Origin of the sequence: Veillonella parvula, from assembly GCF_048309325.1 — a bacterium.
Taxonomy (GTDB): Bacteria; Bacillota; Negativicutes; order Veillonellales; family Veillonellaceae; genus Veillonella; species Veillonella parvula_T.
This window is the reverse complement of sequence record NZ_DBFBTX010000002.1, coordinates 288,358-346,028: the sequence shown is the minus strand read 5'-3', so window position 1 is coordinate 346,028 and position 57,671 is coordinate 288,358. Positions and strand designations below refer to the sequence as shown.

General features: G+C 39.4%; 46 protein-coding genes and 1 other RNA gene (2 of these 47 only partly in view). 9 read left to right on the top strand and 38 right to left on the bottom strand.

Going from position 1 to position 57,671, the window contains the following annotated elements:
• Both ACMKPP_RS01945 and ACMKPP_RS01940 read left to right on the top strand, forming a co-directional pair.
• Positions 1-859: the 3' portion of a shikimate kinase gene (locus tag ACMKPP_RS01945; protein ID WP_281782444.1), read on the top strand. Its footprint begins 377 nt before the window's first position; 859 of the gene's 1,236 nt are visible here — the last part of the coding sequence; the start codon falls outside the window, past its left edge; it ends in the stop codon at positions 857-859.
• 414 nt (positions 860-1,273) lie between these two features.
• The gene (locus ACMKPP_RS01940) at positions 1,274-1,888 is read left to right on the top strand and encodes a type II toxin-antitoxin system RelB/DinJ family antitoxin (RefSeq protein ID WP_308521821.1); all 615 of its coding nucleotides are present in this window, start codon (positions 1,274-1,276) and stop codon (positions 1,886-1,888) included.
• Positions 1,889-2,019: 131 nt separating this feature from the next.
• Here the strand turns inward: ACMKPP_RS01940 and aroD are convergent, their stop codons facing one another.
• From aroD to ACMKPP_RS01925, 3 genes are all read right to left on the bottom strand, one after another.
• Positions 2,020-2,814, bottom strand: a complete 795-nt coding sequence (gene aroD, locus ACMKPP_RS01935) for a type I 3-dehydroquinate dehydratase (protein WP_418369233.1) — start codon at positions 2,812-2,814, stop codon at positions 2,020-2,022.
• A 311-nt stretch (positions 2,815-3,125) separates the two neighbouring features.
• The gene (locus ACMKPP_RS01930) at positions 3,126-4,370 is read right to left on the bottom strand and encodes an MFS transporter (protein ID WP_418369232.1); all 1,245 of its coding nucleotides are present in this window, start codon (positions 4,368-4,370) and stop codon (positions 3,126-3,128) included.
• 261 nt (positions 4,371-4,631) lie between these two features.
• Positions 4,632-5,051 (bottom strand): RrF2 family transcriptional regulator, encoded by a 420-nt coding sequence (locus tag ACMKPP_RS01925; protein ID WP_418369231.1) that lies wholly within the window; start codon positions 5,049-5,051, stop codon positions 4,632-4,634.
• A 146-nt stretch (positions 5,052-5,197) separates the two neighbouring features.
• On the opposite strand from ACMKPP_RS01925, the gene ACMKPP_RS01920 reads away from it, so the two are divergent.
• Positions 5,198-6,565 carry an NCS2 family permease gene (locus ACMKPP_RS01920; protein WP_418369230.1) on the top strand — a complete coding sequence of 456 codons (1,368 nt, stop codon included), beginning with the start codon at positions 5,198-5,200 and terminating at the stop codon, positions 6,563-6,565.
• A 235-nt stretch (positions 6,566-6,800) separates the two neighbouring features.
• Here ACMKPP_RS01920 and ACMKPP_RS01915 read toward each other — a convergent pair whose 3' ends face one another.
• The 5 genes from ACMKPP_RS01915 to ACMKPP_RS01895 form a co-directional block, all read right to left on the bottom strand.
• The gene (locus ACMKPP_RS01915; RefSeq protein WP_418369229.1) at positions 6,801-8,108 is read right to left on the bottom strand and encodes a hypothetical protein; all 1,308 of its coding nucleotides are present in this window, start codon (positions 8,106-8,108) and stop codon (positions 6,801-6,803) included.
• A gap of 105 nt (positions 8,109-8,213) precedes the next feature.
• On the bottom strand, positions 8,214-8,987 hold the full coding sequence (locus ACMKPP_RS01910; RefSeq protein ID WP_418369228.1) for a hypothetical protein: 774 nt from the start codon (positions 8,985-8,987) through the stop codon (positions 8,214-8,216).
• A gap of 236 nt (positions 8,988-9,223) precedes the next feature.
• Positions 9,224-9,736, bottom strand: coding sequence for a pyridoxamine 5'-phosphate oxidase family protein (locus ACMKPP_RS01905; protein ID WP_418369227.1), 513 nt, complete (start codon positions 9,734-9,736; stop codon positions 9,224-9,226).
• A gap of 35 nt (positions 9,737-9,771) precedes the next feature.
• On the bottom strand, positions 9,772-10,161 hold the full coding sequence (locus ACMKPP_RS01900) for a MarR family winged helix-turn-helix transcriptional regulator (RefSeq protein ID WP_024060210.1): 390 nt from the start codon (positions 10,159-10,161) through the stop codon (positions 9,772-9,774).
• Between the two features lie 66 nt (positions 10,162-10,227).
• On the bottom strand, positions 10,228-10,635 hold the full coding sequence (locus tag ACMKPP_RS01895; protein ID WP_004698277.1) for an SRPBCC family protein: 408 nt from the start codon (positions 10,633-10,635) through the stop codon (positions 10,228-10,230).
• A gap of 293 nt (positions 10,636-10,928) precedes the next feature.
• Here ACMKPP_RS01895 and ACMKPP_RS01890 point away from each other — a divergent pair, with 293 nt between their 5' ends.
• Positions 10,929-12,371 (top strand): amino acid permease, encoded by a 1,443-nt coding sequence (locus tag ACMKPP_RS01890; protein ID WP_316146254.1) that lies wholly within the window; start codon positions 10,929-10,931, stop codon positions 12,369-12,371.
• Between the two features lie 34 nt (positions 12,372-12,405).
• Here ACMKPP_RS01890 and ACMKPP_RS01885 read toward each other — a convergent pair whose 3' ends face one another.
• The 14 genes from ACMKPP_RS01885 to ACMKPP_RS01820 all read right to left on the bottom strand — a co-directional run bounded on the left by ACMKPP_RS01885 (position 12,406) and on the right by ACMKPP_RS01820 (position 31,924).
• Positions 12,406-12,978, bottom strand: a complete 573-nt coding sequence (locus tag ACMKPP_RS01885; protein WP_316146253.1) for an immunity protein YezG family protein — start codon at positions 12,976-12,978, stop codon at positions 12,406-12,408.
• A gap of 48 nt (positions 12,979-13,026) precedes the next feature.
• Positions 13,027-14,151, bottom strand: coding sequence for a cation diffusion facilitator family transporter (locus tag ACMKPP_RS01880; RefSeq protein WP_418369226.1), 1,125 nt, complete (start codon positions 14,149-14,151; stop codon positions 13,027-13,029).
• A gap of 260 nt (positions 14,152-14,411) precedes the next feature.
• A complete protein-coding gene (locus ACMKPP_RS01875; RefSeq protein WP_316146475.1) occupies positions 14,412-15,530 on the bottom strand; it encodes an RluA family pseudouridine synthase in 1,119 nt (372 codons plus the stop codon).
• Entirely contained in the window at positions 15,530-18,118 is a 2,589-nt protein-coding gene (locus tag ACMKPP_RS01870; protein WP_418369225.1) for a 3'-5' exonuclease, read from the bottom strand. Before ACMKPP_RS01870 ends, ACMKPP_RS01875 begins: the two co-directional genes overlap by 1 nt.
• Before the next feature lie 12 nt (positions 18,119-18,130).
• Positions 18,131-18,382 (bottom strand): hypothetical protein, encoded by a 252-nt coding sequence (locus ACMKPP_RS01865; RefSeq protein WP_004694917.1) that lies wholly within the window; start codon positions 18,380-18,382, stop codon positions 18,131-18,133.
• Between the two features lie 4 nt (positions 18,383-18,386).
• Positions 18,387-18,983: a recombination mediator RecR gene (gene recR / locus ACMKPP_RS01860; protein WP_004694915.1), complete on the bottom strand. Its 597-nt coding sequence runs from the start codon at positions 18,981-18,983 to the stop codon at positions 18,387-18,389.
• Positions 18,984-19,313 carry a YbaB/EbfC family nucleoid-associated protein gene (locus ACMKPP_RS01855; RefSeq protein WP_008714816.1) on the bottom strand — a complete coding sequence of 110 codons (330 nt, stop codon included), beginning with the start codon at positions 19,311-19,313 and terminating at the stop codon, positions 18,984-18,986.
• A 140-nt stretch (positions 19,314-19,453) separates the two neighbouring features.
• Positions 19,454-22,132, bottom strand: coding sequence for a DNA polymerase III subunit gamma/tau (gene dnaX / locus ACMKPP_RS01850; RefSeq protein WP_418369224.1), 2,679 nt, complete (start codon positions 22,130-22,132; stop codon positions 19,454-19,456).
• Positions 22,133-22,388: 256 nt separating this feature from the next.
• An RNA gene (gene ffs, locus ACMKPP_RS01845) (signal recognition particle sRNA small type) lies at positions 22,389-22,488 on the bottom strand.
• A 117-nt stretch (positions 22,489-22,605) separates the two neighbouring features.
• Positions 22,606-27,186, bottom strand: a complete 4,581-nt coding sequence (gene gltB, locus ACMKPP_RS01840; RefSeq protein WP_418369223.1) for a glutamate synthase large subunit — start codon at positions 27,184-27,186, stop codon at positions 22,606-22,608.
• 315 nt (positions 27,187-27,501) lie between these two features.
• A complete protein-coding gene (locus tag ACMKPP_RS01835) occupies positions 27,502-28,371 on the bottom strand; it encodes an RluA family pseudouridine synthase (RefSeq protein WP_418369222.1) in 870 nt (289 codons plus the stop codon).
• Position 28,372: 1 nt separating this feature from the next.
• Positions 28,373-29,566, bottom strand: a complete 1,194-nt coding sequence (locus ACMKPP_RS01830; RefSeq protein ID WP_418369221.1) for a GNAT family N-acetyltransferase — start codon at positions 29,564-29,566, stop codon at positions 28,373-28,375.
• A gap of 205 nt (positions 29,567-29,771) precedes the next feature.
• Positions 29,772-30,707 (bottom strand): DUF2156 domain-containing protein, encoded by a 936-nt coding sequence (locus tag ACMKPP_RS01825; protein ID WP_316062400.1) that lies wholly within the window; start codon positions 30,705-30,707, stop codon positions 29,772-29,774.
• A 101-nt stretch (positions 30,708-30,808) separates the two neighbouring features.
• Positions 30,809-31,924, bottom strand: coding sequence for an efflux RND transporter periplasmic adaptor subunit (locus ACMKPP_RS01820; RefSeq protein WP_279009247.1), 1,116 nt, complete (start codon positions 31,922-31,924; stop codon positions 30,809-30,811).
• Positions 31,925-32,035: 111 nt separating this feature from the next.
• Here ACMKPP_RS01820 and ACMKPP_RS01815 point away from each other — a divergent pair, with 111 nt between their 5' ends.
• The gene (locus ACMKPP_RS01815; protein ID WP_418369220.1) at positions 32,036-32,887 is read left to right on the top strand and encodes an aldo/keto reductase; all 852 of its coding nucleotides are present in this window, start codon (positions 32,036-32,038) and stop codon (positions 32,885-32,887) included.
• 137 nt (positions 32,888-33,024) lie between these two features.
• On the opposite strand, the gene ACMKPP_RS01810 is transcribed toward ACMKPP_RS01815, so the two are convergent.
• From ACMKPP_RS01810 to ACMKPP_RS01800, 3 genes are all read right to left on the bottom strand, one after another.
• Positions 33,025-33,363 (bottom strand): branched-chain amino acid transporter permease, encoded by a 339-nt coding sequence (locus ACMKPP_RS01810; RefSeq protein WP_418369219.1) that lies wholly within the window; start codon positions 33,361-33,363, stop codon positions 33,025-33,027.
• Complete coding sequence (locus ACMKPP_RS01805; RefSeq protein WP_008602239.1) at positions 33,356-34,021, bottom strand: AzlC family ABC transporter permease; 666 nt, start codon at positions 34,019-34,021, stop codon at positions 33,356-33,358. Before ACMKPP_RS01805 ends, ACMKPP_RS01810 begins: the two co-directional genes overlap by 8 nt.
• A 117-nt stretch (positions 34,022-34,138) precedes the next feature.
• A complete protein-coding gene (locus tag ACMKPP_RS01800) occupies positions 34,139-35,305 on the bottom strand; it encodes an iron-containing alcohol dehydrogenase (RefSeq protein WP_024061294.1) in 1,167 nt (388 codons plus the stop codon).
• Between the two features lie 278 nt (positions 35,306-35,583).
• Between ACMKPP_RS01800 and ACMKPP_RS01795 the strand changes: the two genes are divergently transcribed.
• On the top strand, positions 35,584-36,402 hold the full coding sequence (locus ACMKPP_RS01795; RefSeq protein ID WP_004694891.1) for a MetQ/NlpA family ABC transporter substrate-binding protein: 819 nt from the start codon (positions 35,584-35,586) through the stop codon (positions 36,400-36,402).
• 72 nt (positions 36,403-36,474) lie between these two features.
• Here ACMKPP_RS01795 and ACMKPP_RS01790 read toward each other — a convergent pair whose 3' ends face one another.
• The 6 genes from ACMKPP_RS01790 to ACMKPP_RS01765 form a co-directional block, all read right to left on the bottom strand.
• Positions 36,475-37,290, bottom strand: a complete 816-nt coding sequence (locus ACMKPP_RS01790; RefSeq protein WP_004698259.1) for a nitroreductase family protein — start codon at positions 37,288-37,290, stop codon at positions 36,475-36,477.
• Positions 37,291-38,021: 731 nt separating this feature from the next.
• A complete protein-coding gene (locus tag ACMKPP_RS01785) occupies positions 38,022-39,575 on the bottom strand; it encodes a nitrite/sulfite reductase (RefSeq protein WP_021148607.1) in 1,554 nt (517 codons plus the stop codon).
• Between the two features lie 250 nt (positions 39,576-39,825).
• On the bottom strand, positions 39,826-41,217 hold the full coding sequence (locus ACMKPP_RS01780) for a cation:dicarboxylate symporter family transporter (protein ID WP_008602231.1): 1,392 nt from the start codon (positions 41,215-41,217) through the stop codon (positions 39,826-39,828).
• A 176-nt stretch (positions 41,218-41,393) separates the two neighbouring features.
• A complete protein-coding gene (locus ACMKPP_RS01775) occupies positions 41,394-42,122 on the bottom strand; it encodes a LutC/YkgG family protein (RefSeq protein ID WP_004698205.1) in 729 nt (242 codons plus the stop codon).
• The gene (locus tag ACMKPP_RS01770; protein WP_004694882.1) at positions 42,122-43,567 is read right to left on the bottom strand and encodes a LutB/LldF family L-lactate oxidation iron-sulfur protein; all 1,446 of its coding nucleotides are present in this window, start codon (positions 43,565-43,567) and stop codon (positions 42,122-42,124) included. The genes ACMKPP_RS01775 and ACMKPP_RS01770 overlap by 1 nt, the downstream gene beginning before the upstream one ends.
• Positions 43,568-43,579: 12 nt before the next feature.
• Positions 43,580-44,317 (bottom strand): (Fe-S)-binding protein, encoded by a 738-nt coding sequence (locus ACMKPP_RS01765; protein ID WP_004698263.1) that lies wholly within the window; start codon positions 44,315-44,317, stop codon positions 43,580-43,582.
• A 523-nt stretch (positions 44,318-44,840) separates the two neighbouring features.
• Between ACMKPP_RS01765 and ACMKPP_RS01760 the strand changes: the two genes are divergently transcribed.
• Entirely contained in the window at positions 44,841-46,556 is a 1,716-nt protein-coding gene (locus tag ACMKPP_RS01760) for an S-layer homology domain-containing protein (RefSeq protein ID WP_287512131.1), read from the top strand.
• 183 nt (positions 46,557-46,739) lie between these two features.
• Complete coding sequence (locus tag ACMKPP_RS01755) at positions 46,740-48,110, top strand: S-layer homology domain-containing protein (protein WP_418369218.1); 1,371 nt, start codon at positions 46,740-46,742, stop codon at positions 48,108-48,110.
• Positions 48,111-48,203: 93 nt separating this feature from the next.
• Here ACMKPP_RS01755 and ACMKPP_RS01750 read toward each other — a convergent pair whose 3' ends face one another.
• The gene (locus ACMKPP_RS01750; RefSeq protein WP_004698216.1) at positions 48,204-49,049 is read right to left on the bottom strand and encodes a polysaccharide deacetylase family protein; all 846 of its coding nucleotides are present in this window, start codon (positions 49,047-49,049) and stop codon (positions 48,204-48,206) included.
• 11 nt (positions 49,050-49,060) lie between these two features.
• Positions 49,061-51,139, bottom strand: a complete 2,079-nt coding sequence (locus ACMKPP_RS01745) for an OPT family oligopeptide transporter (protein ID WP_008602227.1) — start codon at positions 51,137-51,139, stop codon at positions 49,061-49,063.
• A 498-nt stretch (positions 51,140-51,637) separates the two neighbouring features.
• Between ACMKPP_RS01745 and ACMKPP_RS01740 the strand changes: the two genes are divergently transcribed.
• Positions 51,638-52,993, top strand: a complete 1,356-nt coding sequence (locus ACMKPP_RS01740; protein WP_316066557.1) for a class II fumarate hydratase — start codon at positions 51,638-51,640, stop codon at positions 52,991-52,993.
• Between the two features lie 198 nt (positions 52,994-53,191).
• Here ACMKPP_RS01740 and ACMKPP_RS01735 read toward each other — a convergent pair whose 3' ends face one another.
• The 5 genes from ACMKPP_RS01735 to mutY form a co-directional block, all read right to left on the bottom strand.
• Positions 53,192-53,533 (bottom strand): hypothetical protein, encoded by a 342-nt coding sequence (locus tag ACMKPP_RS01735; RefSeq protein WP_227065144.1) that lies wholly within the window; start codon positions 53,531-53,533, stop codon positions 53,192-53,194.
• 85 nt (positions 53,534-53,618) lie between these two features.
• Positions 53,619-53,963 carry a hypothetical protein gene (locus ACMKPP_RS01730; RefSeq protein WP_287528728.1) on the bottom strand — a complete coding sequence of 115 codons (345 nt, stop codon included), beginning with the start codon at positions 53,961-53,963 and terminating at the stop codon, positions 53,619-53,621.
• 51 nt (positions 53,964-54,014) lie between these two features.
• Positions 54,015-54,260, bottom strand: a complete 246-nt coding sequence (locus ACMKPP_RS01725; protein WP_287528729.1) for a hypothetical protein — start codon at positions 54,258-54,260, stop codon at positions 54,015-54,017.
• 1,942 nt (positions 54,261-56,202) lie between these two features.
• A complete protein-coding gene (locus ACMKPP_RS01720; RefSeq protein ID WP_418369217.1) occupies positions 56,203-57,384 on the bottom strand; it encodes a metallophosphoesterase in 1,182 nt (393 codons plus the stop codon).
• Between the two features lie 16 nt (positions 57,385-57,400).
• Positions 57,401-57,671 carry the 3' end of an A/G-specific adenine glycosylase gene (gene mutY / locus ACMKPP_RS01715; RefSeq protein ID WP_418369216.1) on the bottom strand. It continues 827 nt past the right edge of the window, so only the last 271 of its 1,098 coding nucleotides appear in the window; the start codon falls outside the window, past its right edge; the stop codon is at positions 57,401-57,403.

The following is a 57,671-nucleotide window of genomic DNA, read 5'->3' as shown; positions in this document are numbered from 1 at the left end:
AGCTCTTGAAGATCTAGGTGCTAAGAGCATCACGCATCTATCTCGTAAAACAGCTCCGCTCTATACTGATGCGCCTAATTACTATGAAACAGCGCAAATTATTATTAACTGCACACCTATTGGTATGTATCCGCATAATCCAGCTAACCTCATAGATATTATGCAATTTTCTAAATTAGAAGGCGTTGTGGATCTCATCTACAATCCGCGCCGTACAGTTTTGCTTTTACAAGCAGAAATGATGGATATTCCGTACTGTGATGGTCTACCTTTCCTCGTGGCACAAGGTGTTAAGGCGGCTAATCATTTTCAAGGTGAAAGCTTTGGTACCAAAGAGATAGAACAAATCTTGCGAGATGTGCGCCGTGAAAAGGAAAATATTATCCTCATCGGTATGCCTGGTGTTGGAAAAACAACAGTAGGCAGAGCAATCGGTAAAGAGATGGGCCGTACTTGGTTTGATGTGGATCACGAGCTAGAAAAAGAAATTGGCAATGTTTCTACCTATATTACAGAACAAGGAGAGGCTGCGTTCCGTGAAAAAGAGGCAGAAATGATTGCAAAATTAGGTACAGAAACTGGCCTTGTCATCTCCACTGGTGGCGGTTGTGTAACAGTACCTAAAAACTATGCACACCTACGCCAAAATGGTCGTATTTACCAATTAACGCAACCTGTAGAAAAACTATCTACTTCAGGTCGTGTTCTATCTAGTGGCGGCATAGAACGTTTACGTGAACTCGAAGAAACTCGCACTCCAATGTATGAAAGCTTTGCACAATGCATCGTAGAACATAATCGCAATGCACCAGAAACGGTGGCGGCTATTCTCGAAGACTTTGAATCAAACTTATTGTAAGAGTTTATATAACGATATTTATAAGACCATTTTCTTTATATAAGTAAGGGCTTCTACATCTATCGAAGTGAGAGCATTTACATCTGTATTCTTAGATAAAACTCATATCATGACATCAATGATATAAACTGAAAAGCAGTAGCTATCCTCAGGGTAACTACTGCTTTTTTACATGTCCTATGTATTAAAGATATTTGTAAAAAACTACATTTGCAATTACAATGTAATTACAAGTACAGAATTATTTTTTACAAAATATGTTTTGTAAATATATTTTAAGGCTATAGCTTTATAAAAATATTATTGTAAAAATACTGTTTAGAAAGAAATATCTTTTATGTAAAGCGTCAAAATACATTAAACACTATATCTATAATCAATATGTATAACATTATCCATAAACTAGGAGATACTATGAAAACCGTAAACCTACAAGTCCGCATCAACGAAGATCTAAAACAAGAGGTATCCAGTATATTGAAAACACAAGGTCTATCCTATACCTCCATGCTAGATGCACTATTCCGCCAAATCATTAAAGAACGTCGCATTCCGTTTGCCATTGCGTTACCAACGGCACCTATAGATGAAACACCTACACCAAGCACACTCAACAACGGCACCTATGAACAACCACAAACTACATTAAAAGCCTCAGAAACTATCAATAGATATGGAAACTACGGAAATGTAACCCCAAATGAAGGAGAAGTAGCTTTCGATACAATTGATAAAACAGGTGTTCTTAACATCCGCATTAACCCTAAAGTAAAAACACTTACTACAGCAATCCTAAAAGAAATGGGTTTAACCATGTCACAAACAGTTACACTTGTATCTAAACAAATACAATTTAATAAGGATATTCCACCTACTATCCTCCGTCCAGAATGGATTGATGCTATTAATAATGATTTCTGGACTGAAGAAGATTTAACTACAAGAATACAATTAGGGCTAAATCAAGCAGAAAAAGGAATTGGTGAACCTGCGGAAAAAATTTTTAATGAACTCCTTGAAGATTTATAAATATGGAGAGCTGAAATATTCTATATAAAGTCATTAATAATAATATATATATTTTTTATATCCGCCCTTCAAAAATGAATATACTACAAGAAATACAAAACATATAAAAAAGTCGGCTTTCGCCGACTTTTTTAATGCACTTTTACCCGTTTATGTTGTTGTTCGTCAAATACACCATCTACATCAATAGTATCTAAAATTCGTTTTAAAGCATACACATCGATTTGACCTGGCGCCGATGCTTTACCAGCAGAGGCAAAGGTCATGGCATTTCCAAATAGAGCACCTGCAGTGCGTGTAACAGTACCTAGTTCTCCCATTGCCATCGTAATAATTGGATCCGAAGGATACAAAGCTTTCACTTCAGCCGTTGCTTCAAGGAGCGTTAATACATCACCAGTTGTGTGGGGCATAACGGCAATCTTTGGCACATCGGCCAAGAACTCTTTCATTTGAATGAGTCGATTTACAATGACTTCACGACTCGGTGTACCATGGAAATCATGGTTACTCATGATAATAGTGATTCCATGAACCTTAGCAAACTCTATCGTTTTAAGCATTCTATCTTGATCAAAAAACAGCTCAATATCGATAGCATCCACCAATCCTGTAGGAATCAAACGCTCTAGCATTGTAAAATAATCTTGTGTAGAAATCGTTCTTTCCCCACCTTCACCTTTTGTGCGCCATGTAAAGAGCAACCCACGACCTTTCAGTTGTGGCTTGATGAGCATTAATAATTCAATAATAGCGTCAATGGAGTGGGCCCGCTCGAAATAGTCAATGCGTAGCTCCACTACGTGACACGGTGTATTACATGCGACCGCGGTGGCATCTAGAATCTCTTTCATTGTTGTGCCCACAATAGGCACGCATATTTTTGTGCCCTTTTCGCCGAGTACAGTATGACCGATACGGACCATAATAACTCCTTTCTGTCCCACACGGTGAGACTAATGACTTACCTTAAACTAACTATATACCAATATTTTTGTAAAAGCAATCAATCGACTCATATTGAATTGCTATTCACTAAAAACGTATGAAAGCCTGCTATTATGCACTAAAACAGTATTCTTAGATTAACGATTAACATCACTTTTTCTTATACCCTAGATTAAGACCGCTTACCAATAAACGGTCTGTACCTGAAAGCCTCGTATTATAAAAAAAGCATAAAAAAGTAAAAGCCCCTTACCAATATATATTAGTAAGGAGCTTGTTAAACTCTAATTCACACACTATATTTATCATGTTGAACAGATAGTTTCCGTGATTGGAATCCCATATAAAGTAATAGCAAACCTGTAATACTAAATACATAGGATATCCCAATATAGGTAGATACAATACTTGCAAACACTGGACCTACCATGGAACCAAATTGTTGAGCCGTCGTCGTCATACCAAACATGCGACCTCTAAAGCCTGGTTCTGTATTAAGTGTTACAGCTGCACTCAAAGATGGGTTGATCCCTACAATACAAGAGCCAATTAATACTTGTAGTACACCAAACCACCAGATACCTACTGGTAAGCTTTGAAGTAAGAGAACAACACCACTACCAAGCATACAGTAGGAAATGGTTCTAAAGTACCCACGACGCTCACCGAGGCGCACCCATATATTGGTCGTTAAGGAACCAGCTAAACCACCGATGCTGAGGATTGTACCTGAAATGATGGCTGCCCCTTCCATAGTGCCTTGCATATCACCTACATAAAGCGCCAAAATAGGCTGTAGCATCATGATGACACATTGCATAAAGAAGTAAATCCATAAAAGTCTTACTAATACAGGTTGTTCTTGAACCGACTTAAAATCTTCTCGCAAGGATGTAGCTTTTGCCGGCTGTTTGGACTGCTCCTTAGAAGTTGTATTTTCAACTTCTAGTTTTGGTTCTTTTACAAGAAACAATACTGCCAAGGTAGCAATGAATACGGCTATACCAGATATATAAAATACAGGGCGCATACCTACGACACTTTCAACGGCACCACCTAAAAATGGGCCGATGACATTGCCTAAAATCAGACCTGTTTGGAATATGCCGAGGGCACGGCCCACCTGTTTCTCATCCACACTGAGGGAAACCATGGTCATCGCTGTAGGATAGAAACCATTAGCGAACCCAACTAAGGCACGCCCCATTAACAATTGATACTGATCTGTTACCATGCCGATGAGAACATAACTGACAGCAATGGCAAAACCAGCGCGCAAAGCCATCCGCTTTTTCCCTTTATTATCTGCAATTTTGCCCCAAATCGGCGCCATAATACCAGCGATAAGAAAGGTAATACCAAAGACGAGGCCTGACCAAAGTGCTACATCAGCCTTAGGAACACCGAGTTCTAATAGATATATAGGGAGAAAAGGAATTATCATTGTGTAACATATGGCTAGCACAGTCATACTAGCCGTAATAATCCATACGTTTCGCATGCCACCGCGAGCATCATATACACTTGTACTCATAGTACCCTCCCTTCCACATAAAATCGTTTAGATAAACTAATATACACATAAATCACTTTTAATTACAGTTCCATTTAAATTACAGCCCTACTTAGATTTCAATCTATGTTACTATTCATAAAATGTTATTACATTTTAATTTCATATATAAAGAAGAGCCGCATACGAAACGCGACTCTTTCCATAAAAAATACCTAAAATATAGGTATACAATGTAGTAATCCTCAAAGATTATTCAAACTAAAGTTTTCGGACTATCAATTATTCCGTAGGAAATTTATGATCCATTACATCTTGCAAGGAAACATGTTCCATAACATGTCGGAACTCATCTTGTAAATACTGCCACAATGAAGCTGTCAAGCAGTCATTAAACATAGGACACGGTTCTACATCATCTTCTAAACAAGACACGAGAGCAATGGAGTCCTCTGCGGCATATAAAATTTCATATACATTGTATTCAGATGGATCTTTCACCAAACGATATCCACCGTATTTGCCACGTCCACTTTTAACGAGGCCCGCGGAGGATAGACGAGATACAATCCCCTCTAAGTATTTATCGGAAAATCCTTGGCGTTCTGCGATCTCACGAATCGGTACATTTTTTTCTACCCCATGTTCTGCAATATCCGCCAATATCCGTAAGGCATAACGCCCCTTTGTAGATATTTTCATAAGTTAACCTCTATATCATTCATAATATATTAATAGTATATCACAAATTCATACAAAAAATGGTGGGAAATATGATACACTATACATATATCGAAATATCTTTATTTAGGTATGATTTTAATTTCATATAGGGAGGATTTTATCTAATGTTAGATAAATTATTTCAACTCAGTGAACGTGGTACAACCGTTAAAACAGAAATTTTAGCAGGTATCACTACGTTTATCACGATGGCGTACATCCTATTCTTGGCGCCAAACATTCTTAGTCTTGCAGGTATGGATAAGGATGCGGTCCTCATTGCCACAGCCTTAGGTGGAGGTCTTGTGACGATTGCTATGGGTTTATTCGTAAACTACCCAATTGCTCTCGCTCCAGGAGTTGGCCTCTTGGCATTTTACTCCTTTACTGTAGTTCTCGGTATGGGCGTATCTTGGCAAACAGCATTAGGTGCGGTATTCATTTCAGGTCTCGTATTCCTCGTATTAACACTTACGTCGGTGCGACAAATGATTGTTGAAGGCATCCCTACCTCCATGAAGATTGCTATTACCGTTGGTATCGGTCTCTTCATTGCTATCATCGGTTTGAAATTATCTGGCTTGATGGCTATCTCCATTAGTTTGTCTCCAAACTCCTTAGGTCAAGTCGTGCAAACACATGGTAATTTAGTACCTCCAGCATCCGAAGCACTCTTAACGCTTGGTAATTTGCACAGTAGCGAAACCTTGTTGGCTCTCTTCTGCCTCATTTTTACGGCTTTATTAATGGCTCGTAAGGTTCAAGGCTCTCTCTTGATTGGTGTTTTGGTAACAACGGTTATCTCCTATGCGACAGGCCTTTCCACAATGCCTGAGAACTTCACTGTATTGGCAGTACCTGATTTCTCTAAAGCGGCATTCCTTCAATTAGATATTCCTGGCGCTCTTCACATGGGCTTAATCACGATTATCTTTTCATTCACCTTCGTAGAATTATTCGACTCTATGGGTACTTTAATCGGTACTGCTACAGAAGCGAAAATCGCGGATCCTAAATCTGGTAAATTCCCAGGTCTTGGGAAAGCCATGACCGTAGATGCTCTTGGTGTAAGTGCGGGCGCATTACTCGGTACTTCTACGATTACTGCCTTTGTTGAAAGTGCGGCAGGTGTTGGTGCTGGTGGCCGCACAGGTTTAACAGCTGTAACAACAGGTGTACTATTCTTAATCTGCTTATTTGTTGCCCCTTTAGTATCTCTTGTACCAAATGCAGCAACATCTCCAATCCTCGTAATCGTTGGGGCCCTCATGTTAGGTGCCATTCGCAACATCGACTTCGATGATTGGACTGAAGGCTTCCCTGCATTCCTCGTTATCGTATTAATGCCGTTCACATACAGCATCGCTAACGGAATCTCCGCAGGTCTTATTGCATACCCTCTACTCAAAATCATTGCAGGCCGTGCAAAAGAAGTTAACTGGATTATGTACGTATTGGCGGTTCTCGTTATTATTCGCTACGTATTCTTCTAATTAACGTATACCCATAATGATGCTATTAGTGAAAGCTACTTTATATTCGATAGCTATAAAATCACTAATACGCTACAAACCCAAAATATATATTACTATACTAAAAGAACCTATCTCCAAAAATATTACCCTAATATCTAGGAAATAGGTTCTTTTTATTATATACTCTTTTACTAAACGCTAACGTCGTATGACATCACCGAATCGTACTATAGAGTCTTATTAGGGTTTAGTATTAACGAATCGTTTTTACACCGATTAAGTCTGTACGACTTAAATCAATATTTTTTAATGGTACTACATGATCTTTATAAAACTCTGCTTCAGATACTTTTACAGGCACTTGGAAAAACAAGAAATATGCCATGTTATCTTTGCTCCACGCAATACTGCGTACTAAGCCCTTATCTACATTACCTGTATACTGCACATCACCGGTTGGCGTAGAGTCAATCCACTGTACGTCATGGTATTCCGTTGGAACATATTCTTTAGGCCATACCGTATCCATAGAGTAGCTCATGCGAAAGACCATCGTATGATTTACCCAACGCCCGCTGCGTTCTTGATATTCTTGACCTTCCTTCCAATATACAGTTTCTAATACATCATTATCATAAAAATGTGTAGCATAGTATGTATAGCCAAGAGGCAAGTAGCTTGGTACAGATACGTCATAGGACATCTTACGAGATGCATCGATTACACCGCTAGGTAAGCCGATGGATTTACTCGTAAGTATAGGCCACTCAGAATTCGTATGTGTACGCAGTGGCAACCCAATAGTTTCAAAATGAGGTCTATCTTGTTCACCATTTTGTTTAACACTTTGCGCATTACTTCGTTTAACATTTTGCTTATCATTTCGGTCACCACGTAATCGAGTATTATCAGCGGCTACGTTAGTAAGAGGCCCTACAGAGTCTACAATTTTGCTTACATAGTTTTGGTTTCTTGAGGAAGCAAAGTAGAGCATATGAACTTTATTATCTTTTTCCCAATAAGCAATTTGAACAGAATCGTTGCTAGAGCCTAAAGTATGTACAGGGATTCCATTAGGGGTAGTAAAGCTAACTGCATCATCAGCATTGTATTTTGTCTTTTCCAATATGGGCTTTACCACGGTATCGATAGCCCACCCCATGCGATACACAATATCTGTATTAGAGAAGGTTAATTTCTGACCATATTCTCCATCATGGCCCGTTTCCGTATACACGATTTCTAATACGTCATGATCTCTAGACTTTACATCACGTACTACATAATCTTCAGGCATATAAGACGGAATTTGTAAATTATATCCAAAATAATTAGTAGTTGCCTCAATATTACGCTCTAGAATATCACCATTATCAACTTGATCATACCATCGATAGCGATTCATTAATTCTTTATTTTTTTCCACTGTATCGATGGTAACAGTATTTCCATTTTCATCCACTAAAGGAGATAACGCACTAACTGATTGTACTCCAAAGCTACCTATCACGGTAGCTAATATTCCCATGGCTAATAATGATTTTGTTGTTTTCAATCTCATAATCTCTTCTCTCTAAATTTAGATATTTCATAAGTATATTAGGTAATCACTTATCTATTATATTTTTTAACTCAGATCACTGACTTTCAATAGTGCTACGTAATCTTAATAAAACACGCCAGTCTTTGCTATCATAGGCACTACATGTTCCTGTTTTATTTCTTCAATAGTTTTAATCGGATAGTTACCAACTAGTTCATAACGAGAGCTATCAATACTCTTCAACGGTACCACATGCTCCTTATAGAATTCCGCATCAGCTTCTTTCACCTGTTCTAAGAAAAATAGGAAGTAAGCCATACCATCCTTCGCCCACGTAATGCTGCGAACCATATGCGTTTCAGGATTACCTGTATAATAAACCTCACCAGAATCACCTGGTTTAGACCATTCAAGATCGCCGTACTCAGATGGAACATATGGTGTGTCTCTCACAGTATCCAAGGAATATCCCATTCTATAGGCCATAATACTATCTATATATTTTTTCCCATCCCGATAGATAGTCACACCTTTTTTGTAATATACAACCTCTAATACATCATTTCGATCTTGACGCGCTGTATAGAGCTGATAACCATAAGGTATATAACTAGGTGCTTTGACCTCATACGGTAATTGCTGTGCAACCTCTACTATTCCTTTCCAATTACGGGCTCCTTCTTGTGTTTTCATAGGCCACTCTAATAAAGTCTTTCTTGGCAATGCTTTAATTGCTGAATCAGGATGAACTCTAGGCATATCATTTGTAACGGTAGCTGAAACACCAATATTATCAGTAGATATAGAATCATTAACAACATCTGCTGAAACATATCCCGCAGACAATAATCCTACAGCCATAGCAGATAAAACGGACTTAACTAGAAGCTTCTTCATGATCTCTCCTTTTATAAAAAATTGATATACTTTACACATATAATGATATATTTTCTTATTTATATCAAAAACATGCCACCGATTCTGTTGCCCTAGCTACTTCATAAAACTTTTATCTTTCCTATTGTGAAAGCATAATTATGAGCAAATAGTTGGTTTAATGCTTACTAGTTATACATAATAAAACATCCTACTAAACGCTATATTACAATAGAGTTCAATAGGATGTTTTGTCATTATTTAGTTAATGGAGGCATAATAATATCTTGTTCAAGCTGTCTTCGTCTCTTTGCGGTATAGTCTAAAACTTTAATTTGAACTACGCCCACAGAGTTTACCATGGCATCGGTAAAGGTAAATTCTCGACCGGTCTGATGCTTCATCAACACTTGTAAACCATGAACTTTTTCATCAATATTCTCTAAATAAGCAGCCTCTCCTCGTCCCATTACACTGGAATAGACTGAACTATATTTACAAGGAATATCTCCACCTGAAACGAGAGCCTCATCATCACCGTCAATTTCGATAAATACATGGGGGTTCACTTTAATCAAACTAAACTTCTTCCCCTCATGATGTCCATGCACAAAAATATGAAGTACATCATCTATAAATTCATAGCCAAAATGTAAAGGTGCCACGTAAGGGTAATCACCATCCATCATCCCTAAGTGAATGATGCGAGTGCTATTTAAAATGCCCTTAATTTCATCTATATTTGTAACCATACGATCTTGACGTCTCATAATAGCCTCCACAAGAATCGGAAAATTGATATACCTTACGCTTCATGTAATCTGCCAAGAAGATGTTTAAATTGAGCCTCATCACTATTCAGCTTTCCGAAAAAAACTTCATCAATTTGTTCAACTAATGGAACTGCTTTTTGTAATATTTCACTGCCCTTTTCATTTAAAAGAACAGCTTTCGCACGTGTATCTCTAGAGTGCTCTTTTCGCTCTACAAAACCACGTTTTTCCAATAAGCTCAATATTTGAGATACCGTCATAACATCTATCCCTGAAAGTTTTGAAATCATAACTTGTGTAACTTCGTTATCATGTTGTGATAAATACGCAAGAGATGCTAAAACAACAAATTGAGGATGTGTTAAGTTCAACTCTTTTAACGCTTGTTTTATAGTAAAATGCCATTTATTGTACACCCTCATGAACAATAATCCTGTTGATTTTTCTGAATTGTCTTTATATTTTGATGTAAACAAACAGCAATCACCTTATCTTTCTAAACAATTTTTTAGAATAAATATAGATTGAGGAACATCCGAAAAAACTTGACTTAAAAATTCCAAATGTTGCTTATCTTCACTTTCTAAACTTACAGTATGTTTTACATTTACACTTCCATCATGATTATCAATTATTTGATGTCCGAAAAGTATAGCTCCAAATGGAGTTTCAGTCTTATCCCAAAACTCTTCAAAAGGTTTTACAAGAGTAAGCTGATATTCCATAGGTGGCATGCCTTCAAGCTCCATTGTACCACATGAACCAGTCTCAAATTTACCGTTTAATGTAATATTTTTTAGATCCTCTTCCCAGTCATACCATTTTTCGATATTCGCATAGTACGCCCACACAGCTTCTTTTGGCGCTTTTATGTTCAAACTAAAACTAAATTCCATTTTATATCCTCCTTTTTTATGAGTGCTTTATTATAAGTGTACTTATTATAAATTATTTTATATTATTCGTCAATTAACTTCATAAAAAAGATATTCTATGAGTTTATCAATATAAGGGTATACTCTCATCAGAAAATCATCAGACCTTTTGTCTACTGTAAAAATACATTTGACTTTTTAGGATAGATACTGTATTATAAAAAAATAGTTTTAAAGATTCTATAGATTGTTAAAGCTATGGTAATCCATAGCCTTTATATTTATAGATAGTTTGTAGAAAAGAGGTCTTTATTATGTCTGATACGCATCAGTTAAAACGGGGTCTTAAGAACCGGCATGTACAGCTGCTCGCCATCGGCGGTGCTATTGGTACAGGCCTATTCTTAGGCTCCGGTCGCGCCATTCACTTGGCTGGTCCATCCATCATATTCGCCTACCTAATAACAGGTGTTATGTGCTTCTTTATTATGAGAGCACTAGGCGAGTTATTGTTATCTAACCTAAATCACCACTCTTTTATCGACTTTGTAGAAGATTACTTAGGGGATCGAGCAGCCTTTATCACGGGATGGACATACTGGTTCTGCTGGCTTTCACTAGCCATGGCAGATTTGACAGCCGTAGGCCTCTACATGCAATACTGGATACCGTGGCTTCCTCAATGGATACCAGCCTTACTTGTTCTAGTCGCCTTGCTGTTAATGAACTTGACAGCTGTAAAATATTTTGGCGAAATGGAATTCTGGTTTGCCTTGATTAAGGTAATTGCTATTATCTCTCTTATCATTATCGGTATCATCATGATTGTTACTGGTTTCACCACAGATGCTGGCGTCGCCGCCTTTAGCAATATGTGGAATTACGGAGGATGGTTTCCGAATGGAACGATGGGCTTTATCCTATCATTCCAAATGGTTGTATTTGCTTTCACAGGCATAGAACTCGTAGGTTTAACGGCTGGCGAAACAGAAGATCCTGAAAAGGTTATTCCAATGGCCATAAACAATATCCCTTTGCGTATTATTTTATTCTATGTAGGCTCTTTAGCTATCATCATGAGTATTTACCCTTGGACTGCCGTTAACCCTGCTGCTAGTCCATTTGTAGCCGTATTTACTGCCGTTGGTATTACAGCCGCTGCAGGCATCGTAAACTTCGTTGTTCTTACTTCTGCAGCCTCTGCTACAAACTCTGGTATCTTCAGTACAGGCCGTATGATTTATGCCTTGGCAAAACGCGGTCATGCACCAAGTTCAATGCGGCGCTTGACCCACAGCAGTGTACCATATCAAGCAACGATTTTCTCAGCTGCCGTATTATTGATTACTGTCGTACTCAATTATGTAATGCCTGAAGCTGTATTCGTTATGATTACATCAATCTCCACATTCTGCTTCATCTTTATTTGGGCCATGATGGTTATCTGTCACCTTAAATATCATAAGAAAAATCCTGAACTAGCGGCACAATCTAAATTCAAAATGCCTCTATACCCTGTAATGAATTACATTATCCTAGCTTTCTTTATTTTCGTTCTTGCAATTCTCGCCTTAAACGAAGATACGCGAATTGCCCTTTTGTTCACACCAATATGGTTCATCATTCTTTGGGCCTTCTACTCCATGCTTAACACGGATGATGAAGATGCTCTTGGGGAAGAACTCATCGAAATGGCTGGTGTAAAAGAAATTTACAAAAAATCTAAAAAAGATGATTCCGATGATTACGTAATCTAATAACAAAAAGCCCGTGCATGCACGGGCTTTTCTATTACTTCATAGTTGGGAAGTTTTCTTGTTCATATTGTTGTTGATACGCTAGTAGATTACTTATATTTTCATTGTAATTAAAGATAGTCTTAATGCGATAGCCTTCTTGAGTAATGATGATATCAATAGAGGATGGTACTTCTTGACCATTCTGTTGCAAATGGTGAACTAATTCTTGCAATGCCTCTATTTGACGTAAAGAACCTGCCATATATTTACCCTTGGATAGGCCTGTATTCCTAATGACTTGGCCATTATATACTTGACCTCTATTATCTTTGTAATAGAAGCGCACAGCATCCTTATCCCCCGCAGGGACTGCTTTAATATAAATAATCTTCCAATTCTTCTTAATCATCACTTTTGTAGCTTGTGCTAAATTATTAGACAAACGTCGTGTTTCTTGATTAGTAGATTTAGATACACCATTAACCTGTTGAATTTCATCATTCATAGGCATTTCAATAGGTGTCATTACTGGATCTTGTTCTACCTTTTTTGCATCTACAGGCTGAATCGCAAACACACCAACAACCGCCATTACAGCTAATGAGGTAAGAGCAATTTTTTTCATTCCATCTCTCCTTAGAGAATTTATCAACACAAATTACATTTTATAAAATTAGTTACTAAAATCCGTATCCACAATAGCGAATTGTGTATAGTCAGGGTAACGTTTTTGCATTTCTGCCTTGATTTTTTCCAATGTACCATGTGGATCTTCTTCGTCAAAGTCAAAGATAATATCGTAGTAGATAACCTTCTTTTCTTCTTGTACATAGAAGGCATGTACTTGTACTACATGTGTATATAAACTAATAACTTGATCAAGAGCTTTTCTAATTTCAAGTACTTCTACACTTGGTTTATTTTCAGCATATACACCAACGGTCATATTGATGCCAAACTTTTTATAAAGATGAACCGCAATGCCCTTTGTTAGAGGATGTACTTCTGCCATTGTCATAGAATCTGGTACAGAAATATGAACGGAACCAATTGTTTCTCCTGGCCCATAACTATTTAATACCAAGTCATATACACCACCCACATTCGGATGCTGTGCGATAGTTTCTTTAATATTACGGATTAAATTATCATCTGCTCGAACACCGAGCAAATGGTTATACATTTCACGTAAAATATCATACGCTGCTTTTAAAATCAAAACAGAAATAACAGCGCCCACATAACCTTGAATATCAAAGTTAAAGAAAAATACTAAGCCTGCAGATACCAATGTAGCAAAGGTAATCACTGCATCAAAAAGGGCATCTATACCAGATGCTACGAGCGCATCGGATTTATATTTCTCACCTTGTGCCTTGATATAACGACCCATCACTACTTTCACAACGATGGCAACAGCGATGATAACAAGACCTGGAATATCAAATGTAGATACCTCAGGGTGGATAATTTTATCCACAGATTCCTTAAGGGATCCAATACCTGCACCGAGAATGATGAAAGCTATGGCCATGGTAGTCATATATTCTATACGACCGTGGCCAAATGGATGCTCCTTATCAGCCCCTTTGGCGGCTAATCTCGTACCCACAATAGTTAATACAGAGGACAATACATCTGTTAAGTTATTTACCGCATCAAGGATGATGGCGATGGAATTAGACGCAAGGCCCACAATCATTTTAAAAATAACGAGAACGACATTACCTATAATGCCTTTTATACTGGCAAGCGTAATCCCCCGATTACGTGCTGCACTATTATCCTGTAAAATCATACTACACCTCTTACATTCTGATTTATAGTTTTTAAATTGAACTATATCGATTTGCTTATAGTCCTATTATAGCTTATCGATTATCATTTGTCATTATTTTTCTTGAAAAATATTTTTGAACTTATTGATTTTACTGAGTTATCAATAATTCTCATTTCTCAATTAGAAAATTTGATGTATTGTGACTTCACAATGTATAATACAAACCTATTATTAACAAACTAGTATTTTGTATTACATAACAAGTTAATCAGATCAGATTATGCCGTAACTGTAATACGCTCTCCTGTGCGCATGTGTGTAAATACTACCTTTTGAGCGCGTAATTGGAATGGCTGTCCCGTAGGTTGTGCACCGTATAAGATATCTCCTACAAGAGGGTGCCCTATATGGCTGAAAGCTACTCGAATTTGATGTGTTTTCCCTGTGTACAAACGAACTAAAACCTCTGTATATCCACATTTATTGGACTTATACACAGTTTTGTCCATATTTTGATTGCTTTTATCAACATCTCCTAAGTTTATATCCACATTTTTTGGTGCTATATCCACAGAACTTTTAGACTTATTCACAGAGTTATCCACAGTCTGCGAGGAATGTCTACATAGGACGGAAAAATCTGTACGAGTCTCTTTTCCCTTTACATTTACTTCGTAATGAATCCCATCAGCACTGCGTTCCATAGGGAATACTAAAGAATCCTCATCGGCTTCTAAAATACCTTCCACAGTCGCCATATACCACTTTTCAAAGGTGTTATCATCCATTTGCTGTTGATAAAGACTTTGAGCTAACCCACTTTTTGCAATGACAATGCATCCCGTCGTATCTCTATCAAGACGATTCAAGAAACGTACTTTTCGCTTGATACCATGATCTTTAAAATAATGCGCCACACCATTGGCAAGGGATATTTGATCTTTAGAGTTTACCGTTACACCACTTGGTTTATCCACAATAAGGAGATCAGTATCTTCATACAGAATGCGTAAGTCCATTTCGATAGGGTCATGATCTATTTTTTCCTTGGCCATAGCAATCCAAATCTCGTCGCCTTCATAGATTGCATCTTTTGGCGTAGCCTTATGACCATTAATGTGAATTAATTTCTCTTCAAAGAGTTTAACTAAGGACTTTCTAGGATATCTAGTATCTAACACTTCACCAAGTGAAATATCACATATTTCTCCAATATGCTCGGAATCACGACTTGATATGTCTTGATTGCTACTCGATATATCTCGATTTTTACTTGATATATCTTGACCATTACCTATTAGCTTTTGTCTTGCATTTTTCTTGCTAAGTACAGCTTCTATATCTACAGCTGTCACGGTCCACAGAATATCATCGGGGCGATATGTTTTTCGCGCCATTAGTATCTCCTTTCTACGAGTTCAGGATCTCGTGGCATATAGTTGAGTAGCGAACTTGGTTGAACTGCCCTACCTCGTATATTCGTCTGTTCAAAGGTAATGGTCAATTCTTGTTTAGGTCGAGTGATGGCCACATAGAATAAACGCTTTTCCTCGTCTTCACGACCTTCTGCAATAGCAAAGGGACTCGGGAAAGTTCCTTCGTTTAGCCCAGCCAAGAATACATGGTCAAACTCGCTACCCTTCGCTTGGTGAATGGTAATGATAGGAATGCGATCTTCATTTCGTACCTGCTGCGCAGGCTCACCTGCCGTAAGGGCCGCCATCTGTAAGATTTGGTTTAATCGAGCCAAACCTGCAGGCCCTTCATAAGCCACATCTAGTTTTTCCATGATACGATACAAATCGCGTATATGCTCTACCTTTGCCGCTTCTCCATGAGATTTATAGTATTCTAGAACCCCCATTTGGTTCATGATATACGCCAATAATTTCGTTGGCATCTCCGTATAAGCTTTTCTACGCAAGGTCGCCATTTGAGAGGCGATATCCGTGAAAGCTGCCTTATATTTATTAATAGCTACCATGCGACTCGTTGTGGTCGGTACGATTTTTTCTTTTACCGCATAAATTAAAAGCTGTGCAGTGGCCAAGATATCATCCATTGCATTATGTGTTGGTTCATGGTGTATAGGGAACTTAGATGCTAGGAAACCCAATTTATGATTTGGCAAATTAGGATAGAAACGACGGTAGATATCGAGGGTATCGTAAATAGCCTTGAACTCGGGATTGCCCAAGTTATGACGCGCCAATTCATTCGTAAAGATGGTCACATCATAGTTTACATTGTGACCTACAATAATAGCATTCTTGGAGAATTCCTTAAAGGCTTGTAGCACTATAGCTGGCTCTTCGCCGTGTTCTTGTAAATACGCATCGGAGAAGCCGTGTACCTCTTCGGATTGACCAACAGGTACACCAGGATTGATAAAGCGTTCAAAGGTCTCTAAAACCTGTCCATTTTCATCGATGCGGATGGCTGCAATTTGAATGATGCGGTCTTGAGACGTATCTGTACCGGTGCTCTCCACGTCATAAACAACTACTTCGTGCTGCTCTAAGCCACTGACAAGCTTTGCATAAGGCTCCGCCTCAAAGATAGGCATATCCATGAAGTCCGTCAATTTTAAACCTACTTGGCGCGTCTCTGGGCTTTCAATCGCAGCGATACGAGCGTCACCAATGCCAGCAACATATCGCTTGATAATGCGCTTCGCACTGACAGAGTCGTTTGGATTCATGAGCAGTTTGAAGTAGGCCATAATGTCCTTTATTTCTTGACGTCTAAAGAATTTAAACTCGTCGATAATCATGAAGTGACGGCGTTCCTCTTCAGGTCGTTCGCCGTTAAGACGTTCAAAAGAATCACTTAGCTGCTGTGCCTTTTTATTATCCCTCACGAGAACGCCGATATTAGCATCCTTCGGTAAGGCGCAGATAGCTTCGTAGATATAGCGGCCCTCAAGGTAGCTATTTTTACAACCTTTAATGAGAACAGGCTTACCCTTGCTTTCACTATTGGCACGAGGCAATTCAGTGTAGATAGACCCAACTAGGTCAGGGAACATATTTTGTAAGGTTTTGAAAGCCATCGTAAAGAGCGTCCAATTAGAACGATAGTTTTCGTAGAAGATGATTTTTAAAGGCTTGAAATCCGCATCAAATTGCTTGAGCAAGCGGAACGGATCGGAGCCACGCCATTCGTAAATCGTTTGGAAATAGTCACCACATAGTAGCACGTGATTACCTTCCCACAGCATTTCTAGAACTTTGTACTCTAGTACGCCTGTATCTTGCATTTCATCTACAGAGATATAGCTGTAACGATTGCGCCAGCGCTTACGAACTACAGGGTCTTGAAATAGGCGATGAACACCGCAGATGAGATCTGTAAAATCTAGGCCGTGCACGGAAGCTAAGCTTTCATCATACGCAGCAATCCATTCGTGACCATGGTTCAAGAAATCATGGAGTTCACTGTAGAGGACATTACCAAAGCTAGAGAAGAGCTGCTCAATAGCTTCGCGCTGTTCCTTCTGTAAGCGTTCGATTGTCCGCTTGTAGTCACCTACGAGATCATCAGAATAAAAGCCATATAAGGAACGATATTCTTTCACCATAGCGATAACATTAGCAAAGGACATTTCTCGCAATTTACCAGGACGGTACGATTCAGAGAGTTCCTTGCAGTCTTCTTCGTCAAAGATGGTCACATCCGTGTACAAGGTTTCGTTGCGCTTGCCCTCTTGTTGGAGAATGAAAAAGCAAAAGCTGTGGAATGTACTAACCTCCACAGCCTTTGCAGGACTGCCCACGAGCGATTGAATGCGGCCTTTCATCTCGTTTGCGGCCTTGTTCGTAAAGGTCATGCACAAGATATTCTCCGCTTTCGCATAGCCACCCTCGATGAGATGAGCCACCCGATAAGCAAGTGTATTCGTTTTTCCCGTCCCAGCGGACGCTAACAAGAGGATATTCTGTTCCACTTCATCAATAACGCGTTGTTGTTCACGATTGATAAGCATAAAAACCTCCTGTTATTTAATGCCGTAATATATAGCAGCTAAGACCATAGGAATAGGGCCTAAAATTGCTGTTAATGCCCAAATACCCACCCCAATATCCATTGGAATATTAAGTATATGAACGCATACCCAGTAGGTTAACCCACCAATCACAACATTCATAGCCACCCGTTTAATGGTGAAAAATGCTACTTTGAAAGCAATGTAGGCTACAGCAATGGAAATAACCGCCGATATAATCGGTGATGCTAATAAAGCTCCCATACTACTATCCTTTCATTTCTTGACGGTTCACTACGGCACCGCCTAGCGTTAATTCATCGGCATATTCAATATCGCCACCCACAGGAACACCGCGGGCAATGCGCGTTACCTTGATGCCACTTGGACTTAATAATCTCGCCAAATACAGAGCTGTTGCTTCCCCTTCGACATCCGGGTCTGTCGCGAGGATAACCTCTTGTACAACACCATCGCGAAGGCGTGCAATTAATTCTTTTACGCGAATATCGTCAGCACCGATGCCCTCCATAGGGGACAAGGCACCTTCCAATACATGATACAAGCCCTTGTAATCACCACTGCGCTCGATAGCAATGACATCGCGAGATGTTTCAACAACCATGATTGTCGTTTGATCGCGATTTGGATTGCTACAGAATTCGCAAGGATCTTGAGCTGATAAGTTAAAGCAAATAGAACAGTGACGCGTAGCCCCCTTCGCTTCTACGATAGTTTCCACGAGGCGGTCTACCTCTTCCTTCGGCATTTCTACCAAATGATAAGCCAAGCGTCTAGCCGACTTAGAACCGATACCAGGTAAGCGGCGCAGCTGTTCTACGAGCCGTTCTAAAGCGTTTGTCATTTAGAATAAACCTGTTGGCAAGTTTAGACCACCAGTTACCTTGCCCATTTCTTGAGCCAAGAGGTCGTCTACTTTTTTACTAGCTTCGTTTACCGCAGCCATTACTAGATCTTCTAACATTTCTACATCTTCAGGATCAACAGCTGTAGGGTTCAATTTCAAAGATTCGATGATTTTTTCACCGTTCATCACAACGGTTACAGCACCGCCACCTACGGAAGCTTCTACAGTACGAGTTTTTAACTCTTCTTGCATTTTCTTCATATCTGCTTGCATTTTTTGAACTTTTTTCATCATGCCAGTCATATTGCCCATACCTTTACCAAACATTGTATTTCCTCCTTTTAGGACATCGTCCTATACTAATATTCTAAGTCCATATCATTAATACTATATGACATAGGTTTATAACATATATGTCTCCTAATAGCCCTAAGGCCAAAGGTTATTATATAACGATTGCTTTTCATCTATTCTTCGATGACCTCGACGATGATGTCATGGTCTTCAGATAGTTTTTCTAATGTTTCTGCCAAGAGAGGATTATTTCGTTCCTCTTCTGTCATATGCTCTGGATCCCAGGCGTATTCTCGAGCCACCGTAACACTATCAATAGCCTCTATTTCAACAGGTGCTGGTGAAAGCATAGCATTTCCATCACTTTGATGCGGGGTTACTTCACGAGGTTCAACCCCATCAGACTTTGGGACAGCTTCCACCTCGATATGTGCACCGCTATCCATAGGGCGCTCTAACACTTCACCATCCTCGCTGATAACAGTCACACTATCTAATGGATGTGGTGGCATATCATCTAAGGATGATACATAAGAACCCTCCATATCATCTACAGGCACATCATCAAAGGAATGAACCGGAATATCATCCCCTTCAATAGAACCCGCTAGAGACTCAATAGGAATTTCACCATCAGAAACCTGATTAGATGGACTGCCATCAAAAGATGTAATCGGCACATCTCCACCGGATGCTGGCTCTGTTTCTACGCCAGCTCCTAATGCAGTTTCTGATGCAGCTATTGTAGTTGTATTCTCATTATCACTAACTACTGTATTTGCAACAGCACCGCCGGTTTTCTTGGCTAAGAATGCCATAGCCGCAGCCTTAGCCGCGTCCACAGCCGCAGAATCAGGCTTACTCTCTTTAGGATTATTGGTTAAATCCATTTGTGTCGGTTGCCCACCGGAGGTCGTCTTTACATCAACCATTGGTTCTTGAGGCCGTTGTGGTGCTTTTACTTGGCGTTGTGTGGTGCTACCAGCAGCCTTTTTATAGTCTTTATAAACTTGCGTGAGAGCATCCACGATTTCTACGTGTACCGCATAGCCCAGTGTATAAGTGAAAGCATCAGCTGCTTCAGCCAAGTTCACTTCATTAGTCATCACATTGAGATGCAATGTATTTTTAAAGGCCATGACCGCCTTGCTTTGGTCTACATATACAAGTTGACCTTGACCAATAACTGTAGAGGTCATATTGCGATTGCTATCCTTCAAGTATTTAATCACATTGGATTGTACATTGCGATACTCTTGAGCAGACAAGATTTGGTCACTAATGATGGCCTGTGTACTAACACCTTTTTTAGCACGACCTTTAGCTTGGTTTCTTGTAGGTTTTTTGGAAACCGTATCCCCATTATTTGGCGGTGGCACCATGCCAACACCGCCCATTGGTGGCGGAGCCATACCCACTCCATTCATCGGAGGAGGTGTACTACCTGGTGCTCCCATTGGTGGTGGAGTCATACCCACATTCGCAGGCGGTGGTGTCATACCTACGCTGCTTGGAGGTGGCACAGTGCCAACAGCAGTATTTTGAATACTACTCATGGAAGAATTCTGCACAGCAGCATTATCTACAGGAACAAAGCTGTTCGCATAGCCGCTAGGTGGACCAAATGCATTAGCACCATAAGCTGGTGTAGGAGCCTCTGAGCCTCGTTGTTCCAATTGAGCCATACGGTTCAACAAATCATTTCGTTCAGATCGCTCAACACTTTCTAGAGCATATACACGATCTTCTAAGCTTTCATCAACAGAGCCTAATTTAGCACAAAGCACAAGTAGACCCATTTCAATGATGGTTCGTGGATTATCCACTTGTTTCGCATCATTCATAATGGATTGCGCACTGCGCACATATTGATTAAGTTCATTGAAATCAACACTATTGGCTTGAACTAGAAACTCATCCTTAAAGGCATCATATACCTTGAGCTCATCCGCATCAGGAGCCACCTTACCAACGAGCAAGGCACGCACATGTTGAATGAGGGCTTCCATAATTTGCGTCGCATCGCGACCTTCTGCCAAGGCATCGTGAACGTAAGATAATACTTTAGGGCCATCTCCGTTGCGCAAAGCATCTAGGAAGTGAATAATCCATTCCTTACTTACGAGACCGATTAACTCTTCCACCACTTGCGGTGTAATAGAGCCTGTTGCCATACCGGCACATTGGTCTAAAATACTCAAGGCATCACGCAAGCCACCATCTGCATGAACAGCAATGAGCTGCGCTGCTGCAGAATCAAGGCCAAAGCCTTCTTTTTCTGCTACGTAAGATAAGCGTTGTGCAATATCATCAGATGTAATGCATCTAAAGGTGTACCGCTGACAACGAGACACGATAGTAACAGGCAATTTTTCAATTTCTGTAGTAGCAAAGATAAACATCACATGAGCAGGAGGTTCTTCTATGGTTTTTAAAAGTGCATTCCACGCCTCTGTAGTGAGCATGTGGGCTTCATCGATGATGAACACCTTTTTACGCCCTTCAACAGGCATAAATTTGACGCTTTCACGAAGAGCACGCACCTCATCGATACCGCGATTAGATGCGGCATCGATTTCAAGGACGTCCATGGACTGGCCACTCAAAATCGATCTACAAGCACTACACTCATTACAAGGGTGATCCGTTGGGCCATGCTCGCAGTTGATAGCGCGCGCAAAAATCTTCGCCATGCTCGTCTTACCAGTCCCCCGCGGACCGGCAAATAAATAGGCATGAGCTACCTTATCCTCCCGGATAGCGCGCATCAATGTATCAGACACCTGATGCTGACCGACTACATCGGTAAATGTCTGCGGACGATACTTACGATATAGCGCAATATATGCCATTGGAACACCCCCTTTTTCCGAAACTTACAATACTTTATTATACCATATTCAAGAAAATCTGACTTCTTTAATATAGTTCTCTCCACATTTCCAAAGTGATATGTTTATTTATAAACTTTGTAGATATTTACTAGTCAAAATTCCATCATATGGTTCACAATAAAACATCGTATAGTCCAGAATAAAGTATCATACATTCCTAAATTAGACATAAAAAAAGCGACCTCACAGGCCGCCTTGCAATACTCGATCACGACAGCCCCCGGGTTCCCCGTGGCACATGAAGGTTACCGCTTAGTGCTGCTACCTCTCAGTCCTGACACGATTCACAGGCCCCCATTGCACAGGCCCGAGAACTGCCATGATCCAATATTGCAATATAAATATTATACATGAAAAAGCCTCTATAGTCAAAGCTATAGAGGCTTTTCACTGTATTCTTATATAACAAAAATTAACTAAGAAGAAATATATTATGCATATTTTTCTTTAAATGCAGCTAATTGAGCTTCCTCTAAGGACAAGCCTTGTTCTTTAAAGCGTTCAATAGCAGCTTGCATTTCCTCGTATGCTACAGGTACAACCTTTGTGAATCTGTTAACAAAGTTATTCCAGTTTTCAATGATGTGACGGCCTTTAGCGGAGTTAGTATGCAATACATGTTGTTCTACTAGTTCTTTAATGCGTTTAAGGTCATCATTATTGGCAGGACGTAGTTCTACGAGACCTGGATTTACATAGCGTTCATCGCAATCGAGGATGTACGCATAGCCACCGGACATACCTGCTCCGAAGTTACGGCCGATTTTACCGAGTACGAGCACTTCGCCACCGGTCATGTATTCACAACCATGGTCGCCGACACCTTCCACAACAGCCGTGATACCACTGTTACGAACGGCAAAACGTTCACCAGCTACACCGTTGATGTAGGATGTACCAGAGGTTGCACCATAGAAGGCAACATTACCAATTAGGATGTTTTCGTCCGCTTCAAAGATAGATTTCTTAGGTGGGTACACCGTTATAGTACCGCCGGACAAGCCTTTACCGAGGTAATCATTTGCATCCCCTTCGAGTTCTAAGGTCATGCCTTTAGGGATGAAAGCACCAAAGGATTGGCCTGCAGAGCCTTCAAAGTTCAACTTGATTGTGTTATCTGGCAAACCGCTTTCACCATAACGACGAGTCACCTCAGAACCAACCAAGGTACCTACAACACGATTGATGTTAGTGATAGCCAATTTAGCGCGAATCGGTTTTTGGTCCTCAATAGCAGGACGGCACATACGCAAGAGCTTGGACATATCCAAGGTGCGTTCTAACTCGTGATCTTGGTCAACCATGTGCATATGCCCTACAGAGACGTCGATGTACGGACGGAACAATATACGTTTAAGGTCAACGCGAGACAACTTGAAGTTATCGTCTTGCGATTTTTGACGTACAAGATCGATACGCCCAACGAGTTCAGCTACGGAGCGAATACCTAGGCGAGCCATAATTTCACGCAATTCACGTGCGATAAAAATCATCAAGTTTTCAACATATTCAGGCTTACCTGTGAAACGAGCACGCAATTTTTCGTCTTGTGTAGCTACACCATAAGGGCATGTATTAAGATTACATACACGAGCCATTTTACAGCCTACCGCAACGAGTGGCAATGTGCCAAAGCCGAATAACTCAGCACCGAGCATAGCCGCTACAGCCACATCGAAACCAGTCATCAATTTAGAGTCTACTTCTAATTGAACACGGTCACGCAATCTATTGAGCATCAAGGTTTGATGAGTTTCAGACAAACCTAATTCCCAAGGCACACCAGCGTGTTTAACAGATGTACGACCTGCCGCACCAGTACCACCATCGTATCCGGAAATCAAGATATTATCCGCTTTCGCTTTCGCAACACCAGCAGCAATCGTGCCAACGCCTGCTTCAGATGTCAGTTTAACAGAAATACGCGCATCTTTATTGACGCATTTCAAGTCATAAATCAATTCAGCCAAGTCTTCGATGGAGTAAATATCGTGATGTGGTGGTGGAGATACGAGCTCAACGCCAGGAGTGGAGTGACGAGCTTTTGCAATTTCAGGATATACCTTTTTGCCTGGTAATTGACCACCTTCACCTGGTTTTGCGCCTTGAGCACATTTAATTTGCAACTCTTTTGCATTGATCAAATAATTCGCTGTTACCCCGAAACGACCAGATGCAATCTGTTTTACTTCGGAGTTCATGCTATCGCCGTTTGGCAATGGTTTGAAACGATCTACGTCTTCGCCGCCTTCACCAGAGTTGGATGTAGAGCCTAAACGATTCATAGCGATAGCGATCGCTTCATGCGCTTCTTTACTGATGGCACCGTAACTCATAGCGCCCGCTTTAAAGCGTTTTACGATAGACTCTTCCGGTTCAACCTCTTCGATAGGAATACCACCGCCTACAGGATAATTCAATTCCATTAAAGAACGCAATGTAACATGGTAATCATTGCGAATCGCTTTGGAGTATTCTTTATATTTTGCATAATCCTTTCCGATAAGGGATTCTTGTAACAGGTCGATAGTCTTAGGGTTAAATAGATGCTCTTCCCCATCTTTTACTGGACCATACCAACCGCCTGGTTCGAGTACAGTTTCGTCGGATTTGAAAGCCCGTTCAAAACGAGCTAATGCTTCATGTGCTACACCACCAAGACCAATACCGCCAATACGTGTTGGTGTATTTACGAAGAACTTGTTAATAAAGTTAGTATTCAAGCCCAACGCTTCAAAGATTTGTGCACCGTGGTAGGAACGAACTGTGGAAATACCCATTTTGGACATAACCTTCATAATGCCACCTACAGCAGCCTTGATGTAGTTCTTTTCTGCTTGTTCTGGTGTAATATCGCCAAGGCGTTTCCGAGCTTGCAAATCGCGTACAGTTTCAAGCGCCAAGTATGGGTTGATAGCTGTTACACCATAACCGATTAATGTACAGAAGTGATGAACTTCGCGTGGTTCACCAGATTCAAGAATGAGGCCAATTTCTGTACGCAATACTTTGTTAATCAAATGATTGTGAACAGCAGCTACAGCCAACAACGCTGGAATTGGCGCATGATGTTCATCGACACCACGGTCGGATAAAATCAATACATTTTGATCTGTACGAGCTGCTTCTTCTGCCTTAGCACACAATTCATCTAATGCATCGCGCAAGCCTTCGGCACCCTTAGTTGGGTCAAATAGGATTGGCAAGGTTACAGATTTCATACGACGGCAATCAAGAGCTTTGATGGACGCCAATTCTTGGTTTGTAAGAATTGGGGTGCGCATGGACAATGCATAGGTACCAGCTTTGTTAGGTTCTGTTAAATTACCAGAGTTACCAAGCATAACCCGTGTAGATGTAACCATTTCCTCACGAATAGAATCAATTGGAGGATTCGTTACTTGCGCAAACATTTGCTTGAAGTAGCTATATAGCAATTGTGGTTTATCTGACAAGATAGCTAAAGGCGCGTCGGCCCCCATGGCACCAACAGGATCTTTCCCATCTTTTGCCATAGGCACGATCATACGCACAAGGTCTTCTTGGGTATAACCAAAAGCTTGTTGTTCTTTGAATAAATCATCTACTGTTGGAATTGTACTTTCATCGGCTTGCGTAATTTCAGACAAATGAATAACGTGTTCCTTTACCCATTCATTGTATGGTAATTCAGTAGCGACGCGATGTTTGATTTCTTCATCGGAGATGATACGTTGCTCCTCTGTATCAATGAGTAGCATTTTACCTGGTTCCAAACGGCCTTTAGCGCGGATGTTTTCAGCATTTTCGTTTACAACGCCAACCTCGGAAGCCATGATAACGCGGTCATCTGTTGTCACATAGTAACGAGCAGGACGCAAACCGTTGCGGTCAAGGACACCGCCGATAACTGTACCATCGGTAAAGCCCATAGCCGCAGGACCATCCCAAGGTTCCATCATAAAGCTATTGAACTCGTAAAAATCATGTTTTTCTTGGCTCATGAGATTATTGCGTTCCCAAGGCTCAGGAATCATCATCATAATCGCATGAGGCAAGGAGCGGCCTGTCATGTGCAAGAATTCTAATGTGTTATCAAACATAGCAGAGTCAGAACCGCTATCATCAACAACAGGGAATACTTTTTTGATATCTGGGAATAATGGGGATTCCGCTTTACCTTCACGAGCATTGATCCAGTTTACATTACCGCGAATAGTATTGATTTCACCGTTGTGAACTAAGAAACGGTTAGGATGTGCCCGCGCCCAGCTTGGGAATGTATTCGTACTGAAACGGGAGTGAACCATTGCCAACGCAGAGGTAAAGTCAAGGTCGCTCAAATCAAGGTAGAAGTCGCGCAATTGACCAGGTGTTAACATACCTTTATATACGATTGTTTTAGAAGACAAGGAGGCAATATAAAAATCGCTAGATAATTCCTTGCTTAATGGAATAATACGTTTTTCCGCCAATTTACGAATGATATATAATTTGCGTTCAAATTCCTTATTGTTAGTTACATCTGGACCTTTGCCGATGAGGATTTGAATCATCCAAGGACGAATCGCCGCAGCCTCTTTGCCTACCTTTGTACCATCGACCGGTACTTCACGCCAGCCGAGAACAACTTGCCCCTCTTCGCGTACGACCTCTTCGAGAATTCGTTTTTGCTCGTTACGGAGGCTTTCATATTTATGGGCAAAGACCATCCCTACGCCATATTCGCCAGCTGCAGGTAGGTTAATACCAAGCACTTCACACTCGCGCTTGAAGAACTCATGCGGAATTTGTACCAAAATACCGGCACCATCCCCGGTGTCCTTGTCGGCACCAGCACCACCACGATGTTCCAAGCGCTCCAAAATGCGTAAACCATCGTCGATAATATCATGAGATTTTTTTCCCTTAATATTAACAACGAAGCCCATGCCACACGCATCCTTTTCAAATTGGCTGCTGTACATACCATTGGCTTCAAGTCTAGCTTGATCTAGACGTTGTTGCTCTATTGTGCTTTGCTTCATATCCATAACGTGCACTCCTTCATATCACTTGATTATTCCAAGCACTGCGGCATCGTTCCGTTCGGTCTTGGTAAAAGTATAACTAACAAACTATTTCTCTATAAAATTATCAATTTAACATTCTATAGAATTTTATGTCTATACACAGTATACTCCTGTCCACTGTGAATTGAAAATATAAAAAAAACATAGTCTATGCTTTTCATGCATAGACTATGAGTTTTTATCACTATTGTTTTTTGTATACAAGGATACAGGGATAATAAGCTTCTCATCCAATAAATACGATAATCTTATTATTTAGAGTGGAAAAATCAACAGTTATTTTTCTCGACCAAAATTATCCCCTACTTCACAGGTAATCGTAATAGCTTCATCCTTACCATACGGTACAAAGGTTAGCTCCGATGCGTGCAAACATTGGCGTGTATAGGGCTTATTGCGCGTACCATACATAGCATCACCAATAATAGGATGGCCAATATGTTCCATGTGAACCCGAATTTGATGAGTTCTGCCAGTCAACAATTTAAAACGTAACAGAGTATTGTCTCCTTCATAACCGAGAACGGTATATTCCGTTTGAGCAGGCTGACCAAACTCATCGATAACACGGCGATTATCGAATACTGGATCTACCCCAATAGGCTTATCAACCATGCCATCCGCATCAATATGACCTTCTACAAGTCCTGTATAAATACGATCGATACGACCTGCTTGTAGCTCATCCGTATAATATTGTTGTGCTTCCTTTGTTTTACCAAATAGAATACACCCCGATGTATCTCGGTCGAGGCGATGCACAGGACGAACCTTATGAACTACACCCTTTTTCGCATAATAACCAGCTATATAATTGCTTAAGGTGCAAGACTTTGTTTGCCCTACTGGATGAACGAGCATAAAAGGAGCTTTATTTACAACTAAGGTATGAGCATCCTCGTAGAGAACGGTAATCGGCCCCTTTTCTACGTCTACTCCATAATCCTTATCTTGTGGTAACTCCAAGGTTAATACATCCCCTTTTTTAAGTGCCCGCTGCGAATGAGCCACACGGCTATTAACTTTCACCCGTTTCTTGCGAAACATCATTTGGATATCCCGAGAGGATAGGGAAAATCGTTCCTTTACATATTTAGAAACCGTCAACTCAGTTGGTTCTTTCACCGTATACGTTTTCCAACTCATATTACCACCATTCGTTAATATATGTTTTTTGTTCAGGATAGAGAATATCGAAATAGTCTAACCATTCTTCGCTTACTGAAAGTTTCCCTTCAAACGCAAGGTCTCGAGCCGTAAGTGTGCCCATTAATAACTGGCTCAACGCACCGACCTCAATGGTAATATCTGTTTCACCCTCTATCGTATCAGAAATCTTTTTAACGGATGGAGTTAATGCACTGCCATATTGTACTTCATAGCGACCTTCGTTCCAACTGCAAAGCCCATCTTTTACAGCAAAGGTCATTGTTATAGGCATCATCAATGCCTCTTGATTGACAGGAATTGCTTCAAAAGCAGCTTTTACATCTACAATACGACTCATCATATATGGCATGGTAGCGTGGCCAGTTCTACCATCAGGATAGAAGCGATAATATGTATCGTGAAGGCCTTCATTCCAACGGATAGACGTACCTTGAGAACGGTGATTATAGAAATAATTCAATAATGCACGTTGTGCACGGCGTGTCGTGTAAACCAACTCAGTAACAGGAATTTCAGGCTGACCTAAACGATACACTGCGTAGCCTTCAATGACATGGTCATCGTTGCGCACTACAGCAACATTTACACCTTCTGCAAAGAAACTGCCTAACAAACATTTCCATTCCTTTTCACCACGTTCTGCGTAGCCAGAAAGACGAGCCGTATATGTTTTATATACTGGATCTAACAAAGTCCATTGATCTACACTATTTAGTAAGCCAAAGCTCAACGTTTTATCTGTCATAGGGCGCAAGTCTTCTAGCGACATGGTATTCACCCATTGATGAGCATAAAGCTCCCAACCATATTGTTGATAGAACGCTGCCTTGGATGGCATCAAAATCGTCATAGCTTGACCGCGTTTACGAAGCTCCTCTAGTGCAGCAGTTAACAGTGCACCGCCTACACCACCGCGGCGAGCCGCAGGATGCGTTGCAACGCCTACCATATAGCTTGTAGGTAGTACAGCACCACGTACATTAAGATTATATTGGCGCAAATGAACGGTGCTCAACAATTGATCCTGCTCTAGGCCGACCATTGTATTCTCTGGTTCATAGCAGTTTTTAAAATAATATTGGAAGAATGGATCTTCCTTAGGTTCAAAGCAGTACGCCCATAGATTTTCCACATGAGACGTATCTTGAGCCGTCGCAATTCTAAATTCCATAATTATGTCCTCGTTATATCATAAGAGCCGTTATCTATCTGTCGCGTCACAGCGTATAATATCTAATCTGATCTAATTTAAGCACATCACATCGCCATATGGCCATATCGCCATGATGATACGATAGTTACATTCAAATAGATAGTCTAACAATTCTATTATAACAAAATGAGCTATGAAGCACATCGACTTCATAGCTCAGATTTTATTTACCACCTGTCGCATTATCTGCTTCGTTAGCATATACTGCGTCATATTTTTCAGCAAAATGATCTGGGTTATAAGATTCTTTTGCTTGACGAAGACCAGGCAAGCCCATATCTTCTTCACGGTTGATGAATTCTACTTCGCTAAATTCATGACGAATGAATTCATTATTGATAGCTTGATACAAACCACGAATATCTGGATTTGCTTTTTCAATGTGAATCAAAGCAATTCTGTCATTGAGAAGCTCACCGATACTAAAGGCCTCGACACGGCCAAATAATTTAATGGCACCGCCTTTAAGACCCAACACATCCCAGTTATCAAATAATAAATTGATGGCTACCAATTCATCTTCGATACCTTCTTCATGATGCGTTTCTACCCAAGATGCTGCCGTTTCACGACATAATGGGATGATATCATCTGTAATTGGCACATATTCATAGTTAGAATATTGCATGCGGAATTGATTTAAATGGTTTTTCTTTTGACGGAATTTCTTACCAGACAAGTTGATAAGATCTTCGGACTTGTAAATGTATTCGTAGTTGTCGCGGTCAGGTGTAAATGCATAGCGACCAGGACATAGGTCTTCCATGCGTTCTTTTACATCTTTGCTAACGCCTTTAAAACGGAACGGCAATTTATTTTCTACGAACCATTCTTTAGCACGCAACAAACCATCAAGGAACTTTGCATCTTTACCAGCAAATGGAGGCAATAGGAATGGCTCACGCTTGCCGCCACCTTGGATATACAATACGCCATTCTCTTCAGCCCAGCGAATACCGTATGGATCTTGCCACATAAACAATGTAGTAAAGCAATTATCGGATGCTTCATAATGATGTTGTTCAAAATACTTGTCGATTAATGGTTTATCTCGCAATTCAAAACGTTTAAATTCTAAAATAATAATCCCTCCTATCAGATTCCTCTTTTGAGGTTACTTTCACGGTCTGTGAAAGTTTCGATTCTATTATGTTTAAACATAATCCTAACAATCTAGTATTAAACCCATAGGGGTCGTAATCACAATTTTACAGATTCACCTAACTCAAAGGTGCCATCCGTTGTGATAACCTTGTCACCTTCGTTGAGTCCAGAAATAATAGCTACGTCATCACCTTCAGTAATGCCTACCTCAACAACACGTACATCAACTGTATTATTCTCGGTTAATACATATACATATTTGCCATCTTGATTTTCCCGAACCGCCTTAGTTGGAACGGTCAGCATCTTGGCTTTCACATTAGATTCAATAACGAGTGTATAGAATTCACCAGCCTTGATAAGGCCTTTCTCATTGTTGAAAGTAGCTTTTACGAGAACACTTGGCACATTTTCAGGCTGAGTAATATCTACGTAAGTCAATTCCCCCGGTATTTCTTGGTCCCCCACCTTGAGAAGTACCTTCATACCATTCTTGGCTTCAGATGTACCTAACTTCATAGCCGCATCACGGGGAATGCTGAGGGATGCTACCATCGGCGTGGATTGCTGAATCATCATAAACGGACGGTCCGCAATCGCCATTTGACGGTCTTCGTTATAAATAGATGTCACCGTACCTGCTATAGGAGCCACGATTGTAGAAGCTGCCATCTGTGCTGATACTTGAGCAATTTGTGCCTCGATAGCCGCCGTATTGACGCCTCCCCCACCACCAGTTGTGACTGTTGTAGTTTGTGGTTGAGATCGTTCCAAAATACGATCATATTCTTTTTGTGTGATTATGCCTGCTTCGCGCATGCGTTGAGCCTGTTCCAATTGAGTACTATCTATAGATGCTGCAGTCGTAGTCGTCACAGCTGTGGCATATGATTGTGATTGGGCTTGTGCTAATTGTCCTTGCAAGGATGCTAGCTGTTGTTGTAAAGCCGATGTATCTACAGTGGCCACAGTTTGACCTTGCTGTACTTGGTCGCCTACTTTCACAGCATACACGACCTGCCCCGTCAAGGTCGGCGTTATCGTCGCCTTATTAAGGGCCGTTACATTGGCATCATTATGAATCTGCAACGGCATATCCTTGTACGTTACCTCTGCGACGGATACGGTTTTCGTACCACATCCCGCAATAGCGAGTGTCATAATCATAACACCAAGGATAGCAATTACAGAGCAGAAACGATTTATTTGCATTCTGTCACTTCCTATCATATTGATTTTTATCAATACCTTAGTATATCATAAAATCAGTTAGAATTGTATGAAAGCTAATTCCTTTAATTTATGGATATAACGGAGGTTCTCATGGAAGAACGGATGGACTTTAGAATTTTAAACAATGGTAGCTTCATTCCCTCCATCGGTTATGGTACCTATAAAACAGGCACCGAAGGAGAGACTGAACAGGCCGTTGCCAATGCACTTGGCGTAGGCTATCGTTTACTCGATACGGCCGCCTATTATGGCAATGAAGAAGCCGTGGCTAAAGGAATCAAAGCATCTGGGATTAAACGAACAGATGTAATCATCACTACCAAAATCTGGCACACTGATGCAGGCTACGATAATACGATGCGTGCTGTTGAAAGTTCCTTAAAGAGATTAGATACCAACTATATTGACATCATGCTAGTACATCAACCACTGGGTGATTACTACGGTTCTTGGCGCGCCATGGAAGAATTATACGATCAAAATGTACTCCGTGGGTTAGGTCTATCTAACTTTTACGAAGACCGCCTCATTGACTTGCTGTACCACTGCAATGTAAAGCCGGTGGTCAACCAAATCGAATGCCACCCGTTCAACCAACGTCAATCACTTTTACAATTAATGAGAAAGCATCAAGTTGTAGGCATGGCATGGTCTCCATTTACCCGTGACCGCCAACCGATTTTTGACCATCCAATCATCAAAAGCTTGGCAGAAAAATACGGTGTTTCAAAACATCAAATCATCTTGCGCTGGCACATCCAACAAGGCATCATTCCATTGCCAAAGGCAAATAACGTGAGCCATATGGAAGCAAACTTCGATGTATTCGATTTCAAACTCACCAACATCGATATGGACGTTATGGAACTACTAGACCAACAAGACTTCTTGGAAGACCATCATACTGCGCCTGGTCTTGAAAGGCTATTACAACTCAAATAAAACATAATATACTAATTAAACATGCATTGTTGGCAACAAATATAACAATCATGCCATCGCGATAAGCAAAATAGTATATGTAAAAATAAAACCACGTATATCTAATCTTTCATAGGAATAGATATACGTGGTTTATTTTATTTTGTCACATTAAATATGGCTTGTACAAGAATCATATAAATTACTGTACCAGCAGCAATCGATATGAGCATGTTACGTTTCCATAAATGTAAACCTACCGTAACAACCAAGGCTATGAGCTCCGGAATACCGTACGGATATGCTAACACGACAGTCTCTTTAAAGGTATATACAACGAGCATGCCCATAACAGCGGCTGGTAATGCCTTACCTAAAAATAGTACAAAATCTGGTGCTTTTTTTCCTGAAGGAAATACGAGGAAGGCTCCAAATCGGGTAAGTAATGTACCGGCTACAACAATGGCAACAGTAATGACCATTTCTGTACTAGTCAAGATGTACACCTCCCCACTTGTACGCTACATAACAGACGAAAAGCATACATGTCATAGACAGCAGCATAAAGAGTGATTTACCAACCAATACAAGCATGATTAATGCCATTAGTACCCCAGCTACGCCAAAGGCTCTAATCTTATTATTCTTCGCATTGAGTAGCATTTCAAGGAATACCGCAATAAATAGCCCTGGCAATACGAAATCGATGCCCCGTAAATCTACGTCAGCCAATAAATCACCAAATAGACCACCTACAAAGGTGCTAAATACCCAAAATATATAGTTAAGCCAAGACACGTGGAAGTAAAACCACTTTTCATCTACATCATCTGGCAGCTTCGTTCCCATGTTGATGGCAAAACTTTCATCACACATCCAAGCAATAGTGGGGAACCATTTCCACCCCATATGAATATAACGTTGGAGCGCAGACAAACCGTAGAAGAAGTGACGACCATTAACAAACATGGTCAGTACAAACGCATTAATAGGATCAAATCCAGCCACCAACATGCCAATCGTCACAAACTCCATGGATCCCGCAAAAATAGTAGACGCCAAAACAGGCGCCGTCCACCAAGGCAGCCCTTGGCTCGTAGCATATAAACCAAAGCCTAAACCAATAACAAATAAGCTTATGCCCATAGGAGCCATAATAGGAAAAGCAAAAGAAAAAGCACTTTGACGCTTTATCTCATTCAAGGGACTATCTCCTTTCAATATCGTATAATCAGTCGTCAATCATCAATCATCAATCATCAATCATGTCGATTATAAAGCACGTGTTAAAATTTCGCGAGCCACTTCTGGTGTTATGTCACCTTTTTCACCAAGTTGTGTCATGCCATGGTCTTTTAATTGCTTCACAACTGTATCCACAGCTTCTACACCAATACCATAGTCTTTCAAATGAGTAGCTACGCCAAGGGATTCGAAGAATTCACGAGTTTTTGCGATAGCCTTATCCGCTTTTTCTTCTTTTGTACCTTCTGTGATATGCCATACACGTGTAGCGTATTGTGCCAATTTTTCAAGCTTATCAGCCTTTTTCACTTCCAATAATGCAGGCAATACGATAGCTAATGTTATACCGTGATCAAGATGGTACGCAGCAGTCAATTCATGACCAATAAGATGTGTGGCCCAATCTTGTGGCACGCCAGCGCCAATCAAACCATTTAAAGCTAATGTGGATGCCCATACGTGATTAGCACGAATATCATAGTTTTCAGGCTCCTCTACAGTTATATGGCCAATCTCAATCATAGTTTTCAAGATGCCTTCACTGAAACGATCTTGAATGCGTCCTTCTACCGGATATGTTAAATATTGCTCTGTAGTATGTACAAAGGTATCAATAACGCCATTCTTAACCTGTTTTTCAGGCAACGTAAACGTCAATGTTGGATCTAGCATGGAGAACTTAGGGAATACTAAGCTGCTAAATACAGGAAATTTACCATTTCCATACGTAATAACAGCACCATTGTTCATTTCGGAGCCCGTTGCAGGTAATGTCATAACTGTACCAAACGGTAATGGATTTGGCACCATTTCAACGGGCACCTCTGGCACTCCAGCCTTCATAACATCAATAACAGGTCCATCATAGGTAGCGCCCATAACGATGAGTTTCGTAGCATCCACAACGGAACCACCACCTACAGCAAGCACGAAATCTACACCATGTTCTTTGATGAAAGCTACCGCACGTTCACAGGTTTCTAAAGATGGATTAGGTTCAATACCACCGAATTGTTCAACCTTGCGGTTACCAAGAGCTTTCACAATGCGATCAATAAGACCACTGTGCACAGCGGAGCCACCACCATAAGTAATGAGCACCTTTGCATCCTTTGGTACCAATGTATCTAATTCATCTAAACGGTCTTTACCAAATACGATATGTGTAGGGTTATAAAAATCAAAATTATACATACATCCTCCATTAATCCGACATATAGATATATCCGACATATAGATATATGAATCCATATTAGAATTATACAAAAATATTTAAAATATAAATTTACTACCTAGCGATCACACATTCAATATAACACATTAATCAATATATTATATTGAATTGTATTATAAATGAGCTAGAATTTCACCATAGTTTTAATCTATAGCTAACTGATATGCTTTTATCATATACAAATCCCCTTCATCCATGATAGGATATAACCATTATAAGACTTGAAAGGGATGATTATATGAAATTAAAAACATTGTTAGCACCATTACTTATCGGTGCTCTTGCATTTGCTATCGCTGGTTGTGGTAGTACATCAAATCAATCAACACAAACACAAAAAGAAATCAAAATAGGTGCTACATCTGGTCCTCATGCACAAGTAGCTGAAGCTGTAGCAAAAGAAGCTAAAAAACAAGGAATCGATCTTAAAGTAGTTGAATTCTCAGACTATGTAACACCTGATAAAGCCCTTGCAGATGGCGATATTCAACTGAATGCTTATCAACATGTACCATTTATGGAAAACTTTAACAAACAAAATGGTTCCAACTTAGTAGCAATCGGTAAAACAATTTTGGTGCGTATGGGCTTATATAGTAATAGTGTACACAGCGTACAAGATGTACCTGAAGGCGCTACTGTTTCTATCCCAAATGACCCTACTAATGGTGGTCGTGCATTAGCATTATTAGCTAAAGCTGGATTAATTACGTTAAAAGATGGTGTCGGCTTCAAAGCAACAGTTGCAGATATCACATCTAACCCGAAGAATATAAAGATTCAAGAACTAGAAGCAGCTCAATTACCTCGTAGTCTAGATGATGTAACAATTGCAGTTATTCCAATGAACTATGTGCAAAGTGCTGGTCTTAGTGTAGAAAAACAAGGTTTCTTCTTCGAATCTAAAGATGAACCACTAACAGTTATCGTACTTGCAGTTCGTAGTGAAGACAAAGACAACGAAACATACAAAAAAATTGCAGATATTTACAAATCTGATGCTATTAAACAATACATCGACGAAACATTCAAAGGCACTATTACAACTGCCAATTAATAAAGTTTATATCGTCACTATATAACTAAAAAGAGATACCCCAATGATTACAATCATTGGGGCATCTCTTTTTTACTCTTCTGTATCAAATGTAACATCTAATGGTTGACGCTCTACAATATTGCGATATCGTACTTTAGGATATCCCATAAGAATGCCACCAGCTACAATTTTATCATCAGGTACACCTAATTCATCTAATAATGGTTGGTATTCAGCTTCTCCAGCATGTTCAAAAAAGCCTGCCCAACAAGTACCAAGGCCTAAAGTCGGCGCATATAGCTCAGCATAAGACAAGCAAGAGTGACCACTATCATGGGTACGATGAATATCTTTTTTAGAGCCAATTGCCACGACGAGAGCCGGCGCATCGCGCAAGATATACTCCTTGCCTTTATCTACTTCTGCTTGAGCCGCACGAGCATAAAGGCGCATAATTGGCACTGTTTTTGCAGCTAAATGCATCCACTCTAGAACGAGATCAGCAATACGGCGTAACGTTTGTTTATCTCGGATTACTATATACGAAATACCTTGTGTGTTAGTTGCTGTTGGCGCCATTCTTGCAACGTTTAGCACTTTGCGAATGAGCTCTACAGGGACTGGTTTATTTTGATAGTTACGAATAGAGCGACGACTACGCATAAATAGTTCAGCTTGCTCAGGCGTTAACTTAGGTTCCTTTGTAATATCGATTTGCTCTTTACGCGGTGTCATATCGCTATCAAGAGCAAGCGTTGGGCATACGGAAATACAATGCCCACAGGAGATACAACCTCCCCTGCCAGTTACAGGTCCAGCATCGGACATCACCAGCAATCCTGTCGGACAGTCAGCAACGCAAAGGCCGCATCGTGTACAGACTTCTGTATTGACGGTAAATAACATCTGAATATCCTCCAAATACTACTATAAAGCCTATTATAACATACAAAATCAAGTCATATCTAGTTTTAAACAATTATTCTAACTGTATTGGGACTCAACTAACATTTGTTCATTTGCTTTTAGGATGGGGCCCCGTCTCGTTAATACAACTTGGTAAAAAAAGTAAGAATACGCTTGCTTGCTCCGTTCTTCGCAAAGTCGCTGCACAAGCGTATTCTTACTTTTTTATCACTGTATTTATAAAGATGTCCCATCCAAAAGCGTAAATAATCTAGCTAATACTTATGTAGCCCCATTACAATTACACCTTGAAACAAATCATAGAAAACACTATCATTTTACACATTATAATAAACTTTATAGTAGTGACGCCATGCCCACCGTGACGGAAGGACTAGCCTACGGCTAGTCTTGATAGTAATTTAGTCAAAATTACTTGGCCGTCTCTCCCCTCCCCCTATTATATAAAAGCAGATTGAGTAAATATCCAATGTAGCTTGTGATGGGGCTACTCTGTATATTAGCAGAGTAAGTCGCTTGCTATGGGACTAATTTACATCAGGTGTTATAAAAATGAAACTGGGTACCTATGCAGCGACTTTACGAAGGACGGAGCAAAGAGGTACCCAGTTTTATTTTTAATTAAGTTGTCGCAATGAAATAGGGCCCCATAGCAATCGACGTAGAAACTACTTATATGCTAGGGCCCCATCACAAGCGGAGAAGTGAATTTACTCAAATGCTTTTATAAGTTCCATGTATTGCGCTTTGTGTGTCATTCTCCATGTCCCAAAGTCTGGTTCTGGGGATTGGTTTAGAATATTTGCTAAAGATTCCAAAAATTCTGGAATTTTTGTAGCTACAATATTGCCGGCCATTTTACCGAAGTTTTCAGAGCCCATGTGTTCTGAGCCACCGTCTACAAGAATAAATGCTACCATAGGTTTCTTATCTACTAATTTTACAGCACCATGGAAGCCAATTTCGCCGATTTGGTGTGTACCACAGGAGTGTGGGCAACCAGATATATGTAAACGAGGTAGTTTTCTTGTATCTACGCCCTTTTCTTCAAGGTGTGCGAAGATATCTTTCAAAAGACCGTTAGAGTCTTGCATTCCAATCTGACATATAGTAGAACCAACGCAAGATACGGAACGGCGGAAATCATTTTTAGCACTGTCATCAGTTAATTCCGCAATTTTGCGTGCTTCATCAGCGGTGAGATTGATGAAGAACAATGCTTGGTCTGGCGCAATACGTGCTTCTACTTGATCAAGTGTCACCGCATAGTCAAGGGCCGCCAGCAAGTGTTCAACGTTCGCATCGCCACCTGCCGGATGATATTCTACATAGTATAACCCGTCTTGTTTTTGACGGTGAATACGATAATTTTCCACAGAATCATCACGCTTACCAGTTTTTGTAATTTCATAAGCGTAATCAGCCGGATTAATACTTAGGTGTTCTACTTCTTTTACCATAGCTAGGGTTTCTTCATAGATCTTGATGAAAGCTTCCGCCCCACCCATTTCAGCAGGCATGTAACGAGTACGAGCCTTACCGCGGTTTTTGAAGTTACCATGGTTAGCAAAGACCATAAGCATAGCTTTCACATGGTACAAAACATCCTCAGGCGCTACATCATGTGCCACCGGAATACCAATACGAGGATTAGGACCAATACCGCCACAAGCATACACATCAAAAGTATTGTGTTTTGTTAAATTAAAACCTAGGTCCTTGAACGTAGAATGTGGGGTACTATCAAAACCATTATCTATGCCCATTTTAAATTTGCGAGGAATCTTGATATAGAACATTTGCTCCATAAGAAATTCGCTAATTGCTGTTGCATACGGCGTAATATCTAGAGTTTCACGAGGATCAATGCCGCGTAAAATACTAGCCACCACATTGGGATTATCACCACCAGCACCACGGTTGTAAATACCGTGATCATAACATTCCTTATAGAGCTTTAATATTGTATCACCATCGAGGCCGTGCATTTGTAAGCATTGGCCGGTAGTGAAATGTACGTGTTGTAGGTTATATTTACGAATGGAGTCCGCTAAAAACTGCATGTGCTCGCGCGTCATGCGGCCACCATTGAAACGCCAACGGCTCATACCAGTATTTGCACCGCGCTCAGCGTAACTACCATAGGCACCAGACTGTCCTTTATAATCTGCAATAGATAGTTCTTTCTTATAGAACTTATGTGTCATATCCTCAAACTTTGGATAATCTGCAATTAATCGATCTTTCAACTCTTGTGTAATCATACTATTACCCTCTTGGCTTATATTTATTAAGCATAATTCGTAACTTTATAACGCTTAGTATACCATATATGCATAAGTATATTAGTAGCTAAGCTCACAATTTCAATACCGATTCTTAATAATATAGTTTACAATCTGTAATAATTATCAATTTTAAAAAGGCAAAAAAGGCTGTAACCAAATGTGGTTTTACCACATTCAGCTACAGCCCCTTTTTATAATAATTTATATGATTAAGCGTTGCTAGTTTTTATACTCGACCTTCGTTAGGATTATTGTATGCATCCTTATCGATGGTTCCCATAATTTTGTCTACTACCAAAGCATTTGTTAATGACCCAGATACGTTCAAACATGTACGTCCCATGTCAATCAATGGATCGATAGCTAAAATTGGGCTAATGGAGGTGAAGTACGCTCCAAGTCCTGTACCACTAAGGGATACAGATGCCGCCATTGTAGCCGTACCTGGCACGCCTGCGATACCAACAGAACCAATAGCAATAACGATAACACTCATGATATACATAGTCATATCGAATGGAATATTGGCTACATTAGAGATGTACACCACCACAAGTGCTGGGAACACGCCCGCACAACCTTGCATGCCCGCAGTAGTACCGAAGGAAGCTACTGTATTAGCAGTTGTAGCATTTACACCAAGACGTTTTGTCAAAGTCTCTACAGTTAATGGCAATACCCCCATCGAAGAACGAGAAGTGAACGCCAATAAGAGTGGTGCTTTCGCTTTCTTGAAGTATGTAATCGGATTGTAGCCAAAGCTAGTAATCAAGATTGCTTGTACAACAAACATAATCAAAAGACCAACGTAAAGCAATACTACGAACAAGCCCATATCGAGAATAGCTTGTACACCGCGTGTTGCCAATGTAGAAGCTAACAAAGCAACTACACCATATGGCATAAGACCAATGATGAAATCAGCTACCCAAGAAATCAATTGGTGAAGTTCATCAAATAGTTTTGTGAACACCTCCATAGAGTTTGTCCCTGTTTGTTTTAACAGACGAGCTACGCTACCCAAAATAATTGCAAATACAACAATGCCGATAACATTTGTTTCAGCAGCCGCTTGAATTGGATTGCTTGGAATTAGTGCTCGGAATGTGTCAACCATAGGTTTGATTTCACGAATCTTCTTACCAGATTCAACAATATCAAAACCTTGACCTAAACCGAAGGCATTCCCCAAAATTAGGCCGACTATAGCAGCAACGGCTACCATGCCGAGATTTGTAGAAATCATAGCAACTACTAACTTTTTAAGGTTAGCACCTGCCTCCATGTGCAAAATAACGTGAACAATAGAGATAAAAACGATAGGAATAACAAGCATGCGGATTAAGTCGATGAAACCGCCCCCTACGAGAGAGAACCACTTTGTACTTTCCTTGATGTAAACCACTTTGGATGGATCATCAGGGAAGCCTGCAATAATTTGGACCGCTATACCAAGTACGGCACCAGCAATAGTACCAATAATAACAAGATTACCGAAGGATGTGCCCTTGCGTTGCAATACATAAATACCAATTAACACGAGCACAAACACCGCGATAATACCAATACTTAGTGGATTGCTTAACATGAGGTAATCTGTAAAGAATGGAATATTCATAATACACCTCTTTAATTCATATCACAACAATAGGTTATGAACTTAGTATAGCATATATCGAAAAAAATACAAGTATAATATTTAATTTTTGGTAACATTTAATGTATTCTGTAATATATACACCAAAAAGGCGATTTTCCAGAAGAAAATCGCCTTTAGTAAATCTAGCTATTATATTATCTGTTAACTAAGATATAAGTTACTTGGATAGGACCATGAGCACCATCTACAGTTACCAATTCGATATCTGCCGTACGGGACGGACCAGAAATCAAGCAGATATTTGTAGGGAACTTAGCTGGATCGTTGTGATACCGTTCAGCCAAATGTTCCATTGTTTGTGTCATGCGAGGGTTGATTGTATCAGTATACAACACAGCAATATGTGTTGTAGGCAACAAGCTAATCGCACGGCCAGAGTCCTCACCAGAAGCTTGTACTACAGTAGCAGTCTCCGCAATACCGCAGTATGGGAATGTAATACCAATATCAGCATTAGCAGTATTAGAAATACATTCTTCACGACCTTTAGCTGGATCCCATTGGAAGTATGTACGAGTGCCACCATTATTAGCTGCATCTTGTTCGAACAATTCTTTTAATTTATATTCTTCTACTTCAGGAGAGCTTGGGAATACAATTTTACCGTTTCCCCAGTCTTCGATAGCTGCAAAAATTGTTTCACCTAGTTTGTCAGGTGTAGTTTCAACGAATTTTGTACCAACACGTTGACATTGTTCCTTAAACATTGTCAAAATTTGATCCCGACTCAAATCTTGGAACATAGTTTCTTGAGGACCATGGCTATAATCAAAGCCTTCTACAAAAGCAGGGCACATTTCTTGATCACGGCCTAATGCACGAGATAAACGTGCAATAAATTGATTACGTTTAGCTACATCCATTATTTTTTCTCCTTCTTCTTGTTCTTTTCATGTTCAGCATATAAATCACGGAATTTCTTGAATTTCAAGGAACCCAACTCTTTAGACTTAGTCCAACCGTTCATAACTGGAATAGCTTGAGTCCATTCAGGCATGTTACCTTCTTTATTACTAATTAAGTTCATACCGATAGCACCAGCTTTTGTGCCAAGATCAAATAATGTTGCATTACCGAACATCTTAGCAGCTGCTGTGAAGATAGCTTCTTCTGCTTTTGGACGAGTCTTTTCAATATCAGCCATGATATGACGGTGCTCCATCAACAATTCATGCAATGGAATAGCTACTGGACAGTTTTCTGTACATGCACCGCATAATGTAGAAGCATATGGAAGATCGCCGGCTACATCGTAACCTTTGAATAATGGAGTCAATACAGCACCCATCGGACCTGGATATACAGAACCATATCCATGACCGGAAACGTGACGGTATACAGGACAGATATTCATACATGCACCACAACGGATACAACGTAGCATTTCTTGGAATGTACCACCCAAGATGCCAGAACGGCCGTTATCAATAATGATGATATGAGTTTCTTCAGGACCATCAGCTTCACCAGGACGCGCAGGACCAGTCATCATGGAGAAGTAGTTAGAAATCTTAGAACCTACTGCAGAACGGTTCAACATTTCCATCATAACATCAAGAGCTTTGAAATCAGGAACAATACGTTCTGTACCTAAGAAAATTAATTGAGTCTTAGGAATAGAACTAGCCATACGACCGTTACCTTCGTTGGAAACGATTGTACATGTACCAGATTCAGCAACTGCAAAGTTACAACCATTAACACCTACATCAGCTTTTAAGAAGCGCTCACGTACATAACCACGTACAAAGTGAGTCATTTCCGTAGGGTTTTCAGTTCCTGTATAACCTAATTTTTCAGCAAAAATTTCACGGATTTTGTTACGTTCAAAATGAAGACCTGGTACTACGATGTGAGATGGAGGACTTACTGCAGTTTGCAAAATAAATTCAGCCAAGTCAGTTTCGTTAACTTCAATACCAGCTTCTTCTAATACTTCGTTCAAACCAATTTCTTCAGTTAAGATAGTTTTGGATTTAACGATCATTTTTGCTTCGCGTTGGCGAAGGATATCTAATGCAATTTGAGTCGCTTCTTTGTCATCGAACGCAAAGTGAACTTTAGAACCAGCTTTTTCAGCATTGTCAGCAAATTGACTTACATAGTAATCCAAGTTGTTAAGTACGTGATCGCGAATTTTAGCCGCTTCAGCGCGGAAATCTAACCATTCAGGAACATCCGCAACTACTGTATTACGTTTATCATAAAACACGTCTTGTGCTTTTTTAATAGCTGCAACTTTGAAATCGTCAGCCAAACATTCTTTTATACGTGTTTTATAGGGGCGATTGTCATATATAAGTGCCATGTCGTCTCCTCCTTAACGGCAGTTTAAGATTTCAGCAATATGCATAACTTTGATACGGCGATCAATTTCGCCTTCTTTATGAAGACGATCAAGCATACCAGCGATGTTCATTAAGCACGCTTGGTCAGAACCGGAGATAACGTTGGCACCTGTGCCAGCAATTTCCAATGCTTTTTCGCGTGTCATAACTTCACTGATTTCAGGGTTTTTAACTGAGAAAGTACCGCCGAAACCACAGCAACGATCTGCACGTGGTAATTCAATCAAGTTGATATCTTTAACGTTTTTAAGGAGTTTGAAAGGAGGCTCTTTAATGCCCATCAAACGAGTTACGTGGCAAGATGTATGGTATGTAACAGATTCGTTAAAACGAGCCCCTACATCTTCAACACCTAATACGTCAGTAATAAATTGAGTGAATTCGTAAATTTTACCACTCAATCTTTCTGCGCGCGCCAACCACTCTGGTTGATCTTTTAAGAAATGATGATATTCATCGCGGATTGCAAAAGCGCAAGAACCGGACATGCTGACTACATATTCAGCGTTCTCAAAGCATTCGATTGTATTCTTAATTGCGTCCATAGCCGCGTCATTATAACCGGAGTTAGTGAACATTTGTCCACAGCATACTTGTTTCTTAGGTACTACAAGCTCACAACCTAATCTTTCAAGTACTTCTACACCAGCCATACCTACATGAGGGTAGAACATGTCAATCAAACACTGTTGGAAAAGATGAATTTTCATATTATCTTCCTCGTCTTTTCTAGTACTTAACCTAATAAAAAATTTTGATATGTATGTGTTATGGCAATTTTTAGTAGTGAATTTTTCGACTAAATTTCTGCCCTGAACATTACTTATGCTTTCAAATAAATATTCAAAAGCTCATCGCTATAATTATAAATTAATCATGTAGATATTGTCCAAAGAATTGCTATATTCGTATGTACCCTTTTATTTCTTATATCGTTATGACTTTTTGTAATAACAAACATTGAATTTTATCACATCTATTATTTCATTTATCATTTTTTCTTGTAAAAGCCCTATAAAATCTAGATTTTGCGAATGTTTATCATTTTGCATTTTTAACTACTAGAAAATCAACTTTTATCTATATTTCATTCTATATTTATATAATGGTACTCAAATTTTCAAATTCATGTAAGTTTTATCCTTATAGATTACATTTTCTTATAGTAGTGTATAAATTTAAAAAGTGTTATAATTTATTTTATATAAGTATAGTTTGAAAGGAGCCCTTTTCATGAAACTAAATAAATTATCTTTGTCTTTAGCAATTACATTGGCCCTTGGTTCTACATTCAGCATGGCTCACGCTGAAACAACTGCGACTCATATAAAATCTGAAGTATCTAATGTGGCTACTAGAGCTGAGGTATCTGCTAAAGCGGATGAACACCGTGTTGATACATCTGTTAAAAACGATGCTAAACGTATTGATACCTCCGTCAAAAATGATGCTAAACACGGTAGCACAGTTGTAAAACGTGATGCAAAACATGCTGATGCATCCGCTAAAAACGCTGCTAAACGCGCTGATACATCCGTAAAAAACGATGCTAAACGCGTTGATACTTCTGTAAAAAATGACGTTAAACGCATTGATACTTCCGTAAAAAATGATGTAAAAGAAGATGCTGCAAAGGTAGAAGGTAAAAAAGTTGTAAAAACTAAAGAAAACTTACCTACTGGTGTATACCCTGACACAAAAGATAACTGGGCTCGCGATGCTATCCAAGCAATGACACAAGCTGGTTACCTTTCTGGTTATGCTGATAATACATTCAAACCTAGTGCACAAATTACTCGTGAACAAGCAGCTGCTATTTATGGCAAAGTACTACAACACAACTTAAACGAACAAGAATTAGCAGAGATTGCAACAAAAGAATCCTCTACCTCCTACTCTGACGTGGAAGCAGATCGTTGGTCTAGCTCTGCTATCAAATTAGTTAGTGCTGCAGGCGTAATGGAAGGCACATCTAAAACAGCTTTCACACCTAGCAAAACTATGGACCGCGAACAATTCGTTGCATCTGCTGCTAGTCTAGCTAAAAAATTGAATCTTTCTACACCTGTAAAAGCAGAAAAAGTAACATTCAAGGACGAAGCTAGTATCTCCTCTGCCTACTTGGCAGATATCCAATACATGGCACAACGAGGCATCGTAGCATCTGGGGCAACAGAAAACTTTAACCCTAAACAACCTGTAACAAGAGCACAAGCTGCAACAATCTTAAATCGTATGCTTAATGGTGCTGGCCTTGCAACACCAAAACACACTACTACTGAAGCTAAAGCTGAAACAGCTGTAAAAGAAGATGCCAAAAAAGCTGATACAGCATTAGAGAAAGATACATCTAAAGTAAGTAAAGACGCTAAAAAAGATGTAGCTAAAGCTGATAAAGCTGTAAAATCTGATGCAAAAAAAGTTGAAAAAGACGTAAAAGGCAATAAAGATGCTGCAGTAGCTGAAAAAGCTGAACCTACTCGCACCGTTCGCCCTGTTCGTCGCAGCACACTAAAAGCACTTGATCAAAAACAACAAGCTGCATTAGAAGACAAAGTATTTTCTGAATTAAATAAAACTTATAAAACAGAAGATGCATTCCAAAATTATGGCGTAATGTACTGGCGTGACAATCAATTACACGTAGCTTTAAAAACAGACAGCGATATTTCCACAGTAAAAGCTAACCTTGCAAACCGTGGTGATTCTACTATAAATAACTATGTTGTAGTTGAATCCTCCCAATACAGCCAAGCTGAATACGATGCAATCGATACAAACTTCCGCAACTACTACAACAAAAATGAAAAAGCAGGTACAATTCTAGCTACATTCCCTGATGTAGAAAATAACCAACTTTACGCAGTTGTATCTACAGCATCTAAAGAAACACAACAAGGAATCTCTAAATTATTCGGTTCCAAAGTAAAAATGACAGTAAAACGCTAATCGGCGTTACACTTAACCAGCCAAGGCAGCGTATACTCGACAGTACTACGCTGCTTTGTTGTATATCACTATGCATGCCAACTAATTGACTATGATGCGACGGATATAACTTTTTATGCTGGTGAAAGTTTATATTCTACGGCTATCAAGCGCTAGCCTTTACCATGATTAGGAAGGATTTTTATGTACAAGAATACCCCTCACGCATTACGTGCCCTCGTACTCGGCACATTATTGACTACAACAGGCCTTGGTTTTGCTTCTGCAAACACAACCACTACAACTCATACTCCTGCAACCACTGTTGAAGCCACTAAAATGGAAACAACTAAAGCACCAATGGCTAAAACAGATGCTACGAAGATAGAGACTACTAAAACAGAAGCTGCTAACGTTAAATCTACTAATACCGCATCACCTGCAATTGTAAACACCTCTATCGGTACACCTCAAGATATTCAAAAAATCCGCGCCCACATCTTTACAGATGTGCCTAGTGATTTTTGGGCAGCTAACTCGATTAGCACTGTAACAAAAGCAAACCTAATGAAGGGGTATTCCGATGGTACATTCCGACCTAACCAACCTATGACACGTGAAGAAGTAGCAGCTCTCTTCAACAATATCACGGATGATGGTACGGACGCCTTTTTATCAAGTAAATTTAAAGATATTACATCTGACCGTTGGTCTGCTCTTGCTATTGAATCTGTAGCGCGCAAGAATATCATCAGCGGATATGGCGATGACACATATAAACCAGAAAAATATATGTCCCGCCAAGAGTTTGCGGTAGTAGCAGATAACTATATCCATTACTTAGGATATACCACTGAAGACCCAACAGTTCTTGATAATATAGCCTATGGAGACCAAAAATTTGTGGCTCCTTGGGCACAAGATGCCGTTCGCGAGCTTGCCTATCTTGGGTTCACAAACTACGCTCCAGGTACATTGTTTAACCCTGAAAAATATGTAACTCGTGCAGAAGCAGCGGAAATTGCGTACCGCATGACACAAACAGAACAAGCACTTGCCTTCCACAATACATTGTTCAAGCAACAAGTAGAAAACAAAACAGCTAATATCATCGACAAAGCATTAGGCTATGGCAATGATTTCACCAAATTCCGTCAAGACGGGGCCCTATTCTGGGAGGCAGGCCAATTACATGCATCTTTAACAGATCAAAAGAAAACTGACCTCGTCTCCAACGCAATTACAGAGGCACATGATCCACAGCTAGATAGAACTGTAGTCGTATCAAAAGGTAAATTAAATCAGGCTCAACTAGAAGAGTATCAATCCGATGCCATCGCCCTTTACCAACAAAAAGAACCTCAAGGAAAGATCCTTTCCATCTCCCCAAATACTGATACGAGTGCCCTTCTCATTACCGTTGATTCTATTCAAAAATCGACGTTGAAAGCATTTAAAAAGAAATTCCATGATAATGTATTCTTACAATTACCACCGGAGCCGCTTACAAAGTCAGACGGAAACATTCAATTCCCATTACCACCGCGCGTAAACTATTATAACGACAAACAATAACATAGACAAAAAAGAACCGCCCCCTTAGGAGCGGTTCTTTTCACAATTAAACAGCTGTTACTATACACACATAATCGAATTTACACAGTTCGATTATTTTTTTGTTACATCATTTTCGCGGTCACGCAAGATACCAACTGGTACATATACCGTACCTGCGCTATGGATTGAATCCACATCTTGTTGCAAAATCATTACAACGGAATAATCATCTGTTGTGTAGAATTCAGTAGGCATTTTATCGATATTTACATCGCCACCTAATTTATCTTTCACATCTTGATTATTATTAATCGCATTTACCAACTCTTTTTTATTAAGACCACCAAGATCGTACAAGGATAATTGGCGACCTGTTGTAGTGTTAAATGTGAAACCTTTTACATAGTTTACACCATTGGCATCATGATCACGCATAGTATATGTGTGAATCAATACGCTGAAAATACCGTTTTTATCTGTTTTAACATCATAGTACATAACTACATTTGTTTTATCAGATTCTTTAGCATTTAACTTTTCTACATCATTTTGTATTTTAGAAACATACTTTTTGATGGTCGTATTGATTGCTTTTTCTACCGCAGGGCTAACAGATTTAACCTCTGGGAATACTAAATCCAAATGATCTGTAGTAGATTCCACAGGTGATACAGCAACCTCTTTGCGATCCATATAACGGTCCGCATTTGGAGCTACCACTTCAACTGCATTACGATCTACTTTAGACGCTTTAGAGCGCAACGCACGATTCTGCTCAGGTGTAGCAGTACTAGAAATACGATATGTTAAATCATTACGATTTACACGTTTCGCATTTGTTTGATTTGCTTGTACATTTACAGTATCTTGCGTTACAGGTATTACTTCGCTTGCTGCGAAGGAGACTACTGGCAATGCAGCAGCCATAATGATGAGTACAGACTGTTTTAATTTCATTGTTTAACCTCTTATTGTTCTTGCTCAGCTTTCATAGCAAGAGCTTCTTCTTTATTGAACTTGTGTGTAACAACACGGCGAACAAGATAGAGACCAGCGAATATGAATGCAAGCAATCCTAACCATTGTGCTGTGCTTTCAAATTCAGGACCTACTAATTCAAGTGGAGCTTCCCCACCACCAGTTGTAACAGACAATACAATAATAACAGCTATGATTACACCAATCAAGCTTTCACCAACGATCAGACCAGAAGCAAAGAGAACACCACGGCGATTGGATTGCTCTACATCGTAGTCAGCAAGCTCACCGGCACGCATTTTAGCACGAGCTACAAGATAACGACCTACGAAGTAGCTGATGAAAGAACCAATAATAAGCGGTACTTCTAAAGTAGGTGGTAAATAAATACCCATACCAACAGCCAACGGAGGCAATGTTAAGGTTGCAGTTGTGCTCTTGAGAATCAAGTTGACGATAATCGCCACAACACCAACGCCAACACCGATTAAGATATAGTCCCAATCCATGCTAGAGTTGAAGATACCTTGTGCAATGGTAGTCATCAAAGTCGCTTGAGGAGCAGATAATGCAGCGTTTGGATCCATTTCAGCACGTGGTAACGCACCTGTGAAACCGTATGCTTGATAAAGCAAGTTAAGAACTGGAGCAATTGCAATGGCACCGGCTACAGAACCAAGTAACAAGGCAATTTGTTGACGCCAAGGTGTAGCACCAACGAGTTGGCCAGTTTTCAAATCTTGTAAATTATCATTAGAAATAGATGCAATCGCAATAACTACGGATGTCATAAAGATAGCCATAGCAGTAGCGAACTGAACACCTTCTTGTGTAGCAAATAAATTATTTTCCGCTGCGATAAAGTATACAACTAAGGAAGAAATAATAGTCGCTAAAATACCGATACCAGAAATTGGAGAAGCAGATGTACCGATAAGGCCTGCCATATAGCCACATGCTGCAGCTACGAAGAAGCCAATCAATAAAGCTACTACGATACCTACTACAACGAGTGTCCACATTAAACCTGCACTAATAGGTACGACAGATACGAAATCCCAGAATGTAAATACTAAGCCAATAAGAATAAGTATGAATACACCTAAAACGGATTTTGTACTCATATCTGTATCCATGCGATGCAATTCACGTTCTGCGGAGCTGCTATTCATGGATTTAACAGAAATTTTCATACCTTCGATGATAGGTTTGATTAAGGTAATCAAAGTCCAAATCGCAGCAATACCGATAGCACCAGCACCGATAAAACGAACTTTAGATTTCCAAACAGCCATTGCAAACTTGGCAGTAGCACCGCCATCTGGAGCAAACATATTAGTGAAGTAAGGTACGAAGCCAGCCCACGCGATGAGTACACCAACGAGGATAGCGATACCAGAAGCGATACCAATAAGATAACCAGCACCTAACAACGCTGTAGAGAAGCCCAAAGGAATTTGAGTAATCCCTTTGCCACCTACAGGAATCCAGAAGCTCATGCTATCGCCAAGCACTTTGAAACCATTTGCACAAAGGCTAATAAGGCCAGCTACAAAGCCACCGGACACAATGTCTGTCATACCGGAGCTAGATTGAGGGCCTTGTTCACCATTGTGAGAGCCAACCTTTAAAATTTCTGCTGCTGCACGGCCTTCAGGATATGGTAGATCACTATTCACTACCATGGCACGACGCAATGGAATGGTGAATAACACACCTAGAGAACCACCACATGCGCAGAGCAAAAACGTTTGCCAGAATGGAAAACCATTCCAATACCCAAGCATGAGTAAACCTGGCAAGATAAAGATAATAGCGGACAATGTACCAGCGGCAGAAGCCTGCGTTTGTACCATGTTATTTTCAAGAACATTAGAATCCTTGAAGAACCGTAAAATTGCCATTGAAATAATAGCAGCCGGAATGGATGACGAGAACGTCAAACCTACCTTCAAACCGAGATATACGTTAGATGCTGTAAAAATAACAGTAATCAATGCACCAAGTAGCATCCCACGTAACGTCAGTTCCGGCAGATGAAGGTCATGGCTCGTAAAGTCATGTTTCATAAGTACTTACCTCCTCTGTGAAATCATAAACTTAAAACAATATACTAAGCTACTTTCATTTTATCGTGTTAAAGCGATGATTTCAATATATATGCGATATTTATAATGTATACATATAAAAGATTATAAATTTAGCTTCCTCCAACAGATATCTTAAAAGGTCTATTCTGTACCCTAAACACTTTATTAGGCTTGGTAGCCCTCCAAAAGCCTCCAAAGCCACCTACTTTGCTCCGTGGGGCCGCTAAGTCATTTTTTGGCTATCGTCTTCTCCCTCTCAAGTCAGCATTATATAAAACATATATACAAATTAAATATAAATCATCACATATATATTGTAAGGAGGAGATAGGTGTATATGCGCATTATGCATATACACCTATCAATTATATGAAAATAGAAATCATTCTCTTTTATTCTGTACAAATATACAGGATTTTATATAATTAAAGTACCGACAATAGAGTCGGCATGTCTTTTAAGGAGGTTGTAAACATTATGGAAACAAGAATTGAATACGATTCAATGGGACCAGTCGAAGTCGACGCTAGACGAATTTACGGACCTCAAACGCAACGCTCGTTCAATAATTTTAAGATCGGTGACCACCGCATCCCTATTGAACAAATTAAGGCGCTTGCGCTTGTAAAAAAAGCATGTGCTTTAACCAATGCAAAGTGTGGCGCAGTAACTGAGGAAAAAGCGAAACTCATCGCTCAAGTAGTAGATGAGATTGTAGACGGCAAATGGGATGAAGAATTCCCATTAACTGTATTCCAAACAGGTTCTGGCACACAAACTAACATGAATGTGAACGAGGTAATCGCTCACCGGGCTAAACAGTTAGATGAAAGCAATCCGCTTCATCCTAACGACGATGTAAACCGCGGTCAAAGTACAAACGATACATTTCCTACGGCAATGCATATCTGTGCGTACTTTGAAATTACAAAACGCGTAATTCCTGCATTGGATGGCCTTATCGAATCCTTTGAGAAATTGCAAAAAAAAGGGAAAGGCTTGCAAAAAGTTGGTCGTACCCACCTACAAGATGCTACTTTTATCATGGTAGATCAAGAAATTAGCGCCTTTGTGGAGGGCCTAAAAACTGCCAAAACTATGCTTCTTCAAAATGCTGACCACCTCCTCGACGTAGCCCTCGGCGGTACTGCGGTTGGTACAGGTGTGAACACGCCTAAAGGCTATCTAGATGTTATGGAAACTGTATTACCAGAGGTAACAGGCGCTCCATTCCGCGTGAAGAACAACAAATTCCAAGGACTTGCCCTCAAAGATGCGTTCATGATGGCTCACGGGGCACTCAATACGTTAGCTACTACACTATTCAAAATCGCTAATGATGTTCGTTTCTTAGGCTCTGGCCCTCGCTGTGGCTATGGCGAATGGCATCTTCCTGAAAACGAACCGGGCTCCTCCATCATGCCAGGCAAGGTAAATCCTACACAATGTGAAGCCTTGACCATGGTATGCGCCCAAGTATTCGGCCATAATACGACTATGACACTCTGTGCAGGTAGCGGTGCATTCCAATTGAACGTGTACATGCCTATCATGATCTATGACTTTGTTGAAAGCTGTCGCCTCCTTGCAGATGCTATGAATTCGTTCACAACACACTGTATCGACGGTGTAGAATTCGTACCTGAAAAACTCAACTTCTTTGTAGAACAATCCCTCATGATTGCTACATCCTTAACACCATACATCGGCTACGATAAGAGTGCTAAGGTGGTAAAAGAAGCGTACAAACGCGGTTGCTCTATTAAAGAAATCATCTTGGAAGAAAAACTCATGACAGAAGACGAATTTGCTGAAGCAGTTCGCATGAAATAAAATCTCTCTCATCTCTATGACATATCTGTAACATCCTCTCATACCTCAAATGAACGGAATATAAAAGGACGCTATAGTTCTAAATCACTCAGTATAAACCACTGAAGATTAGACTATAGCGTCCTTTTGAAGTTTATGCACCTGATATTAGCATTAAACTTAGTTAATAGATCTACTATTATCGATGACAAATACTATCTAATAGTAGGTTAAAACATATAGAAAAATGTATAAAGCTACCATAAATAGCCAAGAGTATAAAGCTCCCTTATATAGTTTTTGATACTTTTGAGCTTTAGTCTCATCATAATTCTCACTGCTAGGTATAAAATACATTCCTATCAAAGAAATCCCCATAACAATTAAAGACAAAAAGAATAATACAAATATCGAAACTACTTCATGAAGTAAACCTAATCCAAGCCATATAGCCATACCTAACATTGCGACAATTCTAGCTAAAGTGAGCTCCCCTTCATGAGTAATAAGTTTATATATGAAGTATATAATACCAGATATTATAATCAAATCTTGATACATCACTAAACTATATCCTTTTTTAGATTATGCACATAATATTACACTTGGTTAATAAATCTACCTTTAACAACCTTAAGAATACTATCTAATAATAGGTTAAAACATATAAAAAAATATATAAAGCTATCAGAAATAACCAACTATATACGCCTATTTTAAAATTAAACTGATATTGCTCTACTTTATCACTTTCAAACTCATCATTCTTAAGCATAAAGAACATTCCAACCAAAGAAATTCCCATACAAACTATTGTTAGAAAAAGTAATACAAATCCCGAGACAGATTCATGAAGTAATGCTACTATTACACCCTCAACTACAAGCCCGCCTAATGTAGAAATCCTAGCTAAAGTAAGCTTACCTTTATGAGTAATTAACTTATATGCAAAAAATATACTACATATTATTAAAATTAAATCCTTAAACATTATTTGTCTGTATCCTTTTTCAAATTATATTTAGCTCTATCTATTCAAAACTCAGAAAATAAACAATGATTTTTTATCATATAATTCATTAGCAAAAATATCACTTATTGTGTATCCTTCTAAGCATGGTATCAGTAAAAAGACGTCTAAATCTGGTTCTCTAATAATACATTCATCGTTAATCCAAAATTCCCAATAGTCATTATTTGGAGTTACAAAACACTCCATTCCTTTATATGTAAATTCAATTTCTTCATTTGAGTCTAAATAGCCTCTTATCTCTTTTAACCTATTCATGTTCAATACCTTTATTATTAAAGCAGGCTTCCACTCTGCTTATACAATTCAAATTCTATACGATCTTATTCACTTTCAGCAAAATTAAAGCAGCCATTAGGTATGTAAAAACAAAAAGAACTACATATATCTGTTTTTTTCTAGCCCATTCATAATAGCGACTACGAGGTGGCTATTTTAATAATATAGCTGCAACTAAAACAGGAAGCAAGAACCAAGCCATAACAATAGGTACGGCTATGTAATCTAAGAAATAAAACATGCTAAATAGCATGAAGGGGTATGTAATAATTGTCGCCCAAGAGACAACTTTCATAAAACCATAATTAGAATTAGCAATTAAAGATACTAGTAATGGTGAAAGCTTTTTTCTTAAGAGTATTTTATATATGATCCAATAGAGAGCAATTACGGAGTAAAACATTCCTACAAAAACTAATGGTAAATGAATATGCACAAACGCTAACCCCTTTTATGTCTTAAATAATTATAAATATAGTTCCATACCACATAAAATAAAAGTATTAATACATATGCGATAACAAAGAAATAAAAGTCAACTTCATCTTCAACCAACTCTGGATTTGTAACAAGACTATATGGAATACATATAAGTAAAAAAAGTACTAAGCCTCGCACAAAATAATTATAAATTTTTAAAAACATATACTCACTCCAACCATAAAAACTATATTTTCACAACACAACTAAAAACCTTATCTCTAATACCTCATAAGTTTTATAGCTATTAATACCATAAATAATACGATTAGAAAAACATATTTCATATTGAATAGATTATTAATCTCTTTAAATCCATTTTGCTTAAATGCTTGTATTAATAGCTTTACTTGTTTACGACTGAGTATATATAAAATTATATAGAATACTATCATCGCTAGTATTGTTGCTTTTAAATTTCCTTCGTATCCACCAGTTATTATTGAGCAGATAAGAGCTATCTATGTCCATAAGAAGAATTAGAATGGTACATATAATAACTTTGTAGATAAAAAATTTACTATACATTAATCTACACCTATAAAATAGATCTACAATATCGAGTGTTTCAGTCTAGTCAATCATTCAATTAAATATCATCCACAATAATATAGCTGTTATAAAATATAAATAATACCGAAAAATCTTTGCATTAGAATAGCTTTTTGAGGATTTAAGTTTAAATGTTGCAATAGTTTCAACAATTACTAAGGTCCCCATATTTACATAGAGTAAACTAAGGTAATCAACTAAATCGGAAATAAAAAATGTCTGTACTATAAGAAAGAGACTGACCGGAATCCCTAAACCTAAGGAAAGACCGTATAGAGTTGGGAATTTCAACTCCATATTACTTTTTAAAATATAAATTCTAAACAACCTGAATACATAATAAGCAAAAAGGCCTACAGGTAGACAAATTTTATAAATAGACAACGGAATCATTTTTAATACACTCTCTTCTTTAATCAATACAATCAAATTTTTAACTCTAATATATCACAACTATCATATAAGTTCATATAAATAAAAGAGGTATTGTATTTTCATATACAATACCTCTTTTAATTTGTACCTTATGGGTTTCTAATATTTTATAAGGTTTATAGTCATTAATACGACAAAGGATATGATAAAAACCATGTGTTTAGTATTTAGCAATTCATAAGTCTCATTAAATGTATCATTCTCGAATGCTTGTACCATTAGTACCTCTTGTTTGCTGAGTTCCAGGTATAAATCTAAATGGCATCCAATTGCCACTAGTATTGCTATTTTAAGATATCCCTTATATATCCGCTGTCATATCGTAAATTAGAGAGATATCAAATAGCATAAGCACAATAATACATATAAGGATTTTATGGATAAAGGATGTATTATACATGATTGTATCCCTATAGTAAGCTCATCTTTTGTTCTAAGGAACTCACCTTTACTTCTAAGCTACTCCGTCAAAGAATGTAATGACTGTAATTTCTCGTGGGCAGTTGATACGAATTGGGAACCAGTGTCCTGTACCATTATTAACGTAGCACACGCTTTGTTCTTCTACGTAGCGACCTTTTGTATATGGTGTGCCCGTTGGTACTAAGGGCATGCCCATGAATACGATTTGACCTCCGTGTGTATGACCAGATAGAGTCAATGGAATTTTACGTTCAATAGATTCTTCGAAGAATTCAGGGTGATGCGCCAATAGGATAACAAAGGCATAGTCCGGAATGCCAGACAAAGCTTTATTAATCATCGCTTCTCGGTTATCCTTTTTACGATCGTTATCGTACGCAACGCCCGCAATATATACAGGTTGTTTACCACCCATGATTTGAATATTACTATTCACGAGAATATTCATAGGTGTATTTCGTTTAAGTGAATCCAGTACCTTATTTACATCGTGATGATACTCGTGATTTCCCAAGATAAAGTCAACGCCATCTGGGATTTGTTTTGCAAAGGTTGTTAGTCTTTCACAGACTTGCGGCAACCATGCAAGCTTATCAATGAGGTCACCAGTGATAACAACGCGATTAGGCTTCTGTAAAAGCGCTAATTTCAGGATTTCATCAAAGTCATCTAAGTCGATACTCGGTCCTATATGAATATCACTAAGTTGTACAATTTTATAGTTTTTCAACCCAGGTGGTAGGTTCGTGTAGCCAAAGCTTTCATGAGTTACCACTACCTCTTGTTGACCCGCAAAGGCAGCATAGCTAGAGCCACCGATAGTAGCCAACGGCACTATAGTTGCAGCAGTTCTAAAAAAAGCACGACGACCTGTTCTATTTTCCTCTGGTGTTTTGCTCCAAATCTTATTGATTGTCCAATATAATAGACTAAGTATGATAAATACAGGAATCGCTAGAAATACGCCAAAGAGGAATCCATAGCTTTCAGTACGGAACATATTCATCAAAGGATAGTACATCGTACCATATAAATCCACTTGATTGAGTATATAGTATCGGATAGCCGCGAACCACGCACCGATAATGATTATATAGCCCACCCAGGCAGGCCATTTCTTTTTAGGCTTCCACAAGTTGAGGAATAGAGTCCAAAATCCTACCAACCCTATTAGGAGGATGGCAGAAAAAGTAATATTAAATAGAATTCTCATTCATTACTCCTACAAATTATTTTGCGATTTCCGTCAATTTACCATGAGGTCCCGCCCAAGCATAGTCGGAGAACTCATCGCGCTTGATGAGCATCCAATCCTTTGGCAATTGAGCCCGGATATCCGCAATCGATATATTATTAGCGTCCCCTGTGTACGTTAAATCACCGTGGAATGCTTTCATAAACCACTTTCGGTGAGAGAAAACATGTGTTATTTCTTTCACAAGTACTGGTTGCAAAGATAGATCAAATCCAAGGGCCTGAACTAATTCCTCAAGGCCTCGT

Coding starts and splice junctions, on each gene's coding strand:
- ACMKPP_RS01940 (WP_308521821.1), top strand. CDS start 1,274: ATGAAAACCGTAAACCTACAAGTCCGCATCAACGAAGATCTAAAACAA.
- aroD (WP_418369233.1), bottom strand. CDS start 2,814: ATGGTCCGTATCGGTCATACTGTACTCGGCGAAAAGGGCACAAAAATA.
- ACMKPP_RS01930 (WP_418369232.1), bottom strand. CDS start 4,370: ATGAGTACAAGTGTATATGATGCTCGCGGTGGCATGCGAAACGTATGG.
- ACMKPP_RS01925 (WP_418369231.1), bottom strand. CDS start 5,051: ATGAAAATATCTACAAAGGGGCGTTATGCCTTACGGATATTGGCGGAT.
- ACMKPP_RS01920 (WP_418369230.1), top strand. CDS start 5,198: ATGTTAGATAAATTATTTCAACTCAGTGAACGTGGTACAACCGTTAAA.
- ACMKPP_RS01915 (WP_418369229.1), bottom strand. CDS start 8,108: ATGAGATTGAAAACAACAAAATCATTATTAGCCATGGGAATATTAGCT.
- ACMKPP_RS01910 (WP_418369228.1), bottom strand. CDS start 8,987: ATGAAGAAGCTTCTAGTTAAGTCCGTTTTATCTGCTATGGCTGTAGGA.
- ACMKPP_RS01905 (WP_418369227.1), bottom strand. CDS start 9,736: ATGAGACGTCAAGATCGTATGGTTACAAATATAGATGAAATTAAGGGC.
- ACMKPP_RS01900 (WP_024060210.1), bottom strand. CDS start 10,161: ATGAGGGTGTACAATAAATGGCATTTTACTATAAAACAAGCGTTAAAA.
- ACMKPP_RS01895 (WP_004698277.1), bottom strand. CDS start 10,635: ATGGAATTTAGTTTTAGTTTGAACATAAAAGCGCCAAAAGAAGCTGTG.
- ACMKPP_RS01890 (WP_316146254.1), top strand. CDS start 10,929: ATGTCTGATACGCATCAGTTAAAACGGGGTCTTAAGAACCGGCATGTA.
- ACMKPP_RS01885 (WP_316146253.1), bottom strand. CDS start 12,978: ATGAAAAAAATTGCTCTTACCTCATTAGCTGTAATGGCGGTTGTTGGT.
- ACMKPP_RS01880 (WP_418369226.1), bottom strand. CDS start 14,151: ATGATTTTACAGGATAATAGTGCAGCACGTAATCGGGGGATTACGCTT.
- ACMKPP_RS01875 (WP_316146475.1), bottom strand. CDS start 15,530: ATGGCGCGAAAAACATATCGCCCCGATGATATTCTGTGGACCGTGACA.
- ACMKPP_RS01870 (WP_418369225.1), bottom strand. CDS start 18,118: ATGCTTATCAATCGTGAACAACAACGCGTTATTGATGAAGTGGAACAG.
- ACMKPP_RS01865 (WP_004694917.1), bottom strand. CDS start 18,382: ATGGGAGCTTTATTAGCATCACCGATTATATCGGCGGTTATTTCCATT.
- recR (WP_004694915.1), bottom strand. CDS start 18,983: ATGACAAACGCTTTAGAACGGCTCGTAGAACAGCTGCGCCGCTTACCT.
- ACMKPP_RS01855 (WP_008714816.1), bottom strand. CDS start 19,313: ATGTTTGGTAAAGGTATGGGCAATATGACTGGCATGATGAAAAAAGTT.
- dnaX (WP_418369224.1), bottom strand. CDS start 22,132: ATGGCATATATTGCGCTATATCGTAAGTATCGTCCGCAGACATTTACC.
- gltB (WP_418369223.1), bottom strand. CDS start 27,186: ATGGATATGAAGCAAAGCACAATAGAGCAACAACGTCTAGATCAAGCT.
- ACMKPP_RS01835 (WP_418369222.1), bottom strand. CDS start 28,371: ATGAGTTGGAAAACGTATACGGTGAAAGAACCAACTGAGTTGACGGTT.
- ACMKPP_RS01830 (WP_418369221.1), bottom strand. CDS start 29,566: ATGGAATTTAGAATTGCGACGGCTCAAGATACGTCTCATGTGGAAAAT.
- ACMKPP_RS01820 (WP_279009247.1), bottom strand. CDS start 31,924: ATGCAAATAAATCGTTTCTGCTCTGTAATTGCTATCCTTGGTGTTATG.
- ACMKPP_RS01815 (WP_418369220.1), top strand. CDS start 32,036: ATGGAAGAACGGATGGACTTTAGAATTTTAAACAATGGTAGCTTCATT.
- ACMKPP_RS01805 (WP_008602239.1), bottom strand. CDS start 34,021: ATGGCTCCTATGGGCATAAGCTTATTTGTTATTGGTTTAGGCTTTGGT.
- ACMKPP_RS01800 (WP_024061294.1), bottom strand. CDS start 35,305: ATGTATAATTTTGATTTTTATAACCCTACACATATCGTATTTGGTAAA.
- ACMKPP_RS01795 (WP_004694891.1), top strand. CDS start 35,584: ATGAAATTAAAAACATTGTTAGCACCATTACTTATCGGTGCTCTTGCA.
- ACMKPP_RS01790 (WP_004698259.1), bottom strand. CDS start 37,290: ATGTTATTTACCGTCAATACAGAAGTCTGTACACGATGCGGCCTTTGC.
- ACMKPP_RS01785 (WP_021148607.1), bottom strand. CDS start 39,575: ATGATTACACAAGAGTTGAAAGATCGATTAATTGCAGATTATCCAAAG.
- ACMKPP_RS01780 (WP_008602231.1), bottom strand. CDS start 41,217: ATGAATATTCCATTCTTTACAGATTACCTCATGTTAAGCAATCCACTA.
- ACMKPP_RS01775 (WP_004698205.1), bottom strand. CDS start 42,122: ATGGATGTAGCTAAACGTAATCAATTTATTGCACGTTTATCTCGTGCA.
- ACMKPP_RS01770 (WP_004694882.1), bottom strand. CDS start 43,567: ATGGCACTTATATATGACAATCGCCCCTATAAAACACGTATAAAAGAA.
- ACMKPP_RS01765 (WP_004698263.1), bottom strand. CDS start 44,317: ATGAAAATTCATCTTTTCCAACAGTGTTTGATTGACATGTTCTACCCT.
- ACMKPP_RS01760 (WP_287512131.1), top strand. CDS start 44,841: ATGAAACTAAATAAATTATCTTTGTCTTTAGCAATTACATTGGCCCTT.
- ACMKPP_RS01755 (WP_418369218.1), top strand. CDS start 46,740: ATGTACAAGAATACCCCTCACGCATTACGTGCCCTCGTACTCGGCACA.
- ACMKPP_RS01750 (WP_004698216.1), bottom strand. CDS start 49,049: ATGAAATTAAAACAGTCTGTACTCATCATTATGGCTGCTGCATTGCCA.
- ACMKPP_RS01745 (WP_008602227.1), bottom strand. CDS start 51,139: ATGAAACATGACTTTACGAGCCATGACCTTCATCTGCCGGAACTGACG.
- ACMKPP_RS01740 (WP_316066557.1), top strand. CDS start 51,638: ATGGAAACAAGAATTGAATACGATTCAATGGGACCAGTCGAAGTCGAC.
- ACMKPP_RS01735 (WP_227065144.1), bottom strand. CDS start 53,533: ATGTATCAAGATTTGATTATAATATCTGGTATTATATACTTCATATAT.
- ACMKPP_RS01730 (WP_287528728.1), bottom strand. CDS start 53,963: ATGTTTAAGGATTTAATTTTAATAATATGTAGTATATTTTTTGCATAT.
- ACMKPP_RS01725 (WP_287528729.1), bottom strand. CDS start 54,260: ATGAATAGGTTAAAAGAGATAAGAGGCTATTTAGACTCAAATGAAGAA.
- ACMKPP_RS01720 (WP_418369217.1), bottom strand. CDS start 57,384: ATGAGAATTCTATTTAATATTACTTTTTCTGCCATCCTCCTAATAGGG.